This window comes from Ruegeria sp. AWH4_226, from assembly GCF_056159225.1.
This window is the reverse complement of the sequence record NZ_JBSWUU010000001.1, coordinates 2,982,704-3,038,932: the sequence shown is the minus strand read 5'-3', so window position 1 is coordinate 3,038,932 and position 56,229 is coordinate 2,982,704. Positions and strand designations below refer to the sequence as shown.

The window sequence follows — 56,229 nt, the reverse complement described above, 5'->3', positions numbered from 1 at the left end:
GCTGGAACGGCACCATGTAGCCGCGCAACACCATCTGCGCGCGCTCGCCACCAGCGCGGCCAGCGGCGGCGGACATCACGGCCACCGGTTTGTCAGCCCAGGGTCGCCCGCCCGTCCGGCTGACCCAATCCAGCGCGTTTTTCAGAACGCCGGACGGCCCCTTGTTGTATTCCGGGGTAGAGATGATGACCGCATGGGCCTGCGCGATTTGGTCGGACAGGGTCTGTACGGCCTCGGGAATGCCTTCACCATCCTCAAGATCCCCATCATACAGGGGCAGGTTCAAATCTGCCTCGATATGTGTTCCAGGCGCAAACAGGCGCGCGGCCTCCCGCAGTAGTTTTCGGTTGGTCGCATTTTGGCGTAATGAGCCCGACAGGCTCAGTAGGATCGGTTCGGACATTCATCAGCTCCGCTATTGTAATTCCCAATAGCTAGTTCAGAATTTGTAAGCGCCAAAGCCCATGTGACGCACCGTCAATGTGCAAACTGGGCGCGTCGAAACGCGCCCTGATTGCTCAGGTACGGCCGTTGGGAACGATTTCGATATCGACCCGGCGATTCTGCGACTTGCCCTCAGGCGTCAGGTTCGAGGCGGCCGGCCGACTTTCCCCAAGACCAAGCGTTGAAATCCGGGCGCCGCTGACGCCATTGGCCTGCAAGATGTCTGCCACTGATCGGGCGCGGCGTTCGGACAAGGCCTGGTTGTACGACGCCTCCCCATCACTGTCGGTGTGGCCGATGACCTGAACGTTCGAATTGGGGTAGTTCACAAGGTTTTGCCCCACCCGCACCAGATCAGACCGCAGCGCCGGGCGAACGGTCGCGCTGTCGGTATCAAAGGTGATATCATTCGGCACGGTAACGATCAGGCGGTCACCGGCGTTGGTGACGATGATTCCCTGATTGGCCAGTTGCTGGCGCAGTTCAGCCGCTTGCCTATCCAGTTGATTACCGATCAGACCTCCTCCGGCGGCACCAATCGCCGCACCGGCAGCCGCACCCAATAGCGGATCCGAACTGTTCGCGATGGCACCTACCCCGGCACCAACCAAGCCACCCAGAATTGCGCCCTGCCTGGTGTTCTGATTGGGATCGGCAGGCAAGTTCAGCGTACCCGGATCGGCACAGGCGGCCAGCATCATGGCCGCACCCAGCCCGGCGGGAATAAGAAATTTAGAAATCAACATGATAACACCTTCTGCTCCGGCGCCCGTTCCCCGGGCGCATATTGTTTGGTGCAGTATATCGCTTTACCCGCAGTTAGGCTCAAGCAACAATCAGGTGAAATCAGCGAATACCCGCCAATTGGGACGGGTCGCATCGGTCAGCCAGTGCTTGTGCACTATTTCGTTCCTGCCAGAGTTCCCGAAGCGACCTTGCCTGTCCGGAAAAGCTTTGCCCAGTGTATTCGCTGGCCCAGATGCGGTCGGTTCGGAAATGCCTGAAAGCTTCGCGCAGTTCGCACCACCCCGCCAGCATCGTACATTCGGTATGGTAGATCAGCGCCACCGGACGAACCACGCGTTCCGTACGATCTCCGTCGCCATTCACGTAAGAAATGCGAATTTTCTGTTCGGCCCGGATTGCTTCGCGAAAACTGGCAACGGGAACGCAGCCCTTCGCCGGATCATCAAGCGGGGTGCCCCAAGGTGCAACATGCAGCCAGTCCGCAGGACAATGCAGCGCCTCGATCTTTTGGCAGATACGGTTGGCCGCGCGCTGCAGATGGCTGTCACCGGTTCGCGCCAGAAGCGATAGACCGACCCACAGCGCCTCGACTTCTTCGGCGTCGAAGTTCAAGGGCGGCAGATCATACCCGCGCCGCATCAGATACCCGATACCCGCCTCGCCTTCGATAGGCGTTCGCTGGGCCTGCAACTCGGCGATGTCGCGATAGACCGTGCGTACGGATACTTCCAACTGCTTTGCTAGGTCTTCGGCGGTTACCGGCGCGCCAGCAGCCCGCAGGATCTGGATGATTTCGAACAATCTGGTTGAGCGGCGCATGTGTTCCTCCGTGAAATCTGCTGACATCTTAGCACTCGCCCCTGACAGGGTAATGTCAGGAGTGATGCGCGAAGCTGGGCCCGTTCTTGAATAAACGGAGACAGAACATGCCCTGCCTCGACAACCACGTCATGATGACGCTGAAACTTGGTCAATGGTCTCAGGACCACGCTTTGCGGGCGTTCGAAATCGAGCGCGAGATTGCCGCGGCCCGACACTGCAACCCGGACAGTCCGAAGACACGCAAAAGGTGGCTTTCTCTCGGAAAGTTGAAACGGCTTTTGAGAAAACCGGCCTGAGTTCTAGAAATCCGCTTTGGCCCGAAACTTCATCGAAACACCGCCTTCGGGGTGTTTAAGCCGCAGCTCTTCGGAATGCAGCATCAGGCGCGGGAAATCCCGCGCTGGCCTTTCGGCGTAAAACGGGTCACCCAGAATCGGGTGGCCCAGCGCCTGCATATGTACGCGCAACTGGTGCGAACGGCCCGTTTTTGGGAATAGCCGAAGGCGGGTCGTTTCACCCTCATGCTTCACGACGCGCCACTCTGTGATGGCTGCCTTGCCCGTCTCGTGACACACCATCTGACGCGGTCGGTTGGGCCAATCCACGATCAGCGGCAGGTCAACTGTTCCCGTTTTATCAGCGACCCGCCCCCAGACACGCGCCACATAGGTCTTGCGGGTCTGGCGGTTCTCGAATTGCAAGCCCAGGTGCCGCTGCGCATGAGGGGTTTGTGCAAAGACCATGACGCCGGATGTATCCCGATCCAGCCGATGCACCAATAGGGCCTGCGGGAATGCCGCCTGTACCCGCGCCAGCAGACAATCGGCCAGATGCGCGCCCCGCCCCGGCACTGACAACAGGCCCGCAGGCTTGTTCACCACGATCAACTGCGCATCCTCGTGCAATACACCCAAGGGGGTCATCGGGGGGTCATAGGTCTCGCTCATGCGCGCCTGCGTATCGCAGCGCGCGACCTCCCGCAACGTCGGGCTTGCCTGAGTGGGCTGGTTCCGCAACTCTGCCCCAAAAGGTAAGGAGACCCCATGCACCCAACAATCGAACGCATGCAAGAGGTAGTAGCCAAAGGCGATGAAAGCCTGATCTGCGAATTGCTGGCCGAAGATGTTCGGTTCTCTCCGCCGACTTACTACAGCACCTGGACCGGGCGTGTGCCTGTGGCAGCTGTACTGGGGCATGTGGGGCAGGTCTTTTCTGACTTTCGCTATCGCCGTGTGATGGGCGAAGGCAACGATTGGGCCTTGGAGTTTCAATGCAAGGTCGGGCATCTGGATGCCGTGGGCGTTGACCTGATAACCCTCAACAAAGATGGCTTGATCCAGGAGTTCGAGGTCGTCATGCGGCCATACAAAACCATCGGCGCCCTGCGTGAGGCGATGATGGCGCGCATCATGACAGACGCACGGTTCCTTGAGTTCAAAAGCGCGCTGAGCTGACGATGCCCGTTGCCGCAGATCAACTACTCCGCTTGCCCTTGCTGCCGGTTCTGGCTGCTCAAGGCCTATCGGTACGCCGCAAGGCGCAACGTCTGCCCGAACCGATTGGCCCACGCCAAGGACGCATCGGGCGCGGCCCCCGATTGCGCCTGCTGATCGCCGGAGACAGCTCTGCCGCCGGGGTCGGTGCGGGAACACAGGCGCAAGCTTTGTCCGGGTATCTCGTCACGCGACTGGCCAAGCACTATGCTGTTGAATGGCGGCTTGAGGCCACGACCGGACATCGGACGCAGGACGCGATTGTGCGGCTTGGCAAAATCAATGACCAGTTCGATATGGCGGTCACCGCGCTTGGCGTGAATGACGTGACCCGAGGTGTGACGCGCCAACGGTTCATCACGCAGCAGACCCAATTGCTGGACCTTTTGTCCGATCGTCTGGGCGCGCGACGGATTGTGGTCACTGCGGTTCCACAGATGCAAAGGTTCCCGGCCTTGCCACAACCGCTGGCCTGGGTTCTTGGACGTCAGGCCGCACGGCTGGATCAGGGTTTGCAGCAGGTCGCAGACAGTTTTCCAAAGGTCCGGCATCTGAAACTGGACCTGCCCGACGACCCGGCCCTTGCCGCCCCTGACGGATATCACCCCAGTCCGAAAGCCTATGCCCTATGGGCCGAAGAAGCCGTCCGTCTGTTGCGTCAAGCCTGAGCGCGCACCTGCCGGATCATCGGGATCGAATAAACCACCAAAGCGGTCCAGATTAGCGGGAAGGCAATCATGCGCCCTCGGTCGATCTGTTCACCAAAAACAGTGATCGCCGTGATAAAGATCATGGTCGGAGCGATATATTGCAGGATGCCCATCGTCGACAGCCGCACCAGCTTGGCCCCGTTGGCATAGACAAGCAGCGGCACCGCCGTCACGATCCCGGCCCCCGCCAGCAGCATGGTGTCCGTCGCAGTGACACCAAAATGCCCCGTGCCTTGCACGCCCAGCCATGTGACATATGCCAAGGCCGGGATCAGCAGGATCAGAACCTCAAGCAAAAAGCCCTGATTGGGCCCAATGGGAAGGGACCGTTTGAAAAAGGCATAGAACCCCCAACTCACCATGAGCCCCAGCGCGGGCCAAGGCAAGCTGCCTGCCTCGACAATCAGAACCAGCACGCCCAGCGCGGCAATCGCCACCGCCGCCAGTTGCGTTTTTGTCAACGGCTCGCGCAGCAGAACCGCGCCAAGCGCGATGCTAAACAATGGGTTGATGTAATAGCCGAGCGCTGCATCCAAAGCCCGGTCATTTGCAATGGACCAGACATAGATCGCCCAATTCACCGAGATCAGCGCCGCCGTCAGACAGGCCATTCCCAGCATCTTGGGGTTCACCAATGCCGCCTTCAAATCCCGCGTGCGCCCCAACGCCACCAGCAGCAGGCCCGCAACGGGAACCGACCAGATGATGCGATGCGACACGATCTCAACCGCCCCAACATGCGCAATGGCCTTCATATACAACGGCAGAAAGCCCCACAGGACGTATGCCGTAACAGCCAGCGCCAGCCCCTTGGGCGTGTCCATCGTGTTCGGCGGTAGGGGAGTGTCTGCCACGGCGGGTCTCCGATTGATACCCTGGTTCTCTATGGCAAATCAGGCGCGCTTGGGAACTCAGAAAACTGTGAACAAGGTCATCACGAATGCTGATGTATCCGACCTACTAGTGACGGCCGGTCGGGAACGGCTGGGGCGCAGAAGCGCCCCGACGATTTGATCACACCTTAACGCGTTCGGATTTCGGATCGTACATCGGCTTGAGCGATGCCTCTGCCTTAACTTTCACACCGCACAGGTCGATCTCATAGTCTGAGGCCAGGACATCCGCCGCGTTCTCCCCTGCGCAGGGGACATAGCCCAGACCAATGGCACCGCCCAGGGTATGACCGTAGTTGCCCGAACTCAGATAGCCCACATACTCGCCATCCCGAATGATCGGTTCGTTGTGGAACAGCAAAGGCTCAGGATCGGTCAGTTTAAATTGCACCAGACGGCTCTTCGGTCCGCTTTCCTTACGCGCAATAACGGCCTCGCGTCCGATGAAGTCATAGCCCTTGTCCACCTTCACGGCAAAGCCGAGGCCCGCGTCGACCACGTGATCCTCGCAGGTGATGTCATGGCCGAAATGGCGGAACCCCTTTTCGATCCTGCAGCTATCCATCATGTGCATACCGCAAAGTTTCAACCCCATGTCCTGTCCGGCTTCGTACAGGGTTTCAAAAACATGGCCAGCCATGTCCGCCGAGACATAGACCTCCCACCCCAGCTCACCCACATATGTGACGCGGTGCACACGGGCCAGCCCCATGCCGAGTTCGACCTCTTGCGCGGTGCCAAATGGATTGGTCGCGTTCGAAAAATCACCCGGCGACACTTTTTCAAGCAGCGCGCGCGCATTCGGACCCATAACAGCCAGAACACCTTCGCCAGCAGTCACATCCGTGATGACGACATTGAAATGACCTGCATGTCGCATCATCCATGTCTGATCCGCCAAACGGGTCGCCGCCGGCGTGACAACCAGATAGGCGGTCTCGGTCAGGCGCGTGACGGTCACGTCCGCCTCGATCCCGCCGGTGCGGTTCAGGAACTGCGTGTATACGATCTTGCCAGTTGGCACCGAATAGTCACCACCGCCGATGTAGTTCATGAATCTCTCGGCATCCGGCCCTTCAACGCGGATTTTACCGAACGAGGACATATCGTACATGCCGACATTCTCGCGGACCGCGCGGTGCTCGGCCGCCGAGTTCTCGAACCAGTTCTGGCGCTTCCAACTGTACCGGTATTCGCGCTCCTGCCCTTCACCGGCAAACCAGTTGGCGCGTTCCCAACCAGCCAGCTCACCCATCACGGCACCATGGTCCAGCAAGTAGTGGTGGAAGGGCGTCCGGCGCACGCCGCGGGCAGTCGCTTTCTGGCGGTAGGGGTAGTGGTCGGCATAGAGCAAACCCAGCGTTTCCTTGGACCGTTCGAACAGATACTTCTTGTTGCCCTGAAACGGCTGCATCCGGCCGATATCCACATCCCCCAGATCAAACGGTTTCTCGCCGCTATCCATCCATTCGGCCAGCGCCATACCGGCACCGCCCGCTGATTGAATACCGATCGAGTTAAACCCAGCCGCCACCCAGAAATTATCCATCTCGGGCGCCAGGCCCAGATGGTAGGCATCGTCAGGCGTGAAAGATTCCGGTCCGTTGAAAAAGGTATGAATACCCGCCTCGGCCAGCATGGGCATACGGTTGCACGCGGCCTCAAGGATCGGTTCGAAATGGTCAAAATCCTCGGGTAGCTGGTCGAATTCGAAACTGTCAGGGATGCCCTTCATGGCCCAGGGCTTTGCGTTTGGCTCAAACGCGCCCAGCAGCATTTTACCCGCGTCTTCTTTGTAATAGGCGCATTCGTCGGGGACGCGCAGCACTGGCAATTGGGTCAGGCCGTCAATGGCTTCGGTGACAATGTAAAAATGCTCACACGCGTGCAGCGGAACGTTCACCCCAGCCATGCGGCCAACTTCGTGGCCCCACATGCCTGCACAGTTTACAACCATATCGCATTCAATATGGCCCGAGGCACTGCCGTCATCCGCCACCCAATCCACACCCGTTACCTCACGGCCCTGCTTGACGATATCGGTGACTTTTACACGTTCCTTTACAATGCCACCGCGCTGGCGGGCGCCTTTGGCCAAAGCAAGGGCAATATTTGCCGGGTCACCCTGCCCGTCCAGCGGCAAATAAACAGCACCTTTGACACCGTCGAGGTTCAGATGCGGATAAAGCGCCTGCACGCGTTCATTCGAAATCTCTTCGACCTCAACACCAAATGCGCGCGCCATGGCGGCCTGGCGGTAAATCTCTTCCTTGCGTTCCTCAGTCAACGCGACGGTAATTGATCCGCATCGCTTGAACCCGGTGGCGACACCAGTTTCTTCTTCAAGTGAGCCATAGAGCTCTTGGCTGTACTTCGCCAGCTTGGTCATGTTCGCCGTTGCACGTAGCTGCGCAATTAAACCTGCCGCGTGCCATGTGGTACCGCTGGTCAATTGCTTACGCTCAAGCAATACTACGTCCTTCCAACCCTTCTTTGTCAGGTGATACGCGACCGAGCATCCGATAACGCCGCCGCCAATGATCACCACTCGGGCCGTGCTGGGAAGATCAACCATCCTGAAATCTCCGCTGTGTCAGGTTTGCGCCAAAATGCCACGAAGGACCGACAACAAACATGCGAAAACCGTCACAGTATCAGCAATTTTCACCGATGCGGTATCGTACGCTTTTGTCGCCGTACAACAAACGGGGTGACACCGAAAAAGCGTTTGTACACCGATGAGAACCCATTGGGAAAGCCACAGGCCAGACCAATTTCGCGGATACTCAGCGTGGTGTTCAAAAGCAGGTTGTTCGCCTTGGCCAACCGCATTTCGCGGTAAAACCCGCTGGGCGTTGTTCCAAAGAAAGTTCTGAATTTCCGTTCGAGCGACCGGTTCGACAGATACAACGATTCGACGATCTGGTTGATCGGCAGAGGGTCTTCGATATTGGCCTGCATCAGTTTGATACACTGATCCAGCTTGGCATCGCCGGTTGCGCTCTGTTTCGCCCCGGAAAACGGCTGCATCGAGGAAAAATCGCGGATGTTCTCATGCAGCATGATATCAGCCACCGTCATCTTAGCCGGGCCTGAGATATGGCGGCCAATCACGGCAAGCGCCACATCTATCGTCGCCTCCATCCCGGCACAGGTCACAACCGCACCTTGTTCCGTGGCGATCGACAGCTTGGCTTCGAACCGGGCACCGCGTTCGCGCAGGAACGAAGCGTTTTCCCAGTGGGTTGCCATGTCCTCGGTGCCGTGTTCGTCGATATAGCGGCTGGCGGCTTCGGCCAGCAGAAACACCTTGGCCCCGCGGAACGTGTAGTCGGACACAACGCGCCCCAGCGACAAAGCAGGATGGTCGGGGTCGGAATTACCGATAACGAACAGGTAATTCGCGTTTGGCTGCACCGGGACAGGTTCGGTTTGAACCATCGCCTCGCTGCTGCTCAGGATCGGACCGCCTTTCAGCGATCGGTAGCGATAGGTAAACGGCGGGGTTGGACACACCCGGTTGGCGAGGCGCAGCACTTCGACCAGAGAGGCCAACTCCAACAGAACAAACCCTTGCGCAACCAGAATATCAAAGTGCTGCGGTGTTTGTGTTGAAGCGTCCACCGGTGTCCCCATCCGCCGCCCCTTAAACGATTTGGTGACCGGCTGCGCGCAGCCGGTGGGCAAGGGTTTCGATATGGTCCGGCCCGACTTCACAACAGCCGCCAACTATGGTTGCCCCTTGCGCCACCCAGCCCATTGCGTGATCCGCATAGGCGTCAGGTCCCAGATCATGACGCTGTTCCAATTCATCCACCGTGGGCGCGTCTTGTAAAAACCCCTGGGTGATGCGCGTGAACCCGTTGGCATAGGCACCGAAAGGACGCCCCAGTTCTGCGATGACCTCCAGCGCAACCGGGATGGCCTCGGGGCGCGAGCAGTTGATCAGAACAGCCTCGGGCGCGAAACGATCCACTACCGGAGCGATATCGGAAAGCGGCTCGCCCGAACGCAAGCGTGTCCCGTCATCATCCATGACCGAAAGCCCAAGCCAGACCGGTTTGCCGCTATGCGCAGTACCGCGCAATACACCTTCGGCCTCTTGCACCGAGGAAACGGTTTCGATCAGGAACAGATCGACGCGTTGACGCATAAGGTGCACCAGCTCAGCGAACTTTGCGGCGGCGTCGTCCACATCTGGTTTCAGGTCAGGCCGGTAAGAGGCCAGCAAAGGCCCAAGCGCCCCGGCAATGCGCCCGCCATACGACCCGCGCGCCTGTTCGGCCTGTGTCAGGGCCGCGTTGACCAGATCCGCCAGTTGGTCTTCCATCTGCTCCCGCGCAAGCCGCGACCGGTGAATGGCGTAGGTGTTTGTTGTGGCCACCGTCGCCCCGCGCCGGAAATACTCTGCATGCACGTCCCCAACCAGCTCAGGATGGTCAATCATGACGCGGGTCGACCACAAGGGTGTTGGCGTGTCACCGCTTCGTTTGACCAATTCCTGACCGATTGAGCCATCCAAAAGAGTGATATTCGCCATGTTTTTTGCCTAGTTAGGGGATCAGAACAAGTTTGCCCGGATACGATTTGGATTGAAAATCCTCCTGTGCAACAGCGATGTCTTTTAGCGGATAGGTCTTTGAAATCAAGGGGCTGATCCGGCCGGTATTGATCATCTCAACCAGCCGCCCAAATACCTCGAAGGCCTGATGGGTGCAGCCGTGAATGGTGATGTCGCGCAGGTAGATGTCGCGCAGATCGGCCTTCACCACCGGGCCAGCGATGGCACCTGAAACCGCATAGTGTCCACCCGGCTTCAGCGCAAGGATCAGACCGGGCCACGCAGGTCCACCCACAACGTCGATCACCACGTCGAATGTGTCAGTGGGCAGCGCCGCGTCACGGTCGAACGTATCTACAGCGCCCTGGCATTTGACAACCTCTTCCTTGGCAGGGCTGGTCACACCCCAAACCGTTGCCCCGCGCAACGCCGCCAGCTGCACGGCGGCCAGTCCAACACCGCCCGATGCGCCTGTGACCAGCAATTTCTGCCCCGGGCTTACACCTGCGCGGGTCAGCAGGTTTTCGGCGGTGCCAAAAGCACAGGGGATCGCGGCAATCTCGACATCAGACAGAGGTGAGGCCGAAACATCATAAAGATCATCCGCCTCGACCAGACAATATTGCGCAAAAGCTCCGTCCATTTCTGAGCCCAAGGCGATAAAACCGGTCGGGTTTCCGGGTCGTGGCCGTGGCAGGTTGATCGGACAGGTCACGCGCTGGCCGGGTCGGAACGGTGCCCCTTGCCCAACCGCCGCTACGATCCCGCACAGATCACCGCCCTGAATGCGCGGGAACTGCAACGCACCGCCCCAGCCTCCGGCCTCAACATCCTGATCGACGGCATCCGTGGCACCGGTCACGTCCGAGGAGTACCAGCCGACGCGCGTATTGATATCGGTGTTGTTCACGCCCGCCGCTGCAACCCGAACCACAACCTGCCGCGGACCGGGCCTTGGCACCGGTATGTCATCGCGCCATTCCAGAGCCTCTGGCCCGCCGTGTCGGGTCAGGTAAACGCCGGACATGTGATTGGGGAGGGTCATTAGATTTCACCTTTACGTCTTTTCGTCCAGATGTGGTGGCACTGACCCCATCAGAATTATGCATCGCCCGTGTTCTGACCCGAAACCTTGTAATAGGGTTTGGTCAGTCTTCCGGTTATAAATGGGACCCAGGTCGGGTCCCATCATGCGTATGGTTTGCTAAAGGCAGTTTCCTGTCAGGCGCGAAGCCGCTGGTTTTCAGGATCCCAAAGCGGCTGGTCTTTTTCTACCACGGCACGGTGCTTTTGCCCGTAGATTTCGACCTCAAGCTCGGTGCCCGGATTTGCCAGTTCAGCCTTGATCATTCCCAACGCGATGGACTTGCCGACACGGTACCCCCAAGCGCCCGAGGTCGTCTCACCCACAATCTGGTCACCTTGCCAGATACACGACATGTATGGCGCGTCGCAGTCACCTGCATCCACGGTCAGGGTGACAAAAGACTTTTTCACACCCTGCTGTTTTTCGTTCAGGATCGCAGCCTTACCCGGAAAATCCTGCGGCTTATCAAGCTTGACGAACCGCTCCAGACCACCTTCGAGCAGCGAATAGTCGGTCGAAAGATCGCCCTTCCACGCGCGATATCCCTTTTCGATGCGCAGTGAGTTCAGGGCGTACATGCCAAAAGGCTTGGCCCCGGCCTCAAGGATCGCGTCATAAATGGCAGGCATATCCGCGTTTTCTGCATGAACCTCCCACCCTAGCTCACCTGCGAATGACACGCGTAAAAGCGCAACCCAACCACCTTTGATTTCACTCTCCTGAAAGCTGAGCCATGGGAGCGAAAGATCTGCCTCGCAAACCTTGCTGAGCACCTCGCGCGACTTTGGGCCGGTCACGATCAGTGTGCTCATCCGCGTCGTCCAATCCTCCAGCGTAAAGGCCGCGTCTGCGGGCATGTTGCGTTCCAGCCATTCGCGGTCATGCCATTGCGCCGTGGCCGCAGTCACCAACACGAAAAGGTTTTCGGCCTCACGCGTCACAGACATTTCCGTAAGGATGCGACCTCGTTCATCAGCGAAATATACCAACCCGACGCGACCAACCTTGGGCAGCGCGCCCGTTACAAGACTCCGCAGCCAATCGTCCGCGCCCGGACCTTGTATTTTGAACCGCGAAAACCCCGGCAGGTCCAGCACGCCACAGTCGTCTCGCACGGTTTCACATTCTTCTTTGATGCGCTGCGCCCACGGGCCCGAGCGACCCCAGGTATGTGTGGCCTCAAGCGATGTGTCGTCGCCCGGCTTGGCGAACCAGTTGGCGCGCTCCCAGCCGTTATAGGCACCCATTACACCGCCCAGCGCTTTGACCTTTTCATGTACGGGTGACAGTTTCTTGTCCCGCGCGGCGGGCCATTCATGGTGGGGGAAGTGCATGGCGTATTCGTTGCCATAGACCTCCATTCCCTTTTGGTTGCAGTAATCCTGATCGGTGTAATCGGTATAGCGGCGCGGATCGACCGCCCACATATCCCACTCGGTGTGGCCATCGACGATCCATTCGGCTAGCACCTTGCCGGCCCCGCCGCCTTGCGCGATACCGAAAGTGAACGTGTGGGCCTCAAACGCATTCTTCACGCCCGGCATGGGGCCGATCAGCGGCAGACCGTCCGGCGCGTATGGAATCGGGCCGTTAATTACGCGGCCCACGCCCGAGGTAGCCATCAATGGCACCCGCTCCATCGCGTCAGTGACGATGTCTTCGATGCGGTCGAGATCGTCGTTCCAAAGCTGGAAGCTGAAATCATCGGGCATGGGATCATCTTCGGTCATCCAGTGGCCCTTGCAGTTGGGCTCATAGGGGCCGAGGTTGAAGCCGTGCTTCTCCTGTCGGAGATAGTAAGAGATATCAACGTCTCTCAGCAGAGGCAGCTTCTTACCGCCGTTTTCCTTAGACCACGCTTCAACCTCGGGGATCTCATCGGTCAGCAGGTACTGGTGGCTCATCACCATCGCGGGAACGGTACGGCCGCCGAAGGGCTTGAACCACTCACCCACGCGCTGCGCGTAGTAGCCGGCGGCATTGACCACGTAATCACAGTCAATATCGCCCTTGTCAGTATGAACAGTCCAAGTGCCGTCATCGTGCTGAGTTACGCCGGTTGCCGGGCAAAAACGGATGATCTTCTGACCCATGTCCCGGGCACCCTTCGCCAATGCCTGCGTCAGCTGCGCCGGGTCGATATCACCATCGGTCGGGTCGTAGAGCACGCCCTCCAGATCATGGGTTTCAAGGAACGGATAGCGCTCTTTGGCCTCTTCCGGGGTCCACATCTCCATCGGGATACCCTGATAGCGGCCCATGGACATGGCGCGCTCAAATTCCTGCATCCGCTCTTTGCTATGCGCCAGTCGGATCGAGCCGGATTGGTGGTAGTTCATCGGATAATCAACCTCTTCGCCCAGCCGCGCATACAGCTCGGTCGAATAGCGCTGCATGTTCATGATCGCCCATGAGGTTGAAAAGGTCGGGACGTTGCCCGCTGCGTGCCAGGTTGAACCGGCGGTCAACTCGTTCTTTTCAAGCAAAACGCAATCGGTCCAGCCCTTCTTGGCCAGATGGTACAGCGAGGAAGCCCCCACAACACCGCCACCGATGATAACCACGCGGGCCTTTTTCGGAAAATCGCTCATTGGTCTTGTTCCCTGTTACTGGGCCCGTTGGGGCAGGTCGTCCATGATGTCGTAGTAGTCGCCTTTGTCGGCCACAAAGATATGCTGGGCGAGTTTTAATCCCGTGGGTTCGTCCAATGAGCCCACGGAGATCGCGATCGTGTCCTCATCGTTGTGCTGCCAGAACAGGAACGAACCGCACGCGCTGCAAAAACCACGCTTGGCGATGTCAGACGCATGATACCAGCCCAGTGTCTCTTGCGCAGTGAAACTCAGGTTGTCCTCATGCGTCACGGTCGAGGCCCACAGATGCCCTGATTGCCTGCGGCACTGACCACAGTGACACGCGTTAGGCGGGGTGAGGTCCCCTTCAATCGTGAACGCAACCTTGCCGCAAAGACATGAGCCAGTTTGCATGTCGTTATCCCCTAGTTGTTGTGGGCGTGGAGCTGGCCCCCAGCAACACGCCGTAAATAATGAAACAGGCCGCCATGACCCGGCGGACCCAGATGTTGAACACAGCCCCCAACGCGGCCTTGCCCATCAGCGCGCCCAGCAGGGTGAAGCCCGTGTAGCTGAGCGTCGTGATGATCAGCGCAGTGGGCATGATCACCCCCATCTGCTGCCATACCGGCACGTCTGGTTGAACGAACTGGGAAAAGGCCGCAAGGTATCCGGCCACGCTTTTGGGGTTGATCGTGGCTACCGCCAGCGCATGCAGATAGACATGCCGCGCGGGTCGTTCGCGGGCCGGGGCGGGCTTGGTCGCGTTTACCCAACCGCGCACACCGACCCATATCAGAAATCCCGCGCCCACCAGCTTGGCAATGAAAAATCCGGTCGGAGACGCCGCGATCAGTGCAGTGATGCCCAGCGCCGACAGGATCAGGAACGCGCTGGCCTGAGTCAGGATCGCCAAGACCCCAAGCATCGCTTTGGGAAAAGACAGGCTCATACCGTTCGAGATACAATTGACCGCATTCGGACCCGGAGTGGTCACGAACACCACCCAGAAAAGCGCGAATATGGTCCAGGCCTCGAAACTCATCAATACACCGGTGGCGCGATGACCCAGATGGCCAGGGCAGGCTCATCATAGGGGTTGGCCCATTGATAGGGTTCGTGCTTGATACGGAAACTGTCGCCCGCGCCTACCGTGAACTGTCGGGACCCGATGGTCAGATCCAACCGGCCCGAAATGACATAGCCGACCTCTTGCGTTGGTCTGTTGGCCGGTTTCTGCATCTTGGACCGTGGCTCGAACGTGGAATGTACCACCTCAAAATCATCGGTCAGGTCGGGTGAGAGCAGTTCTTCGATCAATCCCTCGTCACCGGACCCCATAGGCCGGCGCGTTCCCGCGCGGACGACATAGCCCTGCTCGTCAGCTGGCACTGCGGAATGCGCAAAAAGCATCGACATCGGAACGCCCAGACATTCGGCAATCTGGCGCAGATCCGAGATTGAAGGGTTCGACATGTCTCGCTCAACCTGACTGAGCCACCCTACCGAGCGATTCAATCGCGTCGCAATCTCGGTCAATGTCAGCCCGCGCGCTTTGCGCAGAGCGCGAATATCGGCTCCAAGTGTGGCGCTATGGGGGGCTTGGCTGTTCATCGCTGGGCGGCACCTTGTGAAATTCGCATCACATTTTTCACGATGTCGCAGAATCATGAAATTTCCAAGGGTTTTTTCATTTGCGCCAGCCGCTCCGCTTGCTATGCCGCGTTTATGTGGATTGCAGTGATGTACCTATGGGCGATTAACACCCTGACTCTGCTGGCCTTTGGTTGGGATAAGACCCGCGCGAAACGTCGAAAGCGCCGCGTCCCGGAACGCCGCTTGCTTTGGCTGGCCGCGCTTGGCGGCAGCCCCGGCGCGGTGCTTGGACGTTGGATGTTCCGGCACAAGACACGCAAGCGCGGGTTTTCGATCTGGCTGTTCGGGATCTTCTCGGTTCAGGCGGCTATGGTTTACCTGATTGTATCCGAAACCCTGCCCACATCGTTGTAAGCCGCGCACCGCACCCAAAGAATTTTCTAACCAACGCGCGACCTGCCTGTTACAATCGCGTGATCTCTGAGCGTAGGGATATTCGAAAAGTTATTTAAAGGATTGGACAAAAATGGAAAACGGGCTTGGTTTCTTTGACGTAGTCTGGTCGATCTTCTGGCTGTTCCTGATGGTCGCCTGGTTCTGGGTGATGATATCGGTTGTCGCCGATGTCTTTCGCTCAAAAGACCTGAGCGGAGGCGGCAAGGCGCTCTGGATTGCCTTCGTGATCCTGATCCCATGGTTGGGCGTCCTGTGCTATCTCATCGTGCGCGGCGACAAGATGCATCAACACAGCGTTGAGACAATGAACCAGATTGAAGAGGCTCAGAAGGATTATATCCGATCGGTCGCATCCGTATCTGCTGCGGATGAGATTGAGCGGCTTGCGAGCCTCAAGGAAAAAGGCCACCTGACGGATGAAGAATTCGCCGCTCAGAAAGCCAAGGTACTGGGAACCTGACAGAAAACTCCGGCTTTACCGATCTCGAACGGGGCTTGACCCCGGTCGAGCCTATCTTGCGAAAACGTCTGTCAGGATTGAAGACAGGGCAGACGCGTCCGTTTCGGTGAACGCGTCCGGTTGGTCACTGTCGATGTCGAAGACGGCGATTATCTCTCCTTGCGCGTTGCGTACCGGTAGAACAATCTCGGACCGGGTGGACGAGGCGCAGGCAATATGGCCCGGAAAAGCATCTACGTCCGGAACCAGTTGTACCTCGCCCGTGCGCGCTGCCGCGCCGCAAACGCCCCGGTCAAAGGGGATGACAAGGCAGCCATGACCCCCTTGGTAGGGGCCGATCTTCAACACCCCCGGTTCGGTAACGCGATAAAACCCGGTCCAGTCGAACCGGTCATCTGCATGGTGAACCTCGCACGCAACAGTTGCCATCAAGGCAACCTGATCTGTTTCACCTTCGGTCAGCGCAGATATGGTTTTCGCCAGGGCGTCGTAGTCAGTGGTCATGGTCGTGCTCATTGCAGGAAATTTGCCCCGCACTATGCGGAAAAGGACAGGGGGTCAAACCCGTTCAATGGCAATGGCCGTGCCTTCTCCTCCACCGATGCAGATGGCGGCCACACCGCGTTTGAGGTTTCGCTTTTCCAACGCATTGAGAAGCGTCACCATGATCCGTGTGCCCGAAGCGCCGATTGGATGGCCCAGCGCGCAGGCACCGCCATTTACGTTCACCTTGTCGCGGGGCAGCCCCATCTCGTGCATGAACGCCATGGGCACCACGGCAAAAGCCTCGTTCACTTCCCACAAATCAACATCCTCTTTGGACCAGCCGATATTCGACAACAGCTTCTGCGCTGCCGGAACCGGAGCGGTCGTGAACAAGCCTGGCGCCTGGGCGTGACTGGCATGGCCAACGATCCGGGCGCGCACGGTCAGGCCTTGCGCCTCCGCCGCCTCGGCCGAGGCAAGAACCAAGGCCGCTGCACCGTCAGAAATTGACGACGAATTGGCCGCCGTCACCGTCCCATCCTTGCGAAACGCTGGCTTCAGCGTCGGAATTTTCTCTGGCCGTGCGGATTTTGGCTGTTCATCTTCCGCGAATGTAACGTCGCCCTTGCGCGTGCGGGTCGTGACCGGAGTTATTTCATCCTCAAAAGCACCGCTTTCCTGCGCCGACAGCGCGTTCGACAGAGATTGCAGCGCGTATTCGTCCTGTGCCTCACGGGTGAACTGATAGGCCTCGGCGCAGTCCTCGGCAAAGGTTCCCATCAGGCGGCCCTTGTCGTAAGCATCCTCGAGCCCATCCAGGAACATATGATCCACGACCTGACCATGCCCGATCCGCGCACCGCCACGCATTTTGGGCAACAGGTACGGGGCATTGGTCATGCTTTCCATGCCACCTGCCACCATGATGTCCGCATGGCCCAACGCGATCTGATCAAAGGCCATCATCGCGGCCTTCATGCCTGATCCACACATCTTGTTTAGCGTTGTCGCAGGCACTTCTTCCCCCAGACCGGCCGCAAACCCGGCCTGTCGCGCAGGTGCTTGACCCAGCCCCGCAGGCAGGACGCATCCCATCAAAACTTCGTCAACGGTTTCTGCGCCAGCGCCCTTGAGCGCCGCCTTTATCGCGGTACCGCCCAACTCGGATGCGGCGACGCCGTCAAAAACTCCTTGAAACCCACCCATGGGCGTCCGTGCTGCGCCGGCAATAACGACCTGTTTCACGATGCTTCTCCTGTTTTGCCAGTCGATGGATACCGAATGGTAAGAATTGTCGTCTAGCGTATTTCTACTAGCAACCTTCAGATTAAAGGACCGTCGCGCATGGCCCTGACCAGCACAACAAACGACGCAACCCAGATCATCAAGGTGCATTGCGACCGCATTGATGCGGCCATGGCAATTCAATTTAAGGAAAACATGCGGGGTGAAGCGGAAAGTGGTGCCCCCAGGGTTGTTCTCGATCTGACGAATGTCGAGTTCATCGACTCAAGCGGGCTGGGCGCGATTGTCGCCTCGATGAAGCAGCTTGGCAGCGACCGCAGGCTGGATCTGGCCGGCCTTCAACCCTTTGTCGAAAAGGTCTTTCGACTCACTCGCATGGATACAGTGTTCAAACTGTACCCAACGCTTGATGACGCCCTGTCAGCCGCAACGGACTGACGCCTTTGTTTATCTGAAAAGGCGCGATGCCTATGCAAACCGGCAAGTGTTTGGATTTGAGCTTCCTAGCGACCCAGTCGAAGGCCAGCGCCGGGGTCGCTCGAATAAGCCGAGGCCTGGAGGCGCAAGGTCTTCCGGCCCCTTACGCGGGCGACGTTAAAATTGCTCTGGCCGAAGCGATCAACAACGTTGTCGAGCATGCCTATACTGGCCTCGCCCCTGCCAAAATCGAGGTTCGTTGCCAACTGCACAAGACCTGGCTGGATGTTCTGATCACAGACACCGGCAACCCGTTGCCTGGGCTATGTATACCGGACGGCATCCTCGCCCCGCTTGGATCAGCACTGAGTGAACTGCCCGAAGGGGGGTTTGGCTGGTTTCTGATCCACGAACTGACCAGCGAAATCCGCTATGAGCGTAGCAACGGGCGCAACCAACTGTCGTTACGCTTTGACTTCATTCAAACCGTATAATGACCACAAATCGCCACAATAAGGCCCAGATCGAACCATTGTGACGCCGCAAACGCAGGGCAAAAAGGAAATCGTAGCTCAGATAGCTTCCCTCGGCGCCATGTGTCACAGCCCCCACCCAGTGAACGGCGCCGAGGAATTTCCCATTGATTTTACTGGACAACCCCGGGCCGCGCGATAGGTTCGGCGCGTTGAATCGGGGGGACATCACCATGCGGGATTTTCAAACACCGGGCCGGTCTGAAGTTCTGGCCACCGAAGGGATGTGCGCGACGTCGCACCCGTTGGCGGCCAAGGTGGCTTTGGACATTCTTGCCCAAGGTGGAAACGCTATGGATGCCGCAATCGCCGGTGCAGTTCTGCTGGGCATTTGCGAACCTCAGATGACGGGGCTTGGCGGTGACTGTTTCGTTCTTTTCAACCGCGCGGGTGAGGATGAGGTATGCGCCCTGAACGGCTCGGGCCGTGCGCCGGCTGCTGCCGATGCTGAAAAACTTCGGGCGCAAGGGCTGGAAGCAGTCCCGCTGAATACGGCTGATGCAGTGACTGTCCCCGGTGCCGTGGATGCCTTCTGCCACTTGGCGCAGGCCGAGGGCAAGCTGGGGCTGGATGCCATGCTACAGCCCGCCATTCACTATGCCGAAAACGGCGTGCCGGTTGCCCCGAGGGTTGCCTTTGACTGGCAAATTGGCGCTTCGACTCTGCAAGGTGCAGCACGGTCCCATTATCTGATCAATGACAAGGCGCTGGAAACCGGGCAGGTTTTCCAGTCTCCCGGTCAGGCAGAGGTTTTGCGTCGGATCGCGCGGGATGGGCGCGATGCCTTTTATTCCGGTGAAATCGCCGATGACATGATCGCGACGCTGAACCAACTCGGAGGCGTCCACACAGCCGATGATTTTCAGGCCACAGCTTGTACCAAAACAAAGCCCGTCAGTGGCAACTATAACGGTCTGGAACTGGTTGAGCATCCACCTAACGGCCAAGGGGCCACAGCCATTCTGCTGCTGAACATTCTCAAAAGCTTTGACCTTGCCAGCATGGATCCGTTCGGGGTGGAGCGATTGCATATTGAGACCGAGGCCTCGAAGCTTGCCTACGATGCGCGCAACCGGTTCATTGCGGACCCCGACCACACGACGCATGCAGATCGTTTCATGGATCAGGAAGTGGCTGACCGCCTTGCCGCGCTGATTGATCCGAAGCGGGCCATGGCTGCAGCAGCCCCTCTTACTGAATCCGTGCATAAGGATACGGTGTACATCACCGTCGTAGACCGGGACCGGATGGCGGTGTCGCTGATATATTCCATTTTCCACAGCTTCGGGTCGGGGATCGCGTCCGAAAAATATGGCATTCTGATGCAGAACCGGGGGTCGGGCTTTACCCTGCAAGCTGGTCATCCGAATGAACTGGGCGGTCGCAAACGGCCAATGCACACGATCATTCCTGGATTGCTAAAGCAAGATGGGCGCGTTCTTATGCCGTTTGGTGTAATGGGCGGCGCCTATCAGCCCACCGGCCACTCGCGGTTCGTGTCCAACCTGACCGACCACGGCATGGGCCTACAGGCCAGCATCGATGGACCGCGCGCGTTTTTCGACAAAGGCTTTTTGAAGCTTGAGCGCGGAATTTCGCCCAAGGTTGCTCAACAATTGAGTGAGATTGGTCACAATATTCAAGTATCGGAAACACCGTTAGGCGGTGCGCAAGCAATTCGAATCTGTGAAAGCGGTGTTTTGCAGGGTGCAAGCGATCCGCGGAAAGACGGATGTGCGCTTGGGTATTAAAAATCCAGCGGTTGACCGTACGGTTTCAGTTCAAATGAAAGTGGAGCGGATATGCGCCATTTTCAAAAGGGCCGAACATATCCGGAATATCTGGATGTTCAACCGGTTCGCCGGACTGATCCGCAACCAGATTTTGTTCAGAAACATAAGCGACATAGAACGATTGATCGTTTTCTGCCAGCAAGTGATAAAACGGCTGGTCTTTCACAGGTCGGCTATCCTCGGGGATGGCCTGATACCATTCTTCCGTATTCGAAAACTCTGGATCGACATCAAAAATCACCCCTCGGAAGGGATGTTTCTTATGGCGGACCACCTGTCCCAAACCGTATTTGGCGTTTGTCTTCAGCATTATCTGTGCCCCCACTGGTCTTACTACCTGTTTCCGGGCCGAAATGCCAATGATTGATCTGAAATTTAGGGAAACAGTCTGTGAACCTCTTGCCAACAGTCTTCGAAATCGTAGCGCCGGTTTTTCTTCTGGCGGGAATCGGTTTTGCGTGGGTCAAGCTCGGGTTTGAGTACCGACTGCAATTCGTCACGCGCTTTGCCATGACCCTTGCGGTGCCTAGTCTGATCTTTGTAGCGCTGATGAAAACAGATATTCCGGGGGAAGATCTTTCTCGCTTCACCGTTGCAACCGTTGCAGCACATCTGGCGATGGCGGGGGTATTCTGGGTGATTGCACGCGGGCTGAGGCTTGAGCAGCGCACCTACCTCTCGCCACTGATCTTCGGGAATACAGGCAACCTTGGCCTACCTTTGTGCCTGTTTGCGTTTGGTCAGGCCGGACTGGGCTATGCCGTCATCTTCCTGTCGACTACTGCTTTGTTTTCATTCACTTACGGCATTTATCTGGTGGCTGGCAAAGGCGCGTTCGGAAAAGTCGTACGCGAACCGATTGTCTGGGCGACCCTGTTGGGTGCCTTGTTTCTGTGGCGCGGCTGGGAAACGCCTGTGTTCCTAACCAACACACTGGATCTGTTAGGGCAGATGGCCGTTCCCCTGATGTTGATCACTCTGGGCGTTGCGGTGGCACGCTTGACAACGCATCGCTTGGGTCAGGCGGTTTGGCTTTCATTTTTGAAGCTGGCGATCTGCTTCGTTATCGGGTGGGCTGTTGCACATGTGTTCAGTCTGGATGCCGTGGCCTTCGGAGTTCTGGTGCTACAAGCCTGCACGCCGGTGGCCGTGACCTCATACCTGTTGGCCGAGCGGTTTGAGGCCGATTCCGATGCCGTCGCTGGGATGGTCTTGGTCTCGACTGCCCTTTCAATAGGCGCAATGCCCTTAATTCTAGCTATTATTCTGTAACGAATGTGATTTCCTAAAACGTCAATTTACGCTAGAATAAAGAAAAAAGGCTTGAGGCAAATGAGCAGAATTCTTTTAGTACTCTTCGGGGTGCTGCTTTTGGCATCCTGCGGGTCCGGCTCCAAGCAGCCGCCCAGCAAACTGAATGACGCGTGCAGCATTGCGCGTGAACGGCCCGAATTCATAAAGGCCTTCAAAAACACTGAGCGCAAATGGGGCATCCCCGTTCACGTTCAGATGGCGACGATTTATCAGGAAAGTCGCTATCGGCATGACGCACGCACGCCGCACCAATACGTTCTGGGCGTAATCCCGATGGGCCGTCAGAGCAGCGCATATGGCTTTAGTCAGGCGTTGGATGGTACTTGGGAAGAATACCAGAAAGAAACCGGCAAACGCCGGGCCAAGCGTGACCGTATTCGCGATGCGTCGGACTTCATCGGCTGGTACATGAACAAAAGCTACACGCGGAATGGTATCCACCCCAGTGACACGCGTAACCAGTACCTCGCCTATCATGAGGGTCACTCGGGTTATGCCAGGGGCAGCCACTACAGCAAGACCTGGCTGCTGAATGTCGCCAATGACGTAGATGCGCGCGCCAAGCTGTATCAGGCGCAACTGGCTGGGTGCCGCCACTAAAAACCACGCGGGTCAGCGATTGTTTGACCCGCTTCGTTTTGAAGATGAGAACAGATCCCGGCTCAGGTTCGGACCAGTGTTCAACTGTCCTAACAGAACGGTTGTCTGGCTGCCTGCATTGTCATGAATAACCCACTTGCGCAGCTCAATCGGGTTATCGGTGAACATGAGCTCAATCCGTCCAGTTTCAGGGTTCTTCGGGTCCTGAGCGGTGACAACCGTAGCAGTGCCATCGAAATCATGACCCACCACCATGTTCGCCTGCCCCAGATTCACATTGCGCGCCAACACCAGTGACAGGGGCGTTCGTTTCAAAGGGTATTGCTCCGGTGGTTGATTCGACTTCGGGTCGAATATTTTCACGGTTCCAGTATTTGCCAAAACAACAGCGCTGTTTGGCGGGTCATACTCGAACCGCATCTTACCGGGCCGTTGAAGCCACAGCTTTCCAGTACTTAACGAGCCATCATCGTTAACCTGCGTGAACGTTGTCTCAACGGCTTTCAGGCCGTTCAGATAGTCAGAGATTTGTGACAAGGGCAACTTGTCGGCAGCCCAGGTGGCTGGCGCGGCAATGACGAAGGCAAGGGCAAACGCAATCTGTTTCATGCCCCACAGATATGCGCTCTGCCCTTGTTATTAAATATCCTATTGCTCGGGGACGAGGATTTCCCGCTTACCGACGTGATTTGCTGACGAAACAACGCCTTCGTCTTCCATCTGCTCAACAAGCCGCGCAGCTTTGTTATAGCCAATGGCAAGTTTCCGCTGGATGTAAGAGGTCGAGCATTTGCGATCCTTGATCACAATCGCCACCGCCTGGTCATAGAGCGCGTCCTCACCATTGGTGTTGCCACCGGTGTTCAGCCCCAGAACGGCGTCGATATTATCAGCCTTGTCTTCTGCAGGTCCATCCAGAACGCTGCCGACGTAATCCGGTGGGCCGAACTGTTTCAGGTGGTTGACGATTTCCTCAACCTCTTCATCCGAAACAAACGGCCCGTGGCAGCGGGTGATTTTGGCGCCACCCGCCATGTACAGCATGTCGCCCTGCCCCAAAAGCTGCTCAGCGCCCATTTCGCCCAGAATAGTACGGCTGTCGACTTTCGACGTCACCTGGAACGAAATCCGGGTCGGGAAGTTCGCCTTGATCGTGCCGGTGATCACGTCGACCGAGGGGCGCTGCGTCGCCATAATCAGGTGAATGCCCGAGGCTCGCGCCATTTGTGCCAGACGCTGAATGCAGGCTTCGATCTCTTTGCCGGCAACCATCATGAGGTCGGCCATCTCATCGACGATCACGACGATGTAGGGCATCGCCTCGGGCGCGAATTCCTCGGTTTCGAACATCGGTTCACCGGTTTCCTCGTCAAACCCGGTCTGGACCGTCCGGCTGAACATCTCGCCCTTGGCCAACGCATCCTTCACTCGACCGTTGTAGCCAGCAATGTTGCGCACGCCCATCTTGGACATCTTGCGATAGCGGTCCTCCATCTCGCCCACGACCCATTTCAGGGCCACAACCGCCTTTTTCGGGTCGGTCACAACGGGTGACAGCAGATGGGGGATTCCGTCATATACCGACAGTTCAAGCATCTTCGGGTCGATCATGATCAGGCGGCATTCATCCGGTGTCAGCTTGTACAGCAGCGACAGGATCATCGTGTTGATCGCCACCGACTTACCCGAACCAGTCGTTCCCGCGATCAATAGGTGAGGCATCTTGGCCAAGTTGGCTACGACAGATTCGCCACCGATATCTTTTCCCAGTGCCAGCGGCAGTGCTTGGTTGCCATCACCGAAATCTCGGCTGGCCAAGATCTCGCGCAGCACCACCATCTCGCGGTTTTCGTTTGGCAGTTCGATGCCGATCACCGAACGTCCCGGCAAGGTCGAAACCCGTGCCGAAAGGGCTGACATGGACCGCGCAATATCATCGGCCAAGCCGATCACGCGGCTGGCTTTCAACCCCGGGGCTGGCTCCAATTCGTACATCGTGACAACCGGGCCGGGGCGGACGCTGACGATCTCACCCTTTACGCCGTAATCATCCAGAACGTTTTCCAGCATCCGCGCGTTTTCTTCCAGTGCCTCATCGCTCAGGTGATGGCGCTGAATACTGGCCGGATTGGACAAAAGACCCAGCGGCGGCAGTTCGAAATCCGAATGCCTTTCTTCAAAGGACAATGCCGGCTGCGCCTCGGCCTGAGCCCGGCGCGAGGGCGGCGGCGTGCGGCGCACAGGCTGCGCGACGACCGGCTTGCGCGGCTCGGCCACCGGGATTTTCATCGCCGGGCGCGGCTGAGGTTCCGGTTCTGGTGCGTCTTCGAACACGTTATCGTCGTGGTCATACGGCTCGGGCGCAAAGTCATCATGCAATGGCTCCTGCCATTCAGGGTCAGGGGTCGCAGTCAGCATGGGTTCGGGCGGCAAACCCGCGGCAGTCACAGGCGGTTCGGGCGGTAGTTCACCTGAGCCCCTTGGGTTCAGGATCAATGGGTCAGGTCCCCGACCCCGCCCCTTGGTCAGCGGCAGGTTCGGATCAGGCTCGGGCGTCATCTCTCCGGTAGCCACTTTACGATTGCGAACGGCGGCAGATATCTTGGACCGAATGCGATCCTCACCCGGCATTTCATCGAAACCGGCAACCGGGTCTTGATCAATCAACTCAGGTTCGGGCATCGGGTCGGGACGACGGATCAGGCTGGGCATCCGTGCCAGAAGCCCCGGCTTTGCAGGCTCGGGCTCGGGATACTCAGGGTCTTCAAAGATCGGGTCGGCATAGGCCATGTCATCGTCAAACAGGGCTTCGGCGGCTTCGGCCCGTGCCGCCTTGCGTTCATCCCATTGTGCGCGACGATCACGGGCGGCCTGTGCGGTCGCAGCCGCCCCTCGACCCATTACGTTCATCAGCATGTCGTAAGACATCACCAAGCCCAACAGGAAGGCGCGGAACCCCTTGCGCACGTCGGATTTGGTGAAACCCAGCACAAAAACACCAAGCGCCAACATCCCGACCGCCATAGCCAGCGACATCAGCTTGACCATAAAATGTGAAGAAAGCGGCAGCAGGGTCAGCAATGCACCCATTACGGTGTCGCCAAACAGCCCACCCAGGCCATAGCTATGGGTGGCGCGCCACGCCTCACCCGGCACCAGCGTCGCCGCGTAAACGGACACAACGGCAATCCAGATCGGCGCGAAGATCAGACAGTTGACCGCGCGATCCTCACCAAAATGGCCGGTAAAGCGCGCACCCCAACCGATCAGCACCAGCGCGATGCCCCAACTGCCCCAGCCCACGATCATGAACAGGGGCGCCGCGATCGATGCGCCGATCCGACCCATCCAGTTCTGCACCGGCGCGTCGGTCGAAACCATCCAGTTCGGATCATCGGGCGTGTAGGACCAGATCATCGCGGCCGAGGCCAACCCCAGCAGGATCAGCGCGATCCCGATCAGCTCTTTGCTGCGTCGCTCAATCGCCGCCTGGGTCGTGCTGTCCAACAATGGATCGCGTTTGCGCGCGTTGTATGATGCCATTTTGCCCTCGTACCTCACGAATAGATGCAGTCGCGGAGCTTGATCAGCCCTTGCTGCAACTCTGTTTTTGGGGCCACCAGGGCAGCCCTTATGAATTGTTCGCCCGGGTTCTGCCCCGGATCACCTTGGGAAAGATAAGCGCCCGGCAGGACCCGAACACCGGTTTGCTGCCACAGCTTCAATGCGGTTTCTTCGCCGTTATCGACCGGCAACCAAAGGAAAAACCCGGCCTCTGGCGGCATATAGCCTTGAACATTCGCAAACACCTCATCGGCAATCGCGTATTTCTCTTGATAGAGCGCGCGGTTCTCGGCGACATGCTCTTCGTCAGCCCAGACACGTGCCGCCGCCGCCTGCAACGGCGCCGGCAAGGGTGCGCCTGCATAGTTGCGCAACTGCTTGACCCGTTTGATCGTCTCAGGGCCACCCGCAATCAGGCCCGAGCGCAAGCCGGCCAGGTTCGATCTTTTCGACAGCGAGTTGAAAAGCGTGATCCGCTCGGGATCTGCCCCCAGTTCCTGCGCGACGGTCAGCGCACCGGTGGGTGCTTTGTCGCGATAGATTTCGGAATAGCATTCGTCGGCAAAAATCCGGAAATCGAACTTCTCGGCCAAACTGATCAATTCGGCCCAATAGTCACGCGACGCAACAGCGCCCTGCGGGTTGGCCGGTGAACAGATGTAAGCCGCGACGGTGCGGTTCAAAACATCATCGGGAAGGCTTGCATAGTCCGGCAAATGACCGGTTGCGGCCGTGGCGGGCACAAAAACGGGTTCAGCCCCGACCGAGATCGAGGCGACCATGTACACCTGATAAAACGGGTTCGGGCATAGGATAACCGGTTTTTGCCCATTTTTCTGTTCGGGGCAGAGCGCCATAGCGGCATTGTACAGCCCCTCGCGCGTGCCGTTCAGGGCCATCACATTGGTCTCAGGGTCCATGGTCACGCCATAGCGGCGGCCAATCCAGTCAGTGATCGCGTTGCGCAGGTCGGCCGTCCCTTCGTTCGGAGGGTAGCCCTGAAATCCCGCTGCGTTTTCCATGATCACGTCCGTTACCCAGGATGGGAAATCATGCATCGGCGCGCCGATGGTCATGTGAATCACGTCTCCGCCCGGTTGATGGTGGTCCAACAGGGTGCGCAGACGTGGGAATGCATATTCCGGTAGGTTCGAAAACCGCTCGGGAAAATTCATAACTACTGCCTCAATATCGGGGTCATTTCGCCCCGTTTTTTTAGAAGATTACAGACCGCACCCTGCTTCGTCCAGACAAAGAGGTGCCGATTCAGGGGATTGTGGCATTCAGGCCAATGCTGTTTCGACCGCAGAACCAAGACGCAAAAGCGCCTCTTCCGAACCTGGATAGCCCAACATCATAAGCCCACATCCGGGGGTGCCTGTCGGCAGGCTTAGCGCGGCCAGACCCATGAGATTCCCGATCCGCGTGTTGCGCAGCGCCAACAGGTTTTCGGTGACGTAATAGTCGTGATCACTCAGTAACCTTTCAAGATTCGGCGGCAAGATCGGCGCGGTGGGGGCCAGAACAGCGTCAAAGCCGGCCGTGGCCGCATCCCAAGCGGCACGGCACGTCTTGAGCGTGGACCAAGCGGCAACATAATCGGGACCCGCGGCGTTTTTTCCGGCACGAAAACGCTCTAATATCTCGGGATACATCGCGTCAGGGTTGGCCTCGATCACATCGCGCCACAATCCGTAGGCTTCGGTCGTGTAAAGAATGCCAGAAAGACCCATCGCTTCGTTCAGTTCGGGGACTTCGATTGGTACGATCTGGGCTCCGGCATCGCGCAGACGCTCCAGCGACGCGTTATAGGCTGCGCGCGGTGCATCGCGCAGGTCATCTTTTGCGATATTCTGCAAATCAGCGAAACGGCGGCCTTTCAGGTTGGCGCCTCGCAGGTCTGCGGGGCTGTTTCCTTCAAGCAGAGCCAGCATATGCGCCGCGTCCTCGACCGACCGGGCTAGCGGGCCAACAGTGTCAAAGCGGAGGCACAAAGGGACAACCCCTTCCAGACTGATCCGACCCGAGGTGGTCTTTAGCCCGACCAGATTGTTCCAAGCCGCCGGAATGCGCACCGAACCCCCAGTGTCCGATCCAATACCGCCCGCAGCCAGCCCCCATGCGACCGATGCCGCCGCGCCCGAGGATGACCCGCCGGGAACGGCCTTTTCATCGTCAATACAAGGCGGTGTTTCGGTAATCGGGTTCAGGCCCAAACCGGAAAAAGCCAACTCGCTCATATGCGTTTTGCCCAGACAGACCGCGCCCATGGCAGTGGCATTGCGCAACACGACTGCGTCAGCCTGCGGTACGCGGCCTTTTAACAGGGCAGAACCCGCCTCGGTCGCTATGCCGGCGGTATCGAACAAGTCTTTCCAACTGATTGGCACGCCATCCAGCAGAGACAGGCGCAGACCGAGCTTGGCCCGCTCTTGCGCGGCTGCAGCCTCGGCGCGCGCACGGTTATGGGTGACGCGCGCGTAAATCCGGTCACGGTGGGGATGCGCGTCGATTGCGGACAGGAACGTCTCGGTCAATTCCACGGGGTCGATTCGCCCCATTCCGATGCCCCGACCCAGATCACATGCCGTCATGGTCAGCCAATCCTGCATCCCTGCCCCCTTTCCTCAATTCTTGGTTTTGGCGACGGTAGCGACAGGACCGCACATGGACAATCCCGAATGGGCGCGCATATTGCACCGCATGGAAAAGAAACCCGACATCCTGATCGTGGGCGGAGGCCTGAATGGCCCGGCCTTGGCGTTGGCCCTGGCGCAGACGGGGCATTCCGTCACCGTGATTGACGCACTGGCCGAGAAGGTGCGCAAGAATGCGGCCTTTGACGGGCGTTCATATGCGTTGGCGCTTGCATCACAACGCCTTTTGGATGCGACCGGGATCTGGGACCGCGTGGCCGAACACGCCCTGCCGATGTTGGAGATCAAGGTCACTGACGGGCACGCCGGGGCAGGTCCGTCGCCTTTCTTCATGCATTTCGACCATGCCGAGATCGAAGAAGGCCCGATGGGCTACATGGTAGAAGACCGTCACCTGCGGCGCGCATTTCTGGACGCAATGGCCGAGGAAAAGGCCATCACGGAACTCAGTGGCAAGATGGTTGTCGCACAAGAGAGCAACGCAAACGGCGTTACGCTGACCTTGGATGATGGAAGCACCTTGGCTGGCGATCTGCTGGTCGGCTGCGACGGACGCCGCAGCGGTACGGCCGCGCGGGCGGGGATCAAGCGCACCGGCTGGGATTACGGTCAGACGGCGCTGGTCTGCGCCATCGAGCACGAGCTACCCCATCACGGCATCGCACATCAGTTCTTTATGCCCCCCGGCCCTTTGGCCATCCTGCCCCTGACTGGCAATCGCAGTTCCATCGTATGGAGCGAGCGGACAGAAATGGCTGAGCGGATCAACGCCATGTCCGAAGCCGATTACCTACAGGTCTTGCGGCCCCGGTTCGGTGATTTTCTGGGCGAGATCAAGCTGGCCGGAGACCGGTTCACCTATCCGCTGAACCTGACCATCGCCAATTCTTTCATCGCGGATCATCTGGCCTTGGTCGGAGATGCCGCACACGGTATGCACCCTATTGCGGGGCAAGGCTTGAATGCAGGGCTGCGCGATGTCGGCGCACTGGCCGAGGTGCTGACCCTTGCAGGCCGACGGGGCGAGGATATCGGTTCAATCACGGTGCTGGAACGTTATCAGGCGTGGCGCCGCTTTGACACTGCCGCGCTGGCGATGGCGACGGATATGTTCAACAAGCTGTTTTCCAACGACAATCCCATACTCCGGATGGGTCGGGATATCGGGATGGGGATCGTAGGCTCTTTGCCTGGGCTACGGCGCGGTTTCGTGCGGGAAGCCGCCGGGTTGACCGGGGACTTGCCTAAGCTTTTACAGGGCCGCCCAATCTAGTCCAGCGCGCGAGCCTCGTCCACTAACATCACGGGGATGCCGTTGCGAATGGGAAAGGCAAGACCCGCCGCCTTGGACACCAGCTCTTGCTTTTCTGCGTCATAGTGCAGCGTTGTATGGGTCTGCGGACAGATCAGAGCCTCAAGCATGTGTCGATCAAACGCGTGTTCAGGCTCGGTCATTGAAGCTTTTCCTCGTTCGTTCCGCCGCGCATGGCAATTTCGATCAGGGTCACCAGTGTCTCACGCCGCGTACGAAGGCAAGGCGCCTCAAGAAGCGCCTGTTTTTCTTCGGGGTCGAAATCCAGCAGCATGGAGAGCGAGTTCACCAGCAGTTCGTCATCCGCGTCTTTCAACGTGTCCCAATCGGTCGACAACTGGCGCGACGCGAAGAACCGTTCCAGAAGGTTCATGAATTTCGAGCGGTCAAAGCCCTTGTCCGACTCTGCCCTGCCAAGGTCACGGTCAAACCCTTCCCATGACACTTCACAGCGCCTGTATGGTGTAAACGCGTCCAATTCGGATCGGATACGGAACCGCGATACACCCGAAAGCGTAATGAGGTACCGGCCATCTTCGGTTTCCGAAAATTGCGTCACGCGACCGGCGCAACCGATCTGGTGAAGCTTTGTGTCATCACCTTTGCAGGGGTTTGGTTGTACCATGCCGATCAATCGCTCCTGCGTTTTCAAGGCATCGTCCAGCATTTGCAGATAGCGCGGCTCAAAAATATGCAGAGGCAGGCGAGACCGGGGGAGCAAAAGCGCCCCTGGCAATGGAAAAACGGACACCGTTTCAGGCAGGTCAGCGGGATGCATCATGTATCCGAGTCTAGCTCTGATCGGAGATTAGGCAAATATCATCGAGCTGAGTTTGCGCCGCCCATTCAAAACAATCGGATCGTTGGGCTTTAGCGCGTCGAAGATCGTAAACAGCTGCGCCTTCGCAGCGCCGTCATTCCACTCACGATCCCTGCGGAAAAGCTCCAGCAACTGAGCAACGGCTTCTTCAACGTCGCCGTTTGCATGCAGGGCCTGTGCCAGATCGAAACGGGCTTGGTGGTTGTCCGGATCGGCCTCGACCGCAGCGCTCAGATCGGCGACCGGGCCCGCATCTGCGGCCTGCTTTGCCAGTTCCAGTTGCGCATGTGCCGCCTCAACCTCGGTCGAGGTGGAAATCTCGGCCGGTGCACCGTTCAGGATCGCCTCGGCCTGTTCCAGATCATCGGCCGCAATATGGGCGCGGACCAAACCACCATAAGCCGCCGCATGGTTCGGGTCTTCGCCCAGAATGGCCGCAAATGTTTGCGCGGCGTCGCTGGCGGCACCCGCGGCCAGCATCTCTTCGGCGGCCTCGACGGCTTCGTCCAGTTGACCACCGGGGCTTTCACCGCCAGCCGCTTCGATCACACGGTCGATGAACGCCTTGATCTCGGACCCTGGCAGTGCGCCCTGAAATCCATCCACTGGTTGGCCCTTGAAAAAGGCATACACCGTCGGGATCGATTGGATGCGCAATTGTCCTGCGATCATCTGCGCCTCGTCCACGTTGATCTTGACCATCTTCACCGCACCTTTGGCGGCGGTCACGGCATCTTCCAGCATCGGGCCCAGCGTTTTGCATGGGCCGCACCAAGGCGCCCAGAAATCAACGATGACCGGCGTTTCCTGCGATGCTTCGACCACATCGGCCATAAACGTGGCCTCGGACCCGTCCTTGATCAGATCGGTGGTGTCAGGGCTGGCAGCGGCGTTCAGAAGGTCCATGGCATTCACTCTCCGGTTCGAACTAGAGCCTTATATGCAACCGCTGGCAGCGGAAACCAAGGGCAGATTTGCGCTATTACAGGTCGAAACTGGCAAAAACGGGCGCGTGATCACTCGGCTTCTCCCATCCGCGCGCATCGCGCAGAACACGGCTGGAATGACCGGCGTTTGAGATGTCAGGCGTGGCCCAGACGTGATCCAGCCGCCGCCCCTTGTCCGCCGCATCCCAGTCGCGCGCGCGATAGGACCACCAGCTATAAAGCTGCCCATCGGGAATATCCTGCCGGGTTACGTCAACCCAACCCCCCGCATCCTGGGTTTCGGCCAGCGTTTCAACCTCGATCGGCGTGTGCGAGACGACCTTGAGCAGTTGTTTGTGCGACCAAACGTCGTCCTCGCGCGGGGCAATATTCAGGTCACCGACCAGAATGGACTTCTGGGGTTTATCGGCATGGAACCAGTCGCGCATATCGGTGAGGTAATCGAGTTTCTGGCCGAATTTCTCATTCACCTTACGGTCAGGCACATCGCCGCCCGCCGGGACGTAGAAATTGTGGATCGTTACACCATTCTCCAGCCGCCCTGCGATGTGGCGGGCGTGGCCAAGACCTGCAAAGTCCTTGTCGCCGACCTCTGCCATCGGAATCCGAGACAGGATGGCGACACCGTTATAGCCCTTTTGACCACGTGCGATCATGTGAGTGTAGCCCAGCGCAGCGAACCCTTCGGTCGGAATCTTGTCGACCGGAGACTTGCATTCCTGCAAACACAACACATCCGGAGCCTCTTCCTGCAGCAATTTAAGGACGATAGGCTCGCGCAAGCGGACCGAGTTGATGTTCCAGGTGGCAAGGGTAAAGGGCATATTCGGGGAATCCTCTGTCGCGATTGTCCGGAAACTAGCGCGGTGCGGACCGGGGTGCCATCGGAAAACCCTGACAATGGCATCACTATCGCGAAACGGTGGGCGACTTCACCCCGTGTTCAGCCGGTACTTTCGAAACAGGGCACCTTCATACTCCGTTTCGCCAATGAACTCTGCGCCGAGTCTTAACAAGGCTCCGGTCTTTGTCCGCGATGGCGGCAGCAGAAACGTGACAAACGGAATGCGCGGGTCCGATACGGCAAAGTCCAGTGCTTTCCGGGTGATCCGCCCACCAAGCCCAAACGAGCCCGGTTTAAGAACCAGCCCATAATCCCACTCGTTCTCTTCTTTCTGAAACCCGCCCCAACCGACATAGTTTCCGTTGTGCAAAATGGCCCAATGCCCCAAGCCATCACGTGACCAGCACTGTTCCTTGGCTTCGACAAAACGAGCCACATCGGACAAGCCCCAAGTACCCGTCAGCAAAGGCATATGTTCCGCCAGGCGCGGGTCTGACATGTGGAGCAAAATCTCTTGTGCCTCGATATTCGGCAGGCGGGTGAATTCAATTTTGGTCATTTCAGCTTTTCCTACCGCAGCAAGCACCGCGGCAGAACGGTCCGCGCATACACAAAAAAGGCCGGGCCCAAGGGCCCGGCAGTCCAACAGGGAGGTGCATGTCATAACCCGGACATGCGCGGGTTGGGAGTAAACTAATTACACATTCAGATTATCACTTTGATACACGTCAATCTACAACGACTTATGACACCAAACGATATCCACCCGATTCTGTGACCAAAAGGCGAGCGTTGGATGGATCGGGCTCGATCTTCTGACGCAGGCGATAGATGTGCGTTTCCAACGTGTGCGTGGTGACACCCGCATTGTAGCCCCAGACCTCGTGCAGCAGAACGTCGCGGGCGACCACACCATCGGCGGACCGGTACAGGAACTTGAGGATGTTGGTTTCTTTCTCAGTCAACCGTATTTTGCGATCCTCTTCGGTGATCAGCATTTTCATCGCAGGCTTGAACGTGTAGGGGCCAAGTACGAAAACCGCATCCTCTGACTGCTCGTGCTGGCGCAGTTGGGCGCGAATACGGGCCAGCAGGACCGGGAATTTAAAGGGCTTCGAGACGTAATCGTTGGCGCCGGCGTCCAGACCCAGAATGGTGTCGGCGTCACTGTCGTGGCCTGTCAGCATGAGTATCGGGCTTTTGACACCCTGTTTCCGCATCAGGCGGCACAACTCCCGACCATCGGTATCTGGCAGGCCCACATCCAGAATGACCAGGTCATAGATCGCTTCGCGTGCACGCTCCATCGCGGATTGACCGTCCTGAGCTTCGAACACATCGAAATCCTCGGTCATCACAAGCTGCTCACTTAGCGCCTCGCGCAGGTCTTCATCATCATCTACCAGCAGGATTTTTTTGAGCTGAGCCATGTCGGGTCCTCCAAACCTTTTCCACCACTTGCGCGCAGAAGATGCAATCAACAAGGTTTGCTGCAACACGCTCACGCGGTCGTGTCTGATGAGGAGGAATTATTTCACATTATTGCCGGATCAGGATATGGGAAGGCCGGATTGTGACAGGATACCATTGATGAGCCTTGTTCCTGATATCTCAGAACTGCTGGCGCGGGCCCGTGCGGATTTGCGGATGGGTGTTCCTGTTGCCCTGACCGATGGCAGCGGGTTCAGTGTGCTGGCGATCGCGACCGAGACGCTGAGTGCGCAGCGGCTTGCGGACCTGCGCAGCGTCGGAGAGGATGCGGTCGTCGCCGTTACCGTGCGCCGGGCCGCGACGCTCAAGGCGCGTGCCTATGATGGCGATCTTGCGCGGGTGATCATCCCAATGGATGCGGATATCGCGTGGGTTCAGGCTGTCGCCGACCCGTCGGACGACCTGAATGCCCCGATGAAAGGTCCTCTGATGACCCGACGTCAGGGCAATGCCAACTTGCATCGCATCGCAATTGCATTGGCCAAGTCGGCGCGGCTTTTACCTGCGGCTGTTGTTGTGCCAATCGAGGATGGGCGCAGCTTTGCCGCCACCCATGGCCTGACCTGTATCGATCACACAAGCGCAGCGCCGCATCTGGCTGATCGCAGTGAATTGCACGAGGTGGCCGCGGCCCGTTTGCCAATGGAAGTATCAGAAGCTGGGCGGCTTCACATCTTCCGCCCCGAAGACGGGGGCGAGGAACACTATGCCGTCGAAATCGGCCGCCCAGAGCGCGACAAACCGGTTCTGGCAAGGTTGCATTCGGCCTGTTTCACCGGTGACCTTATGGGCAGCCTGAAATGCGATTGCGGTCCGCAACTGAGGGGCGCGCTTGCGCAGATGGGCGCAGAAGGGGCCGGGGTTCTGCTTTACCTTAACCAGGAAGGGCGCGGCATTGGTCTGGCCAACAAGATGCGGGCCTATTTCCTGCAAGATCAGGGGTTCGATACGGTCGAGGCCAACCACCGACTGGGGTTCGAGGATGACGAACGGGATTTCCGGCTGGGTTCGGATATCTTGAAATCCTTGGGATTCAACTCGGTACGCCTGCTGACCAATAACCCAGCAAAAATCGCGATGATGGAGAAGACGGGGATTGCCGTTGCTGAACGCGTCCCGCTGAAGGTCGGCGAAACGGCCCATAACCGGGGCTACCTGGCGACAAAGGCCGCAAAATCGGGGCATTTGCTTTGACGCCAGATGATCTGGTTCTGACCCCTCGCGGAACACGGTTCGCGGGGCGGATGTTCCCGTGCGTGATCGGCAAAGGCGGCTTAACAAACGCCAAGCAAGAGGGCGACGGGGCCACGCCCGCCGGCGTGCATAACATCGTAGGGATGCTCTATCGGCCGGACCGGATGGCCCGTCCTGCCAATTGGGCGATTCCCATCGGCCCGCGCGATCTTTGGTCAGACGATGGCCGCGACTGTCGCTACAACAACCTGGTCACTGCACCATACGGTTTCAGCCATGAAAAACTGCGCCGCGCCGATCCATTGTATGATCTGGCGCTGATAACCGACTGGAACTGGCCCAACGCGGTGCCGGGTCGTGGGTCGGCGATCTTTATTCACCAATGGCGGCGTCCGGGATACCCGACCGAAGGCTGTGTTGCGTTTCGCCGCGATCACCTGCGCTGGATCGCTGGGCGGGTTTCATTGGGTACGCGCCTGATCATTCCCCGGGCTTAACGCGCTCACCAAAAATGGCCGACCCCACGCGCACATGGGTTGCGCCCAGCGCGATGGCCTGTTCGAAATCGCCACTCATTCCCATCGAAAGACCATCAAGCCCGTTGCGTTCTGCGATCTTGGCCAGCAACGCGAAATGCAGCGACGGTTCCTCATCTATTGGGGGGATACACATCAAGCCCTGCACCGGCAGGTCCAGATCACGACATTCGGCGACAAAGGCATCTGCATCAGCGGGCAGGATACCTGCCTTTTGATCCTCTTCCCCGGTATTGACCTGAATGAACAGGTCCGGGCATGTGCCCATTTCCTGCGCCAGCCGCGCCAGCGTTTTTGCCAGCTTTGGACGGTCGACCGAGTGGATGGTGCTGAACAAGTCAAACGCCTGACGGGCCTTGTTGGTTTGCAAGGGTCCAATCAGGTGCAGATCAACATCTGGAAACTGCTCAGTAAAGCGCGGCCATTTGCCGACGGCTTCTTGCACCCGATTTTCGCCGAAACACCGATGGCCCTGCTGTAGAACGGCCTGCACACGCTCATCCGGTTGCACCTTGGAAACAGCGATCAGTTTTACGGACCCCGCAGACCGCCCGGCGGCGGTTTCGGCCTTGGCAATGCGGGCAGTGATATCTTGCAGCGACATAGGGTACCTCAATCTGCTTCATGCGCAGAAAAACACCATGTCGCTACAAAAGAAAAGGGCAGGCCCGAAGACCTGCCCTCAAACCTTTCGGTATCAGATCAACTTAGAAGTTGAACTGTGCACCGAAGTCAGCCTTCATGGTCGAGTCGTCGCATGCGTCACAATCGTTTACGCCGATACCGCCGCGCAGTGTTGCGCCGCCGCCCAGGTCGTAGATAGCACCGATAGCAACCTGCTGAAGGTCTTCATCCGCGTTACCGTCACCGTAGGTGAACAGCAGGGTGGTTGCAGCGCCCAGGTTGTAGGCGGCAGACAGACCCCATGCGGTGCCGTCAGTTGCGTCGATTTCCGTAGCGTCGTCTGCTACAAACACGGTACCCGAGAAGTCGCCGAATTCAGCACCCAAGGTCAGAACTGTCAGGCTTGGGTCGTCATCAAGAATGTCTTCCGCGTCGGTCTGACCATATGCAACAGCTGCAGTGAAGTTGTTGAAGCTGTAAGTCGCGCTGATGTCCCAACGGTCACCGCTGATCTTGTTGCCGTTCAGAGCTGCAGTTGCAGTGTCGTACGATGCGCCAAACGCAAAGTCACCCACAGCGTACTGGAAGAACACAGCATTCGCGCCGGAACCGGTCGAGCTGTAGCCCAGGAAGTCGTAGTCAACACCCGAGTACTGACCAGCGAATAGTTCCAGACCAACTTCGTTACCGTAGTAGTTTGCAAGGTTGTCAAATGCACCGGCAACGTTGCCGGCGTCAACACGCAGACCACCGAAGATAACCGAGAAGCGCGCGCCGTTCAGGCCGGCCGAGTTGGCTTCACCGGTCGAAGAGTTTTCGTCGGCTTGCAGACGAACACGACCTTCGAAGCGAACGCCACCATCGGTTTCAGTGAAACCGTCAATGTTCAGACGGAAACGCGAAACCAGGATTGCGTCGTCGGTGTCGACAGTAGCTGTACCAGTGGAAGTGATAACACCGGTGTTAACAGCACCGCCAGTGGTGGTAGTGGTGCCTGTTACGAAGTTGGTTACAGCACCGGTACGGTCTTCCGTATACCCGATACCAAAGCGGCCATAACCGCTAAAGTTAACGCCGGACTCGGCGGCCGCAACGCCTGCGGTTGCGATCAGAGCCGTCGTTGCGAAGAGAACTTTTTTCATCTTGTTTCCCTCGGTTTCAAAAAGTTTATCTACTCGACACATGCCAAAGCATATGTCTCAGCACGGACACCGTTTCGCTCTTTTTGCCCCCTTTACGCAAGCTTGGCATAAGGAGTGCCCGCTCATTGACCCTGAATTGGTGCAAGGATGCCACAGTCGGATTTGAGGGCCGGAAGGACCGCACGCCAAACCATATGTGACAATAATAGGCTTGTTGCTGAACGGGTCCTTGTCTAGGAGTATCACTCAGACAATGTAGACCAAAGTGAACAGGACCAGTCGACAATGCGCCTGCAGACGATTTTCGGTTTGATCATAGTGACTGCTGCCGTGTCGGCCTGCGGAGAGAATCGGGGGGCCACGCCGAACCCGAATTCGCTTGCAACCGGCGGAAATTCCGATGAGCAGGAACTGAACGATCCGAACCGCTCGACCATCTGGGATGTCTTCAACACGGCCGATGCCGAGCAGGTCACAAACGTGAATCGCTATCTGTGGGCTGCATCGCTGGACGTTCTGAATTTCCTGCCCGTTCAAGAGATTGACCCGTTTACCGGTGTAATTGTAACAGGTTACGGCACACCTCCGGGCGGGGGGCGGCAATACCGGGCAACGGTTCACATCAGCGATCCGGCCCTTGCGGCGCGGTCTTTGCGCGTTGCTTTGCAGACAAGCGGCGGCAACCCGGTCAGCGCGGCAACCGCTCGCGCGGTCGAGGATGCGATCCTGTCCCGCGCCCGTCAGTTGCGCATTGCGGACAACAAGCTCTAGCAACCCGCCGAAAATCGCAATATTACCACGCCGGGTTCACGCCCGGCGTTTTCATTCACGAAGGACCGCACGATGTCTCGCTATTCGGCCACCGAAATCGAAGCAAAATGGCAAGAGGCCTGGGACAAGGCCGGAATCTTCACCGCCAAACACACGGCGGACAAGCCGAAATACTATGTGCTTGAGATGTTCCCATACCCGTCGGGCCGAATCCATATGGGGCATGTGCGAAACTACACGATGGGTGATGTGATCGCGCGGCACAAACTGGCGACCGGGCACAACGTACTGCATCCGATGGGCTGGGATGCGTTTGGTATGCCGGCAGAGAACGCCGCGATGGCGATTGGTGGCCACCCGAAGGATTGGACCTATGGCAACATCGCCGACATGCGCGGGCAGATGAAACCACTGGGCCTGTCTATCGACTGGTCCCGCGAATTCGCCACCTGTGACCCCGAATACTACGGTCAGCAGCAGGCCTTGTTCCTTGATATGCTTGAGGCCGGGTTGGTCTATCGCAAGAACGCCATCGTAAACTGGGACCCGGTCGACATGACCGTGTTGGCCAATGAACAGGTCGAAAACGGGCGCGGCTGGCGTTCAGGCGCGCTTGTCGAGCGGCGGGAACTGACACAGTGGTTCTTCAAGATCTCGGATTATTCCGAAGAGCTGCTTGAGGCGCTGGATACGCTGGACAACTGGCCCGCCAAGGTGCGGCTGATGCAGGAAAACTGGATCGGCAAGTCGCGCGGGCTGCAATTCGGGTTCGAGCGTACCGATGGGGGAGAGCCGATCACCGTTTACACAACGCGCCCCGATACATTGTTGGGCGCGTCCTTTGTCGGAATCTCTCCGGATCATCCGATTGCCAAGCAGCTTGAGGCCGAAAACCCCGAAGTTGCTGAATTTGTTGCAGAATGCCGCAAGGGCGGCACCACGGAAGAAGCTATTGAGACCGCCGAAAAGCTTGGTTACGACACTGGCATCCGTGTCAAACATCCACTGGACCCCAATTGGGAACTGCCGGTCTGGATCGCGAACTTCATCCTTATGGATTACGGCACCGGTGCGATCTTTGCCTGCCCGGCGAATGACCAGCGCGATTTGGACTTCTGCCGCAAGTATGACTTGCCCGTGATCGACACGTTCTTTGCGCTGGATGACAGCACTCCGGTCGACAAGATCGCATTCGTCCCGCCCAAAACCGAGAAAGTCCGCTGGGTGAATCACTTTGCGGGTTTGACCGAGGCCACTGGCGACGAGGCGATCAACGCCACCGTCGATTTCGCCGAAAAGGCGGGGTGGGGGGAAGGCGTCACCAAATACCGGTTGCGTGATTGGGGCCTGTCGCGCCAGCGCTACTGGGGCTGCCCGATTCCCGTGGTGCATTGCGAAAAATGCGGCGTTGTGCCCGAGAAGAAAGAAAACCTGCCGATCCGTCTGCCCGATGATGTCACCTTTGATAAGCCGGGAAACCCGCTGGACCGTCATCCGACATGGCGCGACTGCACCTGCCCCAAATGCGGCGGGTCCGCCCGGCGTGAAACGGATACGATGGATACGTTTGTTGATTCGTCGTGGTATTTCGCCCGGTTCACCGCTCCACGCGCTGAAACACCCACCGATCTGGCCGAGGCCGAGTACTGGATGAATGTCGATCAGTACATCGGTGGTATCGAGCATGCGATTCTGCACTTACTCTATTCTCGCTTCTTCGCACGGGCGATGAACATCACCGGCCATCTGCCTAAAAAGGCGATTGAGCCGTTCAATGCCCTGTTTACGCAAGGCATGGTGACCCATGAGATATACCAGACACGCGACGAAAAAGGCCGCCCGGTCTACCACCTGCCCGAGGATGTGACCGACGGCAAACTGGCCGATGGGACAGAGGTTGAGATCATCCCTTCGGCCAAAATGTCGAAATCCAAAAAGAACGTTGTTGATCCGGTCAGCATTATCTCGGCCTTTGGCGCAGATACCGCGCGTTGGTTCGTGCTGTCCGATTCGCCGCCCGAGCGTGACGTAGAGTGGACAGCATCCGGGGCCGAAGCCGCATTCAAGCACCTCAGCCGCGTTCACCGCATCGCGACCGAGATCGCCGCGTCAGACGTTTCGCCCAATGCCGAGGACGAAACCCTGCTGCGCGAGATGCACAAGGCCATTCATGACGTGACGGGTGGGGTCGAATCCTTTGGATTCAATGCCTCTATCGCCAAGCTCTATGCCTTTACCAACACGCTGGCGAAATCCAAGGCAGGCACAGCCGCAAAACGCGAGGCGGCCAAAACGCTGGCACAGCTGATGTCGCCCATGACCCCGCATCTGTCGGAAGAACTCTGGCAGCTTTTGGGCGGCGAAGGACTGGTTGCCACCGCCCCGTGGCCTGTAGCCGATGCGGCGATGATGATCGACGACACCATAACGCTGCCGATCCAGATCAACGGCAAACGCCGCGCGGAAATCAGCGTGGCCAAGGATTTGGCCAAGGCAGAGGTTGAAAAAATCGCGCTCAGCACCGAAGCTGTCCAAAAGGCGCTGGATGGTGCCGCGCCAAAGAAAGTGATTGTTGTCCCGGGCCGGATCGTGAATGTCGTTGTTTAACCGCAGAACCCTGTTGTTAATGCCGCTGGTGCTGGCGGCCTGTGGCTTTGAGCCGGTCTATGCACCCGGAGGGTCGGGCGCAGCGTTGAATGGGAAGGTTGCCGTTTCAGTCCCGAACTCGACCGACAGCTACTTGATGGTCCAGAATCTTGAACAACGTCTGGGTCGCAGCGCGAATTCGGGGAATGACTACAATCTGGACGTGAGTGTCGCGACTGTTATCCGATCGGCCGCAATCACCACAACCAACGAGATCAACCGCTATACCATTGAAGGCAGGGCGAATTACGCCCTGAAATCCAACAGCACAGGTCAGGTTGTTGCATCCGGTGCCGTCAATAATTTCGTCGGCTATTCAGCTGCCGGATCGACGGTCTCAACGTTGGCGGACGAGCGCGATGCCCGGCAAAGGTTGATGGTGATCCTGGCGGACCAGATCGTAAGCGAGCTTTATGCCACGCCGGGCCTTGGCTCATGAAGCTCAGCCCGCGCGAGGCTGAGGGGTATTTCGCGCGGCCCGATGCCGACAAGGCCGGGCTTTTGATCTATGGCGCTGATGCGATGCGCGTGGCTTTGAAACGCCAACAGGTTTTGGCCGCACTGCTGGGCAGCAATGCCGAAGAAGAGATGCGCCTTACCCGGATGCCGGGCGCTGATCTACGCGGCGATCCTGCCCTGTTGCTGGATGCGGTCAAGGCGGTGGGCTTTTTCCCCGGGCCGCGTGCCGTTTTTGTCGAAGACACTACGGACGTCGCAGCCCCCGCGATCATCGCCGCGTTCGAGGATTGGGCTCCGGGTGATGCTCAGATCATCGTTACTGCCGGGCAGCTCAAGCCCAGCTCGAAAATCCGCAAAGCGTTCGAGGCACACCCGTCGGCCTATGCGGTCGGTATCTACGACGACCCACCATCCCGGGGCGAGGTTGAGCGTATCCTAAAGCAGTCCGGGTTGGACAACATCCCCAATGATTCGATGTCTGCATTGGTCGAGTTGGCGACCGCAATCAGTCCGGGTGATTTTGCGCAAACCATCGAAAAACTGGCGCTGTACAAGTACGATGACAGATCAGAGCTGTCTATCGAGGATATCATGGCCTGCGCCCCCCGCTCGACCGAGGCCGGGCTGGATGATGTTCTGAACGTCATCGCCGAGGGCCGTGCCGGCGAGATCGGTCCGCTGATCCGGCGCTTGCAGTCCCAAGGCACCAACGCGGTCAGTCTGTGCATCGGTGCGACCCGGTATTTTCGCACGCTTTATGCCTGTGCGTCGGACCCCGGAGGGGCTGCACAGGGAATCGGTAAGCTGCGGCCACCGGTCTATGGTAAACGCCGCGACCGGATTCTACGGCAGGCGCAGGGTTGGGGCGCACCGAAATTGCAGACCGCGCTGACGGTTCTGACCGATACCGACCTTTCACTGCGCTCCGCAGGACAAACAGCACCTGCGATGGCATTGGTCGAACGTGCGATGATTCGCTTGGCAATGCTGGCGCGGTCTCGCTAACGCGCTTGCAACCATTCTGCGGCGGATCGCCCAGCCCATTTCCCGGTCGCCAAACAGGCGGTCAGCAGGTAACCACCAGTCGGGGCCTCCCAATCCAACATCTCTCCGGCGCAGAACACGCCCGGCATCGCGGTCAGCATCAACCCACCATCCAAAGCAGTCCGCTTGACACCGCCCGCTGTAGAAATCGCTTCGTCCATAGGACGCAAGCCATCGTATTGGATCGGCAGATGCTTTAGGGCCTCGGACCATCGCGCCGGCGTCAGACCGTTGATTTTGGCCATCTCATGAAACAGCGCGATCTTTTGTGGCGGCAGGCGGAGTGATTTTTTCATCCATTGTGACAGCGTGGTCTTGGATTTCTTTCCATCAAGCCGAGATTGCAGGGTCGCTAGGTTCAAATCTGGCAGCAGATCGAGGTAGAGCGGCGCACCCTCACGCAACGCTGGAGTCAGGGAATACATCCCCCCGCCCTCTAGCCCGGTTGCCGAGATCGTGGCCTCGCCCCGGCTTTGCAGCTTGTCCGCCTTCCAGCGCACCGACTTGAGCGGCGAACCGAAATACGTTCGCATATGATCACTCCAACCAACGGACAAGGCAGCGTTCGCCGGTGCGAAAGGGGTCGTCGCGACACCTGCGTCCCCCAAGATTTTTGCCCACTGGCCGTCCGAGCCCAACCGCGCCCAACTTGCCCCGCCCAGTGCCAGTATTGTCACATCCGGCGTAAGCCGCTGCTCGCCGTCCGGAGTTTCGAACAGAAGCGCATCGCGATCCCAACCCAGCCAGCGCCAGCGGGTTTTGATCTGAACGCCTGCAACCTCAAGCCGGGACAGCCACGCACGTAACAGCGGCGAAGCTTTCATTGCCGTCGGAAACACTCGGCCTGTCGTACCGGTGTATACCTCTTGCCCCAACCCTTGCGCCCAGCGCTGTACGCCGGTGGCGTCGAAATCTGTAACCATAGGGCGCAGCCAGCTTGCCGCGTCCCCATAAGTTTGCAACAAAGTCTCAAGGGGTTCATCCTTGGTCAGGTTCAGACCCGATTTCCCCGCCATCAGAAACTTGCGCCCGACCGAGGGCTTGGCCTCGGCCACAAGAACATCATGGCCAGCGGCAGACAATTCCTCGGCAGCCATCAAACCTGCGGGTCCGGCCCCGATTATCACTGCCTGCGCCACGTCTGCCCCCTTGCTTTCCGCTCCATCCCACGCATTTCTACGTGGGCCATGTCGAACAGTGATCCGATCTGCCCGCTCTGTGACCGCCCCATTCCGAATGGGGGCGGCAGCCTGCACCATCTGATCCCAAAACTCAAAGGGGGCAAGGGCGGACCGACGGTTTTGTTGCATGTCATCTGCCACAAAGAGGTTCACGCCACCCTGACCGAAGCGGAACTGGCCCGTGAGTTCAACACCGTCGAGGCTTTGCGCGGTCATCCCCGGCTTGAGAAATTCCTGCAATGGGTCCGGAAACGACCGCCCGGCTTCCGATCCAAAGTTCCGGGCAAACGCCGTGGGCGGTGATCAACCTGGTCGGACAGGATCACCAAAGGCATCCCGGACGGATCCCGCCAGCCCCTGAACCTCTAACCCGCGATAGTCAGGTACCGGTGCGAATTGCGCCCCGGCGAGATGTTGAAATTCCAGCACCGTGTACGGTCGTTTCCAAAGCCATTCGCGGTTTGCAACAGACCAAATATCGGGGTCAGGCGGCGTTTCATCGGTGAAGGCATAGAAATGCAGGTCGAACCCCAATTGGGTCACATCCTGAATTGACAACAGCCGCATACCTTGAGAACGGCAAAACGCATCTTCGGCGGCGATATTCCCTGTGCGCAAGGTGATCTGGCCGACGCAAGCTTTTGCAAATGGCGCGGCGGGATCGGCGGCGTTAAAGGGGCGATTGGCCTGAAAATAATGTTGCAATAACTCGATTACAAACCCTTCCGGGTCTTTCAGGTGACACATATAGCCAATGTCGAGAAACTGTTTCGGTTCCGAGACTTCGACACCTTTTTGGCGCAGACGGGATACGGCGAGATCAACATCCGGCACAGTGATCCCGATCTTCCAGTACCTTTGCCCGCCGTCATGGGTATATCCACCTCCACCCGGCATCAAAAGCAGGTCCGCGTCCTGACCGGCATAGCCAACCCTGTGGTTCGGCCCTTGTGCTTGTGCCGTCATGCCCAAAGCATCCGCATAGAAACCTGCAAGCCGCTTGGGGTTCGCGACACGCAGAAGCAAAGCGGACAATCTCATCGGCACATCATTGCGATTCCTGCCGCAATCTCAGGCGTGGCGGCCAGACTGTCAGCGACAAGCTGATGCGCCGTTTGCATCAGTTGATCGGGCTCAACCACCCTGTCAACCAGCCCAAAGCCATAGGCTTCCTCCGCCGTAATCTTTTGCCCGGCCATCAGGATCATCTTGGTGCGCGCTGGCCCGATCAGGGCTGCCATACGCCCGGGATCTGATGGTTGCGGCAAAAAACCCAATTTCATCACCGGGTAAAAGACCCTGGCATGCGGCACTGCAATTCGAATGTCACAGGCCAAGGCCATCCCGTTAGCTCCACCTGCCAGCGTTCCGTTCAAGGCAGCAACCGTAAGACAGGGCAAAGCTGCGATTGCGCCCGATACCCGCTCCCACAGGTCCGAGGTTGCAAGTCCCGCCCGCGCCTCTTCCAGATCAGCCCCCGCGCTAAACACCTTGCCCGTACCAGTCAGGATCAGAGCGCGCGCCTCGGTCGCGGCTTCCGCGATTTCGGCCAGATCACCTAGCATCGCAGCCGTCAGAGCATTGGCTTTTTGCGGATTATTGAGCGTTACCGTCCACAACCCATCTGCCTTGGTCAATTCTATCACGTCAGCCCCACCCGCTGGCGGATATCGTCGCGCCGCAGTGAAATTTCAGTGCCCAGAAACTCATCCGCGTCGGGTGAACACATCCACAGCAACGCCCGGGCGGGCCAGTCGGCGGGGATGTGATCGCTCCAATCCAGCTGGCTAACTGCGTTGATGCCGCTGGCCTTGATCACGCGCTGCATATCCGTTGCAACGGTTCCGGGGGAAAGGCCCATGGCGCGGATGCCGTGAATCGACTCTTCCAGATGCAGGCATTCGGTCAGCATCTTGGCCCCTGCTTTAGAGGCGCAGTAATGACTCCACGCTTCGATTGCATGGGACGCCGCGCCCGATGACACCGTAATAATTGTGCCCCCACCGGCAGCACGCATCACAGGCAGCGCTGCGCGCATGCCGTAGAACACGCCCTTGAGATTGATATCGATGGCCGCGCTCCAAGCTGCGACATCGGCAGTGGACAGCTGAGAGATCGGATCAATCACACCCGCGTTGCCGATCACAACATCCAACCCGCCAAAACGATCAACACACTGTGCGACGGCCTGTTCGACCTGCGCAAAATTGCTGACGTCACATTGCAGCGCCAAGGCTTGATCACCCAGCGCCTCAGCCAGTGCGCCGATTTGATCGCCGCTACGCGCCACCAGTGCAACATTTGCACCGGCCGCGGCAAAAACGCGCCCCGCCTCGGCCCCGATGCCCCGGCTTGCCCCTGTTATCAGTACGGTTTTGTCCCGCATTTGCACCCTGTGCCTCCATAGATTTGAGATTATGTGAATCTCTACCGCGCCAACGGGGAAGGGGTCCAGCCCTTGCCCCTTGACGCCTGCCTCTGCAGGCACGACGATGCCGGCAAATTGATAACGAAGGGTTCTCAGATGTCCGTTTTCCTCCGCCGCAGCAGCGGCGCAGTCTTAGCCTATGCCCTTGTCACCCAAGGTGCGCTTGCCGATGTCACGGCCCAACAGGTGTGGGATGACTGGCAAGCCTACCTATCCCAAATGGGATACACGGTGTCGGCAGAGCAATCCACATCAGGCAATGTAACCACCATCACCGATATGAAGGTGGTCGCAACCGTCCCGGATGCGGGGGGATCATTTCAGATGAGCGTCCCGCAGATGACCCTGACCGAAAACGGGGATGGAACAGTCAACATCGGCCTGCCTGAAAGCCTTCCCATGACGCTGTCCGGTGAAGAGGAAGGCGAGGCGTTCTCGGTCGACATCGAATACTACCACACAGGGCTGGAGATGGTGGTCTCGGGCGACCCCGACGACATGACCTATGACTACTCCGCGCCAGCGCTTGGCCTGAAGCTGGGTGGCCTGCAAGTCGATGACGAAACCATTCCAGAAGACAGCCTGGACATGGATCTGAAACTGACGGACCTGGCTGGCAGCTCGCGGATGAAAATCGGTGACACCCGGTCAGTCGATCAGGATATGACGGCCGACTCGCTCACCTATGATCTGGTATTCAACGACCCTGAAGGATCGGATGACGGCAAGATCAACGGATCGCTGAACCAGCTTACGTTCGAGGGTACCAGCGTGGTCCCGGACAATTTCGACGGGTCAGATCCGCAAGCGTTCTTTGAAAACGGCTTTTCGTTCTCGGGTCTGTTTACCTATGCCGCGGGTCAAACCGCGATTGCAGGCACCAGCGAGGGCGAGGCATTCTCGATGGGAAGCGAATCCGAAGGCGGACGTTTTGGCGTCAGCATCGACGATCAGCGCCTGGCCTATGATGTCGAGCAGAACAGCTCGAAACTGGCGGTGACGACGGCCGATCTGCCCTTTCCGATCGAAATCGCGATGGCAAATGCCGGTATGAAATTCGAATTCCCGGTACAGCAATCCGAAGAGGTTCAGCCCTTTGGCTTTGCCATGAACCTGAAGGATTTCACCATGTCGGATGTGTTGTGGAGCATGTTCGATCCGGCAGGCGCCTTACCGCGTGACCCGGCAACCATTGCGTTGGACGCAACCGGTACTGCAAAAATACTGACGAACTTGTTCGATCCGGAATCGGTCGAAGCCATGGAGACCACGGGCGCTGCACCGGGTGAGCTGCATTCGCTGAAGATCAACGAATTGCTGGTCTCTCTGGTTGGAGCAGAGCTGACCGGAGACGGCGACTTTACCTTCGACAACTCCAATGCGGCAGAGTTTGACGGTATGCCGACCCCTACGGGCGTGGCGAACCTGCAACTGGTGGGTGCCAACGCCCTGATCGACACACTGATCAGCATGGGTCTGGTTGACGAAAGCGAAGCGATTGGCGCGCGCATGATGATGGGCATGATGGCGGTTCCGGGCGACGCACCGGACACGCTGAACTCCAAGATCGAATTCACCGAAGACGGTCAGATTCTGGCCAATGGTCAGCGCATCAAGTAGCGGTTTGGGGAAGGTAGCATCGCTGCCTTCCCTCACCCTTTTCAGCGCGTTCCTATCCGACGAAACAAAACCGAGCCGCCGCAGCTGACGCGCTGGTCATAGGCAAATCCAAGCGCAGAAAGATCATCAAAACACTTTTTGATACCGCGCAAACCGATCTTACGCGTATGCACTTCAAGGTAGACTTTCTGCACGTCAGCAAGGTCCGCACCGGCAAACAAATGACTTTCGCCCCCTTCAATGTCGACAATCAGTACATTGGCATCAAAGTCGCGCAGGGTATCTGACAACTGACATTCGGGGACGCCGATCTCTTTCACATAGTCCGGGGATGACTCCATTGAGGATGACCAGAAAGGTTCCCGCACGTAGAATCTGGCTGTACCCAGGTCTTGCCCATCGGTACGGGCAACCGCGTTGATGACATCTACATCTGAAATGTCATTGGCTGCGTGCACACGTCCGATAAACTCGCACAGCGCGGGGTTTGCTTCGACGCACAGGACACGGCGCACACCCAGTCGCGTTACAAGAAAAGATGAAATAAACCCGATTCCAGCCCCAAGTTCGACAACCCTGTCGTTGGGGTCGATGAACTTTGGCAGCCCGCTCACCTCGTCCTTTTCATATCGCTCGGCAAGGATGGATCGTTTCACTTTTTGGGTAATGATCTGCGGATCGTCGGGTATTTCCACCCCGCGCAGAGTCAGGTTGTCTTTCATGTTGGTCACTTCCCATCTGCACGGCCCGAAAACAAAGCGCCTCTGTCCCTTGTGAACCTGTATCGAAAAACCTCGGGCAACGCAGCCTGTTTTACGACCGCGCACGAAGTTTCCGCAGTTTTTTGACAATAGCTGAACGGCTGCTTTTCATAGCGGGTCTTGCGGGAAGGGCAGTCCAAGGCTAGGTCCAGTGCATTGCAACCGGAGGCCGCATGACCCGTACACCTGAAGATATCAGCCACGCCCTGCTGGACGCCGCCCGCAAAGCCGGGGCGGATGCTGCGGATGCCATTGTGATCGACGGATCTTCGGTCTCTGTCGAAGTCCGTGGCGGCGCGCTGGAACATGCCGAGCGGTCAGAGGGCACTGATCTTGGCCTGCGGGTCTTGCTGGGTCAGCGGCAAGCGATTGTATCCAGCTCGGACAGCCGCCCCGAAACACTGGCAACCATGGCTGAACGCGCTGTGGCCATGGCCCGAGAGGCGCCAGAGGACCCGTTTGCCGGGTTAGCCCATGCGGACCAGTTGGCCACCGGCTGGGACGTTACCGCGCTTGAATTGTTCGATCCAGCCCAGGAACCGGCGGCTGAGGATCTGTTGCAAGATGCATTGGCGGCCGAGGCGGCAGCGCTTGCGGTTCACGGCGTTTCGCAAGTTTCGGATGCGGCGGCGGGCTATGGCACGCATCGCGTGCATCTGGCTGCCACCAATGGCTTTTCCGGCGGTTATGCCCGCAGCAGCCGATCCACCTCTTGCGTGGCGATCTCGGGCGAAGGCACCGGGATGGAGCGCGACTATGACGGCGACAGCCGCACCTTCCAAAGCGACCTGCGCAGCCCCGACGAGATCGGCCGCACCGCTGGCGAACGCGCCGTGGCGCTGGTGGGTGCCCGCAAGCCTGCCACAGGTACATTTCCGGTCCTGTTTGACGAACGAATTTCATCCTCGCTGATCGGTCATTTGCTGGCGGCAAGCAACGGGGCTGCAATTGCACGCGGGGCGTCCTGGCTGAAGGATTGCTTGGGCGAGCAGGTCCTGCCCGAGCATCTATCGCTAATCGAAGACCCACACCGCCCGCGCATCTCAGGCTCGCGCCCCTTTGATGCCGAAGGGTTACCGACGCAACGGCGCGCCATTGTCGAAAATGGTGTCCTGACGGGTTGGACCCTGGACCTGTCCAGCGCGCGCAAACTGGAGATGACCTCGACAGGCAATGCGGCCCGCGGTGTGTCGGGACCGCCATCGCCCAGCAACTGGAACCTGAGTCTGACGCAGGGCAAACACAGCCGCGAAGACCTGCTGCGCGACATGGGCACCGGCCTATTGGTGACCTCGATGATCGGGTCCACCATCAATCCGAACACCGGCGATTATTCGCGCGGGGCCTCGGGGTTCTGGGTCGAAAACGGAGAGATTACGCACCCGGTCAATGAATGCACCATCGCAGGCAATCTGCGCGATATGCTAAAACAGATCATCCCTGCAAACGACGCGCGGCCCTGGCTGTCGCGGATTGTCCCCTCGATTCTGGTCGAAGGAATGACACTTGCCGGCAGCTGACCTGCAACTTCTGATCGACGCCGCATTAGAGGCCGGAAAGATCGCGACACGGTATTCGGGTGATACGGCGCAACGCTGGGATAAACCCGGCGGCGCGGGGCCGGTGACCGAGGCCGATCTTGCCGTCAACGCCATGTTGGAACAGCGCCTGCCCTTCGCCCGGCCCGGCTATGGCTGGCTAAGCGAAGAAACCGAAGACAACAGCGCCCGGCTGTCGAAGGACCGCCTGTTTATCATCGATCCCATTGATGGCACCCGCAGTTTTGCCGAAGGGTCGCGCACGTGGGCACACTCTCTGGCGGTTGCCGAGCGGGGCGAAGTAACGGCGGCGGTGATCTTTCTGCCGCGGCGCGATCTGCTTTACGCGGCGGCAAAGGGGCAAGGCGCAACGCTGAACGGTGCCCCGATCCGCGTTTCCGGGGTTTCAGCCTTGGAAACGGCCGAGATTCTGGCCGCCAAGCCCAACCTCGACCCGCGCCATTGGCGACAAGGTGAAGTGCCGGAATTTAAACGGGTCTACCGCCCCTCGCTTGCTTATCGCTTGGCGCTTGTTGGACAAGGCCGGTTTGACGGGATGCTGACGCTTCGGCCGAGTTGGGAATGGGATATCGCCGCAGGCGACCTGATTATCCGCGAGGCGGGCGGCACTTGCTCTGACCGGCTGGGTCATCCCCTGCGGTTTAACAACGCGCATCCGCGCCTGAACGGCGTGATTGCAGCGGGCGCGGCAGTACACCAGATCTTGCGGGCACGGCTTGACCCCGAAAGCACCGGCATTCGCCCATGAGCAAGCCGCGTTCGCTCAGCCTGGCCGCATATCGGGTTCTGTCCTGGGGCGTACCTAACGCGGCCGCTTTGTCTTATCCAGACCGCCCGGAAGGTGAAGTCATTTGGGCACATATCAGCACCCAAGACCGTCAACGCGCGGTGACCGATTTCTGCCGTCGCCTGCAACAGGTCCGGCCTGACTTAAACGTGCTGCTGACAACCCCGCCCGGAGCCGATCTGTCGCGCTGGGATCGGTCCGAGTTTCCACTGGTCGATCTGCCGCTGGAACAGACCGGCGCCGCGCGGGCATTTCTTGATCACTGGCGCCCGGACATCGGCCTATGGGTCGGGGGCGGCCTGATGCCAAATGTGATTACACGCGCCGATGAGCGGGGTATTCCCCTGATCCTTATCGAGGCGCAGATCGACATCAACATCGCGCGCGGTGCACGGTGGCTACCCGATATCACCCGTTTTACGTTGGATTGCTTTCAATCGATTCTGGCCACAACGCCCGAAATGGTACGCACCATCCGACGCCTGGGTATCGCGTCAAGCAAGGTGTCTGAAGCTCCACCCTTGCACGTGAGTCCTAACCCTAAACCCTGGCCAGAAGATGAGCTGATCGAGATCACCCACGCGCTGGCCGGGCGTCCAGTTTGGCTTTCAGCTTGTGTTCTGGATACGGAATTCATCTCGGTCCTTACTGCCCATCGTCAGGCGCTGCGGATACTGCCCCGGCTAATGCTGGTGCTGCATGTGGCGGACGTGGCCGAGGCCGAGCCACTGCACCGCCGCCTGGAAAACATGGACCTGCGTTGTACCAACTGGGATACGGGCGGGCAGATCGAAGACACTACGCAGGTCATACTGTCGTCCGAACAGGAAGATCTGGGTTTGTGGCACAGGGTCTCGCCTGTCACTTTTATGGGCCGCTCACTTGAACGGGGCGCGGGCGGGCATGATCCGCTGGTTGGCGTTGCGCTTGGCTCATCCGTGATCCACGGTCCGTTTGTGCATCGGCATCAGCAGATATACGATCAGTTGGATCAGGCCGGGGCAACCCGCATTGTCAGAACGGCAACCGAGTTGGGCGACGCCGTGGTGGAGCTGCTCTCGCCGGACCGGGCCGCAGACATGGCATTGGCGGGATGGCAGATCGTTTCCGACGGCGCACCACAGGCGGATAAACTGGTCGATATGGTACAGGATTGCCTGGATCAGCGGAGTGCGAAGTGATGCGGGCACCGAACTTCTGGAACACAGCGCCGGACGAATTGGATCTGCGCGCGCGCCTGCTGGCGCCGCTGGGGCACGTCTACGCCGCGGCCACGGCGCGTCGGGTCGCGGCCGGCGTGGGCTACAAACCCGGTGTTCCGGTCATCTGCATCGGCAATCTGAACGCGGGCGGTACCGGCAAGACGCCGACCGTGATCTGGATGATCGAGCAACTGCGCGATGCCTGGCACCAGCCGCACGTCGTCACACGCGGCCACGGAGGGTCACTGGAGGGTCCGGTACAGGTCGATCCGACCAAACACAGCGCCGCACAGGTTGGGGACGAGCCATTGTTGCTGGCTGCCTTTGCCGAGGTTTGGGTCGCCAAAGACCGCGCCGCCGGTGCCCGTGCTGCGGCGGAAGCAGGTGCAACTGTGATTCTGCTTGATGACGGGTTTCAGAACCCGTCGGTCGCCAAGGACTTCTCGGTTATCGTGGTCGATGCGGCACGTGGCTTTGGCAATGGGCTATGCCTGCCAGCAGGACCGTTGCGTGAACCTGTCGATGTCGGGCTGAAGCGCGCTGATCTGGTGTTGTCTCTGGGTGATGACGCGGCGCAAACCGAATTTGCGGCTCGTTGGGCGCAAGCCCTGACCAAACCCCATGCAACAGGAGCCGTTGAACCCCTGCAAACCGGTATGGATTGGAGTGACACGCCTGTTCTGGCCTTTGCAGGGATCGGTTATCCCGAGAAGTTCTTTGCCACCCTGCGCCAGCAAGGCGCCACACTGCTGAGGGCCGAGGCACTGGATGATCACCAGCCTTTGACCCCGGCGCTAATGACGCGGTTGGAAAACGACGCACGCCTGCTCGGCGCGCAGATGGTTACAACGGAAAAAGACGCCGTTCGCCTGCCACCCACATTTCGCAGCAAGGTTATCACCCTTCCAGTTCGTCTGAGGGTGAATGAGTCCGACAAGGTCCGGCAGATGCTTTTGCGGATTGCCCCCTCGCCTTGAATAGCGACCGGCCCTGAACAAGCCGGTCGCATCAATTGCTTTAGCTACCCAGTTCAGCCTCGATCAGCTTTTTGAAATCGGCATAAGACTGGTTGCCCACTTTCTGTCCGTTAACGATGAACGACGGTGTGGATTGAACGCCGTCACGTTCGGCGTTTTCCTGATACCAGGCCACCAGTGTCTGAGCGCGTGTTCCGTCCTGCAGACAAGCCTCAAGCTGATCATTGTCGATACCGGCCAGTCGCCCGATCTTGCGCAGTTCATCCACGATTTCGGCAGGGCCGCCTGCCTTCGTCCATTCGGATTGACCTTCATAGATCAGATCAGAAATACCAAAGAACTTTTCAGGCCCGTCGCAACGCGCAACCATTGAGGCCCACAGACCATACCGGTCAAAATACACCTCACGATAGATGAATTTCACCTTACCAGTGTCGATAAAGTCCTTTTTCAACTGCTTAAACGGGCCGTTATGGAAATTGGCACAATGCGGACAGGTGTAAGAGGCATATTCGATGATTTCGACCGGCGCATCCTCGGCCCCCTGCACCATCTCGACAATTGTCGAGGTGTCCAGATCGGCTTCTTGTGCCTCGGCGCTACTGATCAGCGGATACGAAGACGTGGAATTCGACAGCGACAGCCAATAGCCGCCTGCGGCGATGGCGACAGCCGCGCAGATTCCAGTTGCAATACGGCTCATTTCTCAGCCCTTTCTCAGCGTTTTTGTTTGGATAGAACGTTACGACCCAGACGTTCAAGGGCCGCGCGCAAATCACCATCGTGAATCTCGAGTGCGGTCCGGTCTGCCTCGGCTGCAATCTCTGGATTGAGTCTTTGTTTTGCCGGTTTCGGCTTATGGTCAAAACTGGCCTGCCCCTCGGCAAACCCGGTCGGAGCGGTCTGCGTGATGCGAACCCTGCTGATCGCGCTGTAGCCGTAGACCGCGTTCACCTTGTCGCGCAATTGTTCTTTTTGCATCTCAAGCATTGGGGCCTGCGGACCGGTCGTCAGCACCGTCAACGTCGCGCCAATACCGCCCTTGCCATAGCCGACATTCACTGGCCTCGCGATAGCGGCCAGATCCTGCCCGACAATTTCAGCCCAATGGGTCAACAGACGTGACACGGCAAAACCCCGGCTCTCCCCGGCGCGCCTGATCTGGTCGTTCAGCAATGTCGCGGTGCGTTTGAACCCGCGGGTCGAAGAACGTCTGCGCTGCATCTGGTTTCCAACTCCTGCGCCGCTATTGTAATGGGCATGACACCGGGCGCCAGAGAAACCCGACAAAGAGATAGATAAAACTTGCGTGACGCCATTCAATCTGACCTGAGCACCGACCTGCTGGACTGGTACGACCGCAACGCCCGTGCGATGCCGTGGCGCGTTGGGCCGGGCGACCGGGCGGCAGGCGTTATTCCTGATCCCTACCGTGTCTGGCTGTCCGAGGTGATGTTGCAGCAAACCACCGTTGCTGCTGTGCGCGATTATTTCACCCGCTTCACCACGCGCTGGCCGACTATTCAGGCGCTGGCTGCCGCACCCGACGATCAGGTGATGGGGGAATGGGCCGGGCTGGGCTATTACGCCCGCGCCCGCAACTTGCTGAAATGTGCGCGTGTGGTGGCTGACGATTATGGCGGAGTATTCCCCAATACCTACGATGCCCTGCTGAAACTTCCGGGTATCGGTCCTTATACCGCTGCTGCTATCGCGGCCATCGCCTTTGACCGTCCCGAAACGGTGCTGGACGGCAACGTCGAACGCGTGATGGCCCGCCTGTATGACATCCACGAACCGCTGCCGGGGGCAAAGCCGGTACTAAAAAACAAGGCCGCTGCACTTACGCCGAACACGCGCCCCGGCGATTACGCGCAGGCGGTGATGGATCTCGGTGCCACGATCTGCACACCCAAGTCACCCGCCTGTGGAATTTGCCCGCTGCGGGACCCCTGTCAGGCCCGCGCGGCCGGAACACAGACTGATCTGCCGCGTAAAACGCCCAAAAAGCCCAAGCCAACGCGTTACGGCCATGCCTACATAGCTCAGCGCGAAGACGGAGCCTGGTTGTTGGAGCGTCGCCCCGACAAAGGGCTGCTCGGCGGTATGCTGGGCTGGCCCGGGTCCGATTGGTCAGATACGCCTGTCGACACACCCCCTTTTTCAGCGGATTGGCAGGAATTGGCGGGCGAGGTTCGCCACACGTTCACCCATTTCCACCTGATCCTGCGTATATGGACCGCCCCGCTGCCTGCCGGGCTCCACCCGCACGGGTTAATCGTGTTAGACAAACATGATTTCCGCCCCAGCGACCTGCCAACCGTGATGCGCAAGGCGCATGACCTTTGGCGCAATCGGTAACCCATTGTGCGGTGTATCCGACTTGGACTAGTCTCGGCCCAGTTGTTTGGAGCCTGGGAATGATCGCAACAGAAACTCTGTCCCGCTGGCAATCGGCCCTGCCCTTTTGGGTTTCATTCCTGTTGATCCCACTGATCTGGTTTACGGCGATTGCGGGTGGCTGGTGGGTCCTGCTGGTGCCACTGTCGACATGGTGGGCCTTTGCTATCCTGGATCGGTTGACCGGGCTTGAAATTCGAAACGCCGACCCCGACACTCAAGACCCGATTCTGCGCTGGTACGTCCTGCTGACCAAGGTCTGGGTTCCGGTTCAGTTTCTGACCCTGTACGGATTGATCTGGTACGCAACACATGCTGACCAACTGTCGACTCCGGCAATGATTGGTCTGTTCTTTGGAATGGGCGTGATCTCGGGAACAGTAGGTATCAATTACAGCCATGAGTTGATGCACCAGAAAGGTCGGTTTGAACGCTGGCTCGGCGACATCCTGTTGGCAATGGTGCTTTATTCGCATTTCCGCTCGGAACATCTGCTGGTGCATCACCGCTTTGTCGGTACGCCGCGCGACCCGGTAACTGCACGATACAACGAAGGCTTTCACCGCTTCTACCCGCGGGTGTTGAAACAATGCCTCGTCTCTGCCTTCAAGGCTGAACGCGACAAATTGGCTCGTAAGGATCGCCCCTGGACCGATCGCACTAACCCATTCTGGCGCTACTGGGCGCTGCAGGGAACCATGCTTGGGCTGGCCGCTCTGATAGGAGGCTGGTCTGGCCTCGCCCTGTTCCTGATCCAGGCCGGCACCGCTATCTGGCAACTGGAGCTGGTCAACTACGTCGAACATTACGGCCTGACCCGGAAACATCTGGGAGATGGCAAATATGAACACGTCCAGCCGCGTCATTCCTGGAACGCCTCACAAAAAGCGTCAAACTGGTTGTTGATCAACCTGCAACGCCACTCGGATCACCATTACAAACCGAACCGCCGCTTCCCACTGTTGCAGCATCACCCCGACGACACTGCCCCACAATTGCCCTATGGCTATCCTGTCATGACAGTCGCCGCGAT

General features: G+C 58.6%; 59 protein-coding genes (2 of these 59 only partly in view). 24 read left to right on the top strand and 35 right to left on the bottom strand.

The genetic code is table 11. From position 1 onward, the window contains the following. The 4 genes from ACXAET_RS15065 to ACXAET_RS15050 form a co-directional block, all read right to left on the bottom strand. Window positions 1-403: the 5' portion of an NADPH-dependent FMN reductase gene (locus ACXAET_RS15065; RefSeq protein WP_068337148.1), read on the bottom strand. Its footprint begins 140 nt before the window's first position; 403 of the gene's 543 nt are visible here — the first part of the coding sequence; its start codon is at window positions 401-403; its stop codon lies off the left edge, out of view. Window positions 404-518: 115 nt separating this feature from the next. Next, window positions 519-1,190, bottom strand: a complete 672-nt coding sequence (locus ACXAET_RS15060) for a YiaD family glycine zipper/OmpA-like lipoprotein (RefSeq protein WP_475186806.1) — start codon at window positions 1,188-1,190, stop codon at window positions 519-521. Between the two features lie 100 nt (window positions 1,191-1,290). Beyond that, entirely contained in the window at window positions 1,291-2,010 is a 720-nt protein-coding gene (locus ACXAET_RS15055) for a helix-turn-helix transcriptional regulator (protein ID WP_475186802.1), read from the bottom strand. 302 nt (window positions 2,011-2,312) lie between these two features. Next, window positions 2,313-2,960 carry an RluA family pseudouridine synthase gene (locus ACXAET_RS15050; RefSeq protein ID WP_475186797.1) on the bottom strand — a complete coding sequence of 216 codons (648 nt, stop codon included), beginning with the start codon at window positions 2,958-2,960 and terminating at the stop codon, window positions 2,313-2,315. A 96-nt stretch (window positions 2,961-3,056) separates the two neighbouring features. Here ACXAET_RS15050 and ACXAET_RS15045 point away from each other — a divergent pair, with 96 nt between their 5' ends. Continuing rightward, window positions 3,057-3,467 (top strand): nuclear transport factor 2 family protein, encoded by a 411-nt coding sequence (locus ACXAET_RS15045; RefSeq protein WP_475186795.1) that lies wholly within the window; start codon window positions 3,057-3,059, stop codon window positions 3,465-3,467. A gap of 2 nt (window positions 3,468-3,469) precedes the next feature. Next, window positions 3,470-4,174, top strand: coding sequence for an SGNH/GDSL hydrolase family protein (locus ACXAET_RS15040; protein ID WP_475186793.1), 705 nt, complete (start codon window positions 3,470-3,472; stop codon window positions 4,172-4,174). Here the strand turns inward: ACXAET_RS15040 and rarD are convergent. From rarD to ACXAET_RS14995, 9 genes are all read right to left on the bottom strand, one after another. Continuing rightward, window positions 4,165-5,040, bottom strand: coding sequence for an EamA family transporter RarD (gene rarD / locus ACXAET_RS15035; protein ID WP_475187229.1), 876 nt, complete (start codon window positions 5,038-5,040; stop codon window positions 4,165-4,167). The genes ACXAET_RS15040 and rarD overlap by 10 nt on opposite strands. A 190-nt stretch (window positions 5,041-5,230) precedes the next feature. Continuing rightward, a complete protein-coding gene (locus ACXAET_RS15030; RefSeq protein WP_475186790.1) occupies window positions 5,231-7,684 on the bottom strand; it encodes a GcvT family protein in 2,454 nt (817 codons plus the stop codon). A gap of 89 nt (window positions 7,685-7,773) precedes the next feature. Then, complete coding sequence (locus ACXAET_RS15025; RefSeq protein WP_475186789.1) at window positions 7,774-8,745, bottom strand: GlxA family transcriptional regulator; 972 nt, start codon at window positions 8,743-8,745, stop codon at window positions 7,774-7,776. Between the two features lie 10 nt (window positions 8,746-8,755). After that, entirely contained in the window at window positions 8,756-9,649 is an 894-nt protein-coding gene (locus ACXAET_RS15020) for a homocysteine S-methyltransferase family protein (protein WP_475186786.1), read from the bottom strand. 13 nt (window positions 9,650-9,662) lie between these two features. Then, complete coding sequence (locus tag ACXAET_RS15015; protein ID WP_475186784.1) at window positions 9,663-10,715, bottom strand: alcohol dehydrogenase catalytic domain-containing protein; 1,053 nt, start codon at window positions 10,713-10,715, stop codon at window positions 9,663-9,665. Between the two features lie 176 nt (window positions 10,716-10,891). Continuing rightward, the gene (locus ACXAET_RS15010) at window positions 10,892-13,348 is read right to left on the bottom strand and encodes a GcvT family protein (RefSeq protein ID WP_475186783.1); all 2,457 of its coding nucleotides are present in this window, start codon (window positions 13,346-13,348) and stop codon (window positions 10,892-10,894) included. 15 nt (window positions 13,349-13,363) lie between these two features. Next, the gene (locus ACXAET_RS15005) at window positions 13,364-13,744 is read right to left on the bottom strand and encodes a GFA family protein (protein ID WP_475186781.1); all 381 of its coding nucleotides are present in this window, start codon (window positions 13,742-13,744) and stop codon (window positions 13,364-13,366) included. A 4-nt stretch (window positions 13,745-13,748) separates the two neighbouring features. Beyond that, window positions 13,749-14,375, bottom strand: coding sequence for a LysE family translocator (locus ACXAET_RS15000; protein ID WP_475186779.1), 627 nt, complete (start codon window positions 14,373-14,375; stop codon window positions 13,749-13,751). After that, window positions 14,375-14,944: a helix-turn-helix domain-containing protein gene (locus ACXAET_RS14995; protein WP_475186775.1), complete on the bottom strand. Its 570-nt coding sequence runs from the start codon at window positions 14,942-14,944 to the stop codon at window positions 14,375-14,377. Before ACXAET_RS14995 ends, ACXAET_RS15000 begins: the two co-directional genes overlap by 1 nt. 114 nt (window positions 14,945-15,058) lie before the next feature. On the opposite strand from ACXAET_RS14995, the gene ACXAET_RS14990 reads away from it, so the two are divergent. Continuing rightward, on the top strand, window positions 15,059-15,340 hold the full coding sequence (locus ACXAET_RS14990) for a DUF1294 domain-containing protein (protein WP_475186773.1): 282 nt from the start codon (window positions 15,059-15,061) through the stop codon (window positions 15,338-15,340). Between the two features lie 112 nt (window positions 15,341-15,452). Then, entirely contained in the window at window positions 15,453-15,842 is a 390-nt protein-coding gene (locus ACXAET_RS14985; RefSeq protein ID WP_068337109.1) for an SHOCT domain-containing protein, read from the top strand. A 51-nt stretch (window positions 15,843-15,893) separates the two neighbouring features. On the opposite strand, the gene ACXAET_RS14980 is transcribed toward ACXAET_RS14985, so the two are convergent. Both ACXAET_RS14980 and ACXAET_RS14975 read right to left on the bottom strand, forming a co-directional pair. Next, on the bottom strand, window positions 15,894-16,346 hold the full coding sequence (locus ACXAET_RS14980; protein WP_475186768.1) for a GAF domain-containing protein: 453 nt from the start codon (window positions 16,344-16,346) through the stop codon (window positions 15,894-15,896). A 54-nt stretch (window positions 16,347-16,400) separates the two neighbouring features. Continuing rightward, on the bottom strand, window positions 16,401-17,573 hold the full coding sequence (locus ACXAET_RS14975) for a thiolase family protein (protein WP_475186765.1): 1,173 nt from the start codon (window positions 17,571-17,573) through the stop codon (window positions 16,401-16,403). A 99-nt stretch (window positions 17,574-17,672) separates the two neighbouring features. Here ACXAET_RS14975 and ACXAET_RS14970 point away from each other — a divergent pair, with 99 nt between their 5' ends. The 3 genes from ACXAET_RS14970 (at window position 17,673) to ACXAET_RS14960 (ending at window position 20,274) form a co-directional block, all read left to right on the top strand. Further along, window positions 17,673-18,011 (top strand): STAS domain-containing protein, encoded by a 339-nt coding sequence (locus tag ACXAET_RS14970; protein ID WP_224890971.1) that lies wholly within the window; start codon window positions 17,673-17,675, stop codon window positions 18,009-18,011. A gap of 26 nt (window positions 18,012-18,037) precedes the next feature. Next, window positions 18,038-18,484: an ATP-binding protein gene (locus ACXAET_RS14965; RefSeq protein WP_475186762.1), complete on the top strand. Its 447-nt coding sequence runs from the start codon at window positions 18,038-18,040 to the stop codon at window positions 18,482-18,484. A gap of 212 nt (window positions 18,485-18,696) precedes the next feature. Next, window positions 18,697-20,274 (top strand): gamma-glutamyltransferase family protein, encoded by a 1,578-nt coding sequence (locus tag ACXAET_RS14960; protein WP_475186759.1) that lies wholly within the window; start codon window positions 18,697-18,699, stop codon window positions 20,272-20,274. A 25-nt stretch (window positions 20,275-20,299) separates the two neighbouring features. Here the strand turns inward: ACXAET_RS14960 and hspQ are convergent, their stop codons facing one another. After that, on the bottom strand, window positions 20,300-20,626 hold the full coding sequence (hspQ, locus tag ACXAET_RS14955) for a heat shock protein HspQ (RefSeq protein WP_068337094.1): 327 nt from the start codon (window positions 20,624-20,626) through the stop codon (window positions 20,300-20,302). An 80-nt stretch (window positions 20,627-20,706) separates the two neighbouring features. On the opposite strand from hspQ, the gene ACXAET_RS14950 reads away from it, so the two are divergent. Together ACXAET_RS14950 and ACXAET_RS14945 are read left to right on the top strand one after the other, a co-directional pair. Continuing rightward, window positions 20,707-21,588, top strand: coding sequence for an AEC family transporter (locus ACXAET_RS14950; RefSeq protein ID WP_475186755.1), 882 nt, complete (start codon window positions 20,707-20,709; stop codon window positions 21,586-21,588). Between the two features lie 60 nt (window positions 21,589-21,648). After that, on the top strand, window positions 21,649-22,230 hold the full coding sequence (locus ACXAET_RS14945; protein WP_475186753.1) for a transglycosylase SLT domain-containing protein: 582 nt from the start codon (window positions 21,649-21,651) through the stop codon (window positions 22,228-22,230). A gap of 12 nt (window positions 22,231-22,242) precedes the next feature. On the opposite strand, the gene ACXAET_RS14940 is transcribed toward ACXAET_RS14945, so the two are convergent. From ACXAET_RS14940 to ACXAET_RS14925, 4 genes are all read right to left on the bottom strand, one after another. Further along, the gene (locus ACXAET_RS14940; RefSeq protein ID WP_475186749.1) at window positions 22,243-22,839 is read right to left on the bottom strand and encodes a LolA family protein; all 597 of its coding nucleotides are present in this window, start codon (window positions 22,837-22,839) and stop codon (window positions 22,243-22,245) included. A 39-nt stretch (window positions 22,840-22,878) separates the two neighbouring features. Then, window positions 22,879-25,773, bottom strand: coding sequence for a DNA translocase FtsK (locus tag ACXAET_RS14935; RefSeq protein WP_475186745.1), 2,895 nt, complete (start codon window positions 25,771-25,773; stop codon window positions 22,879-22,881). 14 nt (window positions 25,774-25,787) lie between these two features. Further along, the gene (locus tag ACXAET_RS14930; protein ID WP_475186741.1) at window positions 25,788-26,969 is read right to left on the bottom strand and encodes an aminotransferase class I/II-fold pyridoxal phosphate-dependent enzyme; all 1,182 of its coding nucleotides are present in this window, start codon (window positions 26,967-26,969) and stop codon (window positions 25,788-25,790) included. A gap of 108 nt (window positions 26,970-27,077) precedes the next feature. Continuing rightward, window positions 27,078-28,406 (bottom strand): amidase, encoded by a 1,329-nt coding sequence (locus ACXAET_RS14925; protein ID WP_475186739.1) that lies wholly within the window; start codon window positions 28,404-28,406, stop codon window positions 27,078-27,080. A 55-nt stretch (window positions 28,407-28,461) separates the two neighbouring features. Between ACXAET_RS14925 and ACXAET_RS14920 the strand changes: the two genes are divergently transcribed. Further along, window positions 28,462-29,724, top strand: a complete 1,263-nt coding sequence (locus ACXAET_RS14920) for an FAD-dependent monooxygenase (protein WP_475186736.1) — start codon at window positions 28,462-28,464, stop codon at window positions 29,722-29,724. Here the strand turns inward: ACXAET_RS14920 and ACXAET_RS14915 are convergent. The 6 genes from ACXAET_RS14915 to ACXAET_RS14890 all read right to left on the bottom strand — a co-directional run bounded on the left by ACXAET_RS14915 (window position 29,721) and on the right by ACXAET_RS14890 (window position 33,804). Next, on the bottom strand, window positions 29,721-29,906 hold the full coding sequence (locus ACXAET_RS14915; RefSeq protein ID WP_068337074.1) for a Trm112 family protein: 186 nt from the start codon (window positions 29,904-29,906) through the stop codon (window positions 29,721-29,723). The genes ACXAET_RS14920 and ACXAET_RS14915 overlap by 4 nt on opposite strands. Beyond that, the gene (locus tag ACXAET_RS14910; protein ID WP_475186733.1) at window positions 29,903-30,544 is read right to left on the bottom strand and encodes an LON peptidase substrate-binding domain-containing protein; all 642 of its coding nucleotides are present in this window, start codon (window positions 30,542-30,544) and stop codon (window positions 29,903-29,905) included. Before ACXAET_RS14910 ends, ACXAET_RS14915 begins: the two co-directional genes overlap by 4 nt. Before the next feature lie 27 nt (window positions 30,545-30,571). Beyond that, entirely contained in the window at window positions 30,572-31,489 is a 918-nt protein-coding gene (gene trxA / locus ACXAET_RS14905; RefSeq protein WP_475186730.1) for a thioredoxin, read from the bottom strand. 76 nt (window positions 31,490-31,565) lie between these two features. Then, window positions 31,566-32,354 (bottom strand): exodeoxyribonuclease III, encoded by a 789-nt coding sequence (locus ACXAET_RS14900; RefSeq protein ID WP_475186725.1) that lies wholly within the window; start codon window positions 32,352-32,354, stop codon window positions 31,566-31,568. A 108-nt stretch (window positions 32,355-32,462) separates the two neighbouring features. After that, complete coding sequence (locus tag ACXAET_RS14895) at window positions 32,463-32,933, bottom strand: GNAT family N-acetyltransferase (protein WP_475186720.1); 471 nt, start codon at window positions 32,931-32,933, stop codon at window positions 32,463-32,465. A 184-nt stretch (window positions 32,934-33,117) separates the two neighbouring features. Then, on the bottom strand, window positions 33,118-33,804 hold the full coding sequence (locus tag ACXAET_RS14890; protein ID WP_068337060.1) for a response regulator transcription factor: 687 nt from the start codon (window positions 33,802-33,804) through the stop codon (window positions 33,118-33,120). 160 nt (window positions 33,805-33,964) lie between these two features. On the opposite strand from ACXAET_RS14890, the gene ribA reads away from it, so the two are divergent. Together ribA and ACXAET_RS14880 are read left to right on the top strand one after the other, a co-directional pair. Next, complete coding sequence (gene ribA / locus ACXAET_RS14885) at window positions 33,965-35,059, top strand: GTP cyclohydrolase II (RefSeq protein WP_475186715.1); 1,095 nt, start codon at window positions 33,965-33,967, stop codon at window positions 35,057-35,059. After that, window positions 35,056-35,556: a L,D-transpeptidase family protein gene (locus ACXAET_RS14880; RefSeq protein WP_475186711.1), complete on the top strand. Its 501-nt coding sequence runs from the start codon at window positions 35,056-35,058 to the stop codon at window positions 35,554-35,556. The genes ribA and ACXAET_RS14880 overlap by 4 nt, the downstream gene beginning before the upstream one ends. Here ACXAET_RS14880 and ACXAET_RS14875 read toward each other — a convergent pair. Further along, window positions 35,540-36,199, bottom strand: a complete 660-nt coding sequence (locus ACXAET_RS14875; RefSeq protein ID WP_475186706.1) for a YggS family pyridoxal phosphate-dependent enzyme — start codon at window positions 36,197-36,199, stop codon at window positions 35,540-35,542. The two genes, ACXAET_RS14880 and ACXAET_RS14875, sit on opposite strands and share 17 nt — an antisense overlap. Before the next feature lie 103 nt (window positions 36,200-36,302). Further along, window positions 36,303-37,361 carry a porin gene (locus ACXAET_RS14870; RefSeq protein ID WP_475186702.1) on the bottom strand — a complete coding sequence of 353 codons (1,059 nt, stop codon included), beginning with the start codon at window positions 37,359-37,361 and terminating at the stop codon, window positions 36,303-36,305. Window positions 37,362-37,646: 285 nt separating this feature from the next. On the opposite strand from ACXAET_RS14870, the gene ACXAET_RS14865 reads away from it, so the two are divergent. From ACXAET_RS14865 to holA, 4 genes are all read left to right on the top strand, one after another. After that, window positions 37,647-38,132: a DUF3576 domain-containing protein gene (locus ACXAET_RS14865; RefSeq protein ID WP_475186700.1), complete on the top strand. Its 486-nt coding sequence runs from the start codon at window positions 37,647-37,649 to the stop codon at window positions 38,130-38,132. 72 nt (window positions 38,133-38,204) lie between these two features. Continuing rightward, window positions 38,205-40,739, top strand: a complete 2,535-nt coding sequence (leuS, locus tag ACXAET_RS14860) for a leucine--tRNA ligase (protein ID WP_475186697.1) — start codon at window positions 38,205-38,207, stop codon at window positions 40,737-40,739. Then, window positions 40,726-41,217 carry an LPS assembly lipoprotein LptE gene (gene lptE, locus ACXAET_RS14855; RefSeq protein ID WP_475186695.1) on the top strand — a complete coding sequence of 164 codons (492 nt, stop codon included), beginning with the start codon at window positions 40,726-40,728 and terminating at the stop codon, window positions 41,215-41,217. Before leuS ends, lptE begins: the two co-directional genes overlap by 14 nt. Next, on the top strand, window positions 41,214-42,242 hold the full coding sequence (gene holA / locus ACXAET_RS14850) for a DNA polymerase III subunit delta (RefSeq protein ID WP_475186693.1): 1,029 nt from the start codon (window positions 41,214-41,216) through the stop codon (window positions 42,240-42,242). The genes lptE and holA overlap by 4 nt, the downstream gene beginning before the upstream one ends. Here the strand turns inward: holA and ACXAET_RS14845 are convergent. Next, on the bottom strand, window positions 42,239-43,420 hold the full coding sequence (locus ACXAET_RS14845) for a TIGR03862 family flavoprotein (RefSeq protein WP_475186687.1): 1,182 nt from the start codon (window positions 43,418-43,420) through the stop codon (window positions 42,239-42,241). The two genes, holA and ACXAET_RS14845, sit on opposite strands and share 4 nt — an antisense overlap. Window positions 43,421-43,468: 48 nt before the next feature. On the opposite strand from ACXAET_RS14845, the gene ACXAET_RS14840 reads away from it, so the two are divergent. Further along, window positions 43,469-43,765, top strand: a complete 297-nt coding sequence (locus tag ACXAET_RS14840; RefSeq protein ID WP_068337037.1) for a hypothetical protein — start codon at window positions 43,469-43,471, stop codon at window positions 43,763-43,765. Here ACXAET_RS14840 and ACXAET_RS14835 read toward each other — a convergent pair whose 3' ends face one another. From ACXAET_RS14835 to ACXAET_RS14825, 3 genes are read right to left on the bottom strand one after another with little or no spacing between them, the layout of a single operon-like run. After that, a complete protein-coding gene (locus ACXAET_RS14835) occupies window positions 43,766-44,503 on the bottom strand; it encodes a VOC family protein (protein WP_475186678.1) in 738 nt (245 codons plus the stop codon). After that, on the bottom strand, window positions 44,500-45,108 hold the full coding sequence (locus ACXAET_RS14830; RefSeq protein ID WP_475186676.1) for an enoyl-CoA hydratase/isomerase family protein: 609 nt from the start codon (window positions 45,106-45,108) through the stop codon (window positions 44,500-44,502). Before ACXAET_RS14830 ends, ACXAET_RS14835 begins: the two co-directional genes overlap by 4 nt. Continuing rightward, window positions 45,105-45,854: an SDR family oxidoreductase gene (locus ACXAET_RS14825; protein WP_475186673.1), complete on the bottom strand. Its 750-nt coding sequence runs from the start codon at window positions 45,852-45,854 to the stop codon at window positions 45,105-45,107. The genes ACXAET_RS14830 and ACXAET_RS14825 overlap by 4 nt, the downstream gene beginning before the upstream one ends. 132 nt (window positions 45,855-45,986) lie before the next feature. On the opposite strand from ACXAET_RS14825, the gene ACXAET_RS14820 reads away from it, so the two are divergent. Beyond that, a complete protein-coding gene (locus ACXAET_RS14820) occupies window positions 45,987-47,510 on the top strand; it encodes a DUF2125 domain-containing protein (protein ID WP_475186670.1) in 1,524 nt (507 codons plus the stop codon). 41 nt (window positions 47,511-47,551) lie between these two features. Here ACXAET_RS14820 and ACXAET_RS14815 read toward each other — a convergent pair whose 3' ends face one another. Further along, window positions 47,552-48,232 carry an FkbM family methyltransferase gene (locus ACXAET_RS14815; protein WP_475186667.1) on the bottom strand — a complete coding sequence of 227 codons (681 nt, stop codon included), beginning with the start codon at window positions 48,230-48,232 and terminating at the stop codon, window positions 47,552-47,554. Between the two features lie 212 nt (window positions 48,233-48,444). Between ACXAET_RS14815 and ACXAET_RS14810 the strand changes: the two genes are divergently transcribed. Genes ACXAET_RS14810 through lpxK form a run of 4 tightly spaced genes read left to right on the top strand, consistent with a single transcriptional unit; the run spans window position 48,445 to window position 52,796 of the window. Continuing rightward, window positions 48,445-49,791, top strand: coding sequence for a TldD/PmbA family protein (locus tag ACXAET_RS14810; RefSeq protein WP_475186662.1), 1,347 nt, complete (start codon window positions 48,445-48,447; stop codon window positions 49,789-49,791). Then, on the top strand, window positions 49,778-50,578 hold the full coding sequence (locus tag ACXAET_RS14805) for an inositol monophosphatase family protein (protein ID WP_475186658.1): 801 nt from the start codon (window positions 49,778-49,780) through the stop codon (window positions 50,576-50,578). Before ACXAET_RS14810 ends, ACXAET_RS14805 begins: the two co-directional genes overlap by 14 nt. Continuing rightward, the gene (locus ACXAET_RS14800) at window positions 50,575-51,798 is read left to right on the top strand and encodes a 3-deoxy-D-manno-octulosonic acid transferase (RefSeq protein ID WP_475186655.1); all 1,224 of its coding nucleotides are present in this window, start codon (window positions 50,575-50,577) and stop codon (window positions 51,796-51,798) included. The genes ACXAET_RS14805 and ACXAET_RS14800 overlap by 4 nt, the downstream gene beginning before the upstream one ends. Continuing rightward, window positions 51,798-52,796: a tetraacyldisaccharide 4'-kinase gene (gene lpxK, locus ACXAET_RS14795; RefSeq protein ID WP_475186652.1), complete on the top strand. Its 999-nt coding sequence runs from the start codon at window positions 51,798-51,800 to the stop codon at window positions 52,794-52,796. The genes ACXAET_RS14800 and lpxK overlap by 1 nt, the downstream gene beginning before the upstream one ends. A gap of 40 nt (window positions 52,797-52,836) precedes the next feature. Here lpxK and ACXAET_RS14790 read toward each other — a convergent pair whose 3' ends face one another. Further along, a complete protein-coding gene (locus tag ACXAET_RS14790; protein WP_475186650.1) occupies window positions 52,837-53,499 on the bottom strand; it encodes a DsbA family protein in 663 nt (220 codons plus the stop codon). 14 nt (window positions 53,500-53,513) lie between these two features. Next, window positions 53,514-54,020, bottom strand: coding sequence for a DUF721 domain-containing protein (locus ACXAET_RS14785; protein WP_475186647.1), 507 nt, complete (start codon window positions 54,018-54,020; stop codon window positions 53,514-53,516). 81 nt (window positions 54,021-54,101) lie between these two features. Here ACXAET_RS14785 and mutY point away from each other — a divergent pair, with 81 nt between their 5' ends. Both mutY and ACXAET_RS14775 read left to right on the top strand, forming a co-directional pair. After that, entirely contained in the window at window positions 54,102-55,157 is a 1,056-nt protein-coding gene (mutY, locus tag ACXAET_RS14780) for an A/G-specific adenine glycosylase (protein ID WP_475186644.1), read from the top strand. 59 nt (window positions 55,158-55,216) lie between these two features. Next, a protein-coding gene (locus ACXAET_RS14775; protein WP_475186641.1) for an alkane 1-monooxygenase crosses the window boundary here: on the top strand, window positions 55,217-56,229 show its 5' portion. The gene runs 124 nt beyond the window's last position; the window shows 1,013 of its 1,137 coding nt (coding positions 1-1,013); the start codon lies at window positions 55,217-55,219; its stop codon lies off the right edge, out of view.

Coding starts and splice junctions, on each gene's coding strand:
- ACXAET_RS15055 (WP_475186802.1), bottom strand. CDS start 2,010: ATGCGCCGCTCAACCAGATTGTTCGAAATCATCCAGATCCTGCGGGCT.
- ACXAET_RS14965 (WP_475186762.1), top strand. CDS start 18,038: ATGCCTATGCAAACCGGCAAGTGTTTGGATTTGAGCTTCCTAGCGACC.
- ACXAET_RS14800 (WP_475186655.1), top strand. CDS start 50,575: ATGAGCAAGCCGCGTTCGCTCAGCCTGGCCGCATATCGGGTTCTGTCC.
- ACXAET_RS15020 (WP_475186786.1), bottom strand. CDS start 9,649: ATGGCGAATATCACTCTTTTGGATGGCTCAATCGGTCAGGAATTGGTC.
- ACXAET_RS15015 (WP_475186784.1), bottom strand. CDS start 10,715: ATGACCCTCCCCAATCACATGTCCGGCGTTTACCTGACCCGACACGGC.
- ACXAET_RS14790 (WP_475186650.1), bottom strand. CDS start 53,499: ATGAGCCGTATTGCAACTGGAATCTGCGCGGCTGTCGCCATCGCCGCA.
- ACXAET_RS14840 (WP_068337037.1), top strand. CDS start 43,469: ATGTCGAACAGTGATCCGATCTGCCCGCTCTGTGACCGCCCCATTCCG.
- ACXAET_RS14945 (WP_475186753.1), top strand. CDS start 21,649: ATGAGCAGAATTCTTTTAGTACTCTTCGGGGTGCTGCTTTTGGCATCC.
- holA (WP_475186693.1), top strand. CDS start 41,214: ATGAAGCTCAGCCCGCGCGAGGCTGAGGGGTATTTCGCGCGGCCCGAT.
- trxA (WP_475186730.1), bottom strand. CDS start 31,489: ATGGACCTTCTGAACGCCGCTGCCAGCCCTGACACCACCGATCTGATC.
- ACXAET_RS15045 (WP_475186795.1), top strand. CDS start 3,057: ATGCACCCAACAATCGAACGCATGCAAGAGGTAGTAGCCAAAGGCGAT.
- ribA (WP_475186715.1), top strand. CDS start 33,965: ATGAGCCTTGTTCCTGATATCTCAGAACTGCTGGCGCGGGCCCGTGCG.
- ACXAET_RS14990 (WP_475186773.1), top strand. CDS start 15,059: ATGTGGATTGCAGTGATGTACCTATGGGCGATTAACACCCTGACTCTG.
- ACXAET_RS14875 (WP_475186706.1), bottom strand. CDS start 36,199: ATGTCGCTGCAAGATATCACTGCCCGCATTGCCAAGGCCGAAACCGCC.
- ACXAET_RS14930 (WP_475186741.1), bottom strand. CDS start 26,969: ATGAATTTTCCCGAGCGGTTTTCGAACCTACCGGAATATGCATTCCCA.
- ACXAET_RS15050 (WP_475186797.1), bottom strand. CDS start 2,960: ATGAGCGAGACCTATGACCCCCCGATGACCCCCTTGGGTGTATTGCAC.
- ACXAET_RS15000 (WP_475186779.1), bottom strand. CDS start 14,375: ATGAGTTTCGAGGCCTGGACCATATTCGCGCTTTTCTGGGTGGTGTTC.
- ACXAET_RS14810 (WP_475186662.1), top strand. CDS start 48,445: ATGACCCGTACACCTGAAGATATCAGCCACGCCCTGCTGGACGCCGCC.
- ACXAET_RS14910 (WP_475186733.1), bottom strand. CDS start 30,544: ATGATGCATCCCGCTGACCTGCCTGAAACGGTGTCCGTTTTTCCATTG.
- lpxK (WP_475186652.1), top strand. CDS start 51,798: ATGCGGGCACCGAACTTCTGGAACACAGCGCCGGACGAATTGGATCTG.
- ACXAET_RS14865 (WP_475186700.1), top strand. CDS start 37,647: ATGCGCCTGCAGACGATTTTCGGTTTGATCATAGTGACTGCTGCCGTG.
- rarD (WP_475187229.1), bottom strand. CDS start 5,040: ATGGACACGCCCAAGGGGCTGGCGCTGGCTGTTACGGCATACGTCCTG.
- ACXAET_RS14920 (WP_475186736.1), top strand. CDS start 28,462: ATGGACAATCCCGAATGGGCGCGCATATTGCACCGCATGGAAAAGAAA.
- ACXAET_RS15030 (WP_475186790.1), bottom strand. CDS start 7,684: ATGGTTGATCTTCCCAGCACGGCCCGAGTGGTGATCATTGGCGGCGGC.
- ACXAET_RS14925 (WP_475186739.1), bottom strand. CDS start 28,406: ATGCAGGATTGGCTGACCATGACGGCATGTGATCTGGGTCGGGGCATC.
- ACXAET_RS14915 (WP_068337074.1), bottom strand. CDS start 29,906: ATGACCGAGCCTGAACACGCGTTTGATCGACACATGCTTGAGGCTCTG.
- ACXAET_RS14940 (WP_475186749.1), bottom strand. CDS start 22,839: ATGAAACAGATTGCGTTTGCCCTTGCCTTCGTCATTGCCGCGCCAGCC.
- leuS (WP_475186697.1), top strand. CDS start 38,205: ATGTCTCGCTATTCGGCCACCGAAATCGAAGCAAAATGGCAAGAGGCC.
- ACXAET_RS14870 (WP_475186702.1), bottom strand. CDS start 37,361: ATGAAAAAAGTTCTCTTCGCAACGACGGCTCTGATCGCAACCGCAGGC.
- ACXAET_RS14815 (WP_475186667.1), bottom strand. CDS start 48,232: ATGAAAGACAACCTGACTCTGCGCGGGGTGGAAATACCCGACGATCCG.
- ACXAET_RS14890 (WP_068337060.1), bottom strand. CDS start 33,804: ATGGCTCAGCTCAAAAAAATCCTGCTGGTAGATGATGATGAAGACCTG.
- ACXAET_RS14985 (WP_068337109.1), top strand. CDS start 15,453: ATGGAAAACGGGCTTGGTTTCTTTGACGTAGTCTGGTCGATCTTCTGG.
- ACXAET_RS14820 (WP_475186670.1), top strand. CDS start 45,987: ATGTCCGTTTTCCTCCGCCGCAGCAGCGGCGCAGTCTTAGCCTATGCC.
- ACXAET_RS14995 (WP_475186775.1), bottom strand. CDS start 14,944: ATGAACAGCCAAGCCCCCCATAGCGCCACACTTGGAGCCGATATTCGC.
- ACXAET_RS15010 (WP_475186783.1), bottom strand. CDS start 13,348: ATGAGCGATTTTCCGAAAAAGGCCCGCGTGGTTATCATCGGTGGCGGT.
- ACXAET_RS14785 (WP_475186647.1), bottom strand. CDS start 54,020: ATGCAGCGCAGACGTTCTTCGACCCGCGGGTTCAAACGCACCGCGACA.
- lptE (WP_475186695.1), top strand. CDS start 40,726: ATGTCGTTGTTTAACCGCAGAACCCTGTTGTTAATGCCGCTGGTGCTG.
- ACXAET_RS15040 (WP_475186793.1), top strand. CDS start 3,470: ATGCCCGTTGCCGCAGATCAACTACTCCGCTTGCCCTTGCTGCCGGTT.
- ACXAET_RS14980 (WP_475186768.1), bottom strand. CDS start 16,346: ATGACCACTGACTACGACGCCCTGGCGAAAACCATATCTGCGCTGACC.
- ACXAET_RS14900 (WP_475186725.1), bottom strand. CDS start 32,354: ATGCCCTTTACCCTTGCCACCTGGAACATCAACTCGGTCCGCTTGCGC.
- hspQ (WP_068337094.1), bottom strand. CDS start 20,626: ATGCTGAAGACAAACGCCAAATACGGTTTGGGACAGGTGGTCCGCCAT.
- ACXAET_RS14960 (WP_475186759.1), top strand. CDS start 18,697: ATGCGGGATTTTCAAACACCGGGCCGGTCTGAAGTTCTGGCCACCGAA.
- ACXAET_RS14895 (WP_475186720.1), bottom strand. CDS start 32,933: ATGACCAAAATTGAATTCACCCGCCTGCCGAATATCGAGGCACAAGAG.
- ACXAET_RS14970 (WP_224890971.1), top strand. CDS start 17,673: ATGGCCCTGACCAGCACAACAAACGACGCAACCCAGATCATCAAGGTG.
- ACXAET_RS15025 (WP_475186789.1), bottom strand. CDS start 8,745: ATGGGGACACCGGTGGACGCTTCAACACAAACACCGCAGCACTTTGAT.
- ACXAET_RS14835 (WP_475186678.1), bottom strand. CDS start 44,503: ATGAGATTGTCCGCTTTGCTTCTGCGTGTCGCGAACCCCAAGCGGCTT.
- ACXAET_RS15005 (WP_475186781.1), bottom strand. CDS start 13,744: ATGCAAACTGGCTCATGTCTTTGCGGCAAGGTTGCGTTCACGATTGAA.
- ACXAET_RS15060 (WP_475186806.1), bottom strand. CDS start 1,190: ATGTTGATTTCTAAATTTCTTATTCCCGCCGGGCTGGGTGCGGCCATG.
- ACXAET_RS14935 (WP_475186745.1), bottom strand. CDS start 25,773: ATGGCATCATACAACGCGCGCAAACGCGATCCATTGTTGGACAGCACG.